The following is a 54,568-nucleotide window of genomic DNA, read 5'->3' on the forward strand; positions in this document are numbered from 1 at the left end:
TGATTTCCGGTGCCCGTGCCGGAGAGCGGTCAGCGGCCGGCGTGATCGAAAACCGATCACGCCGGCCGCTCATTTAGTTTTCCCGGCCGCTCCGTCCGGCGGTCCCGTTCGTTGACAGCAACTCGGCACCGGTGCTTACCTACTTCCATGCATCTGTTTATCGCCGAAAGGCTTTGCGTCACGGTGGAATCCGTCGACTTTCACAATCCCAACCGCCCGCAGGACGGCCGTGAATGCGGGGCGCGCCTCGAGCTCCGGTTCGTGGAAAGGGACGGCCTGCCGGGATCGATCTACGTCTCCCGGGCGCTCACCCTCGCGCGGGCGATCTGCCGCTTCGACCTGCTGGAGTCCGCTCCGGGGGCCCAGGACCGCGTGCACTGGCATCCCGCGATGGAGAACGGCGAGGCGTTCAAGCGGCTGTACGACGAGGACCTGAGCCGCGATCCGCTCGGCTGGCTGGGCGAGCGCCTGCGCGACGGCGTCCGCACCCTGGAGCTGGGCGGCGTGGAGGATGCCGGACGCTTCGCCGTGGACGCCGAGGTGCTGGCCGAGTCGGCCGACGCGATCGTCGCCGAGACCGCGGCGACGCTCGACGGGCTGCGCCGCGACGGGTGGCCGCCGGTCTTCGCGCGGGACGAACGGGGCATGGCGCTGCGGGCCCCCTCCGGTTCAGCGTCCTGATGCGGATCCTCGTCGTCGGGGCCGGCGCCACCGGCGGCTACTTCGGCGGGCGCTTGGCCGAAGCGGGCCGTGACGTCACCTTCCTCGTGCGGCCCGCGCGGGCGGTTCGACTGCGCTCCACGGGGCTCGTGATCCGCAGCCCGCACGGTGACCTGTGCCTGGACCCGAAGCTGGCCTGCGCGGACCAGCTGCTGGGCGAGTACGACCTCGTCCTGCTGGCCGTCAAGGCGTACTCCCTGGACCGGACGCTCACCGACCTCGCCCCGGCCGTCGGCCCGCGCACGGTGATCCTGCCCCTGCTCAACGGGATGCGCCACATCCCGCTGCTGCGGCAGAAGTACGGTTCGAGCACGGTGCTCGGAGGGGTCTGCCGGGTGACCACCCTGCTCGACGAGGACGGCAGCGTCCTCCAGCTGAACAGCACCCAGGAGATCGCCTACGGCACGTGCGGCGCGGCCCCTGCGGTCGCACCGGCCCGCGTCCGGGCGGTCGACGCGGCTCTGCGCGGCGCGGGCTTCACCGTCCGGCACTCCGACGACATCACCCAGGAGATGTGGGAGAAGTGGGTGCACGTCGCCGCGGTGGGGGCGGTGACCTGTCTGATGCGCGGAGTGATCGGCGATGTCGTCGCGAGCCCCGGCGGCCGGGACTTCGCCGCCCGGACCCTCGCGGAATGCGCGGCCGTCGCGGCCGCCTGCGGGCGTCCGGTGCGGGCCGAGTCCCTGAAGCAGAGTCTGGCGGCCCTCACCCAGCCGGAGTCGGACACCGCGTCCTCGCTCTACCGCGACCTCCTGCGCGGCGGACCGGTGGAGGCCTCCCACGTGCTCGGCGACCTCATCGAGCGGGGGGACCGGCGCGCGGTGGGCATGCCGCTGCTCCGGCTCGCGTACACCCACCTGAACGTCTACCAGCGGTCGCTGGGCTGACGACACCACAAGACCGGCCCTGGACGGAGACACAGTTCGTGAGCGAGTCGATGGACATCCCGGCGGTCGACGAGGCCGCCCGCGCGAGGAACCTGATCGCGGCAGAACGCAAGGCAGTCGCCCTGTTCGACGAGGTCACCCGGCAGGGTCTCGTCAAGCCGGGGCTCCTGGAGTCGGCCATCAGTGACGGCATCCGGGACCTGGCCGCCGACATGTTCGGCACGAAGCGGCACTGGCACAAGCGGATCGTGCGGGCCGGGGAGAACACGCTCCACCCGTACAAGGCCAATCCGCCGGACCGCGTGGTCGCGGAGGACGACATCGTCTTCCTCGACTTCGGACCGGTCTTCGACGAGTGGGAGGCCGACTTCGGACGCACCTACGTCCTGGGCGACGACCCGGTGAAGCTGCGCATCGCCGCGGACCTCCCCCTCGTGTGGGAGGCGGGCCGCGAACACTTCGAGAGCCACCCCGACATCACGGGGGCCGAGCTGTACGCGCACGTCTGCCGCCTGGCGCAGGACGCCGGCTGGCACTTCGGCGGCCCGCACAGCGGCCATCTGGTGGGCGAGTTCCCGCACGAGCTGATCGAAGCCGATCTGGTCAACAGCTACATCGCGCCGACCAACCCGAACCGCCTGCGGGGGAAGGACGACGCCGGCCGCCGGTGCCACTGGATCCTCGAGGTCCACCTGGTCGACCCGCGGCGCCGCTTCGGCGGGTTCTACGAGCAACTGCTCACCTTGAGCCACTGAGACCGGACCGTCGACCGTCACAGAAAGGTTCACGATGGCACGCACGGCCGCGTCGATGCCGCGCTGGTCCCGCCTCACCACGCACCGGCTCCTGACCTACCTGGGCGGCTGTGTCGTGTTCTCGACGGGTGCCTACCTCTTCATCCACTCCGACCTCGGTACCGATCCTCTGGACGTCTTCGCCCTGGGGCTGCTCCGGCACGTGCCGCTCACGGTGGGGATCGCGCAGGGTCTGATCGCGGCGGTCTGCATCCTCGTCCGGGCCGCCTGGTACCGCCGCCGCCCCGTACTGATGCCGTTCGCCACCTTCTTCCTGTGCGGGAGCCTCATCGACCTGCTGCTGTTCCTGGAGCCCGCGCGGTTCCTGCCGCTCCCGGCCCCCGCCACCATGCTGCTCGCCACCATGCTCTGCGCGTACGCCTCGTCGCTGATCATCATGAGCGGCATAGGCATCCGTGCGATGGACCTCGTCGCGATCGCCATGACCGAGAAGTGGGGCTGGCCCTTCTGGATCGCGAAGATGTCCATGGAGGGCGTCCTCCTGCTCTCCGGCTACCTGATGGGCGGACCCGTCGGCGTGGGGACGCTGTGCTTCCTGCTGGTGGTGGACACGCTCATCCAGCCGTTCCTGCGGGTGAACGAGCGTGTCCTGCGCATGCCGAACCTCGGCATGCCGAGCATTCAGAAAGTCCCCTGACGCCTCAGCCGGCCAGTTCCGGGACCTGCGCCAGCAGCGGGTGGCCCCGCCGTTCGTCGAGGACCGCCTCGACGGTTCCGCCCACCCGGTACAGGCGGTCGTCGGCCATGGGCGGGGCGATGATCTGGAGGCCGACCGGGAGGCCGTCCTCGGGTGCCAGCCCGCACGGCAGCGACATGACGGCGTTGCCGGCCAGGTTCGACGGGATCGTGCACAGGTCCGCCAGGTACATCGCGACCGGGTCGTCGACCCGCTCGCCGATCGGGAAGGCGGTGGTGGGCGTGGTCGGCGACACCAGCACGTCCACGTGCCGGAAGGCCGCGTCGAAGTCCCGCACGATGAGGGTGCGGACCTTCTGGGCGGAGCCGTAGTACGCGTCGTAGTATCCCGAGCTGAGCGCGTAGGTGCCCAGCATGATGCGGCGCTTGACCTCGGGTCCGAAGCCGGCCGCCCGGGTCACCGCGGTCACCTCCTCGGCGCTGCGCGCCCCGTCGTCGCCGGCCCGCAGGCCGTAGCGCATCGCGTCGAACCGGGCCAGGTTCGACGAGGCCTCGCTGGGCGCGATCAGGTAGTACGCGGCGAGCGCGAGGTCGAAGGACGGGCACGACACCTCGACCACCTCGGCGCCGAGCTCGCGCAGCAGCTCCACCGCCTCCTCGAACCGCTGCATGACGCCGGCCTGGTAGCCGTCGCCGCGCAGTTCCTTGACCACGCCGATCCGCATGCCGCGGATCTCGCCGCGCCGCGCGGCCGCGACGACGGCCGGTACGGGACCGTCGATCGAGGTGGAGTCGAGAGGGTCGTGGCCGGCGATGACCGCGTGCAGCAGGGCCGTGTCGAGGACGGTGCGGGCGCAGGGACCCCCCTGGTCGAGGGAGGAGGAGTACGCCACGAGGCCGTACCGGGACACCGCGCCGTAGGTCGGCTTCACCCCCACGGTGCCGGTGAGGGCGGCGGGCAGCCGGATGGAACCCCCGGTGTCGGTGCCGATGGCGAGCGGGGCCTGGAAGGCGGCCAGCGCGGCCGCCGAGCCGCCGCCGGAGCCCCCCGGGATCCGGGTGAGGTCCCAGGGGTTGCCGGTGGGACCGTAGGCGCTGTTCTCGGTCGAGGACCCCATGGCGAACTCGTCCATGTTGGTCTTCCCGAGGATGACCGTACCGGCCGCCCGCAGGCGCTGGGTCACGGTGGCGTCGTACGGCGGGATCCAGCCTTCGAGGACCTTGGAACCGCAGGTGGTGGGCAGGCCCCTGGTCGCGAAGACGTCCTTGAGGGCGAGCGGTACGCCGGCCAGCGGCCCCAGCTCCTCGCCCCGCGCCCGGGCGGTGTCGACGGCCTGCGCCGCCTCCAGCGCGCCCACTTCGTCGACGTGCAGGAAGGCGTTGACCAGCTTGTCCACGGCCCCGATCCGGTCGAGGTGCGCCTGCGTGACCTGGACCGCCGAGACCTCCCCGGCGGCGATGGCCCCGGCGGTCCTGGCGGCCGTCCAGCGGGTGACGTCGAGATTCTGCTCGGCCATGGCTTTCACTCCTCCCCGGCGGAACGCTCGGCGCGGCGGTCCTGCGACGGCCCGTCGGCTCTGGCCTCGCCGACGCGAGCGACCGCCCGGACGATGCCGTCGAGCTGGGGGGTGAGGTGGTCCAGCTCATCGCTCGTCAGATCCAGATGCGACAGCCGTGCGAAGTGGACGACCTCTTCGCGGGTGATGCCAGGCATGCGGCTTTACCTCGGGGTGCGGGTTCGGGGTCCTGCCGGGCGCAGGAAAGATCCTCATCATAGTGATCCCGGCCGCCCGCAGCAGCCGCATTGGTTCCAACTCCCTTGACCAGTCGAATCGTTGGCCGAATCCTGACGCGAACGTTCGACCCGGGGGCCTGCCCGGCAGCCCGCCCGCCTGAGCGGGGGCGCGCGATCCTGCGCCCAGCTCGTCCGCCTCCGTGGCGTTCGGGCGGAAAGATCCCGCTGTGGACGAAAGGTCAAGTCCACCTAACCGGCCATCCGGGCCGTGCGCCGCAGGGGCGCCCATCCCGCTTCCGGTTCGGGCGGAGCGCCTCCCTCCGCCCTCGATCATCGCGAAAACATACCGGATCCGCTCTTCTCGTCGCAGGGCGGCCGGGCGGGACGCAGTCTCGGCCACTCTCCCCGGCACCCCTTGCGTCGGCGGGGAGGAATCGTGGTGAACTGGGTGAGCCGTAACCAATCAGGGCGTGAGCGGCACTGCGCATCCCCCACCAGGGTCGAACGGCACCCCCTGTCGAGTGCGCCGCCGCATGGGCGGCGCCGGGCGTGTGCGCCCCGGGGGTGACCACCGGTCAGTGTCCACCCGTGCCCGCCCCTCCCCCCGCTTCGCATCCCGAATGGAGTGACCGTGCACCACGGCCCCGACATGCCCGAAACGCACTACGCGGAGGTAGCCGTCACCGGCGGAGCCGGTTTCGTCGGCCGGCATCTCGTCACGGCCCTCAGCCTTCTGTCCCAGAAGGTCACCGTCGTCGACCACGCCCCCCTTCCTCCCGGCCTCGCGGCCCTGCCCGGCGTCTCCTACGTCCGTGCCGACCTGCGCGATTACGGTGAGACGTTATTGGCGCTGCAGGGCGCCGACGCCGTGTTCCACCTGGCGGGCAACGCCAGCGGCACCGAGTCCGTGGTGAATCCCCGCCACGACTTCCATCTCAACGCCCTCGGGACCTGCAACGTCGGCAACGCCTGCCTGGAACTGGGCGTGCGCCGCCTCGTCTACCTCTCCTCCGCCATCGTCTACGGCACCCCGCGCCAGAGCCCGATCCGCGAGGACCACCCCACGCAGCCCTTCCTGCCGTACGGCGCCTCCAAGCTCTCCGGCGAACTGACCCTGCGCAGCCTGCACGCGACGGCCGGACTGCCCGTCGTCATCGGCCGGTCCTTCGTCGTCTACGGTCCGGGCGAGGACCCGCGCCGGGCGGGCGGGGAGGCCTCGCAGTTCCTGCGCTGGCACCTGAACGAGCAGCCCATCCCGGTGGTCGGCGACATCGACCGCAAGCGCCGCGACTTCATCCACGTCGAGGACCTGTGCCGGGCCCTGATGACCCTGGCCGGCCGCGGCGCCGACGGCGAGACCTACAACCTGGCCACCGGAACCGCCGTCTCGATGCGCGAGCTCGCCGAGGTGGTGGGGACGGCGACCGGCCGCCCGGCGCTGCTGGACGCCGACACCTCCAGCCTGGCCGACAGCTTCACGCTCCTCGCCGACGTCACCCGTCTGCGAGCGCTGGGCTTCACCCCCCGGGTGAGCCTGGCCGAGGGCCTCACCGCCCTCGCCGACCTGCTCGGGCCGTTCCCCGAGATCCCGTCCGCCAGGGCGGTGTTCCGCCGTGAGCCTCCGGCCCGGCGGAGGCTGACGCTGACCGCCTCGGTCGGAGCCGGTGAGGAGGCCAGGACGTGCTAGCCGTCGACGGAGGATCCCCGCTGCTCTCCGGGAACGAGGTGGCCCCCTGGCCGCACATCACCGACGCCGACCGCAAGGCCGTGCTCGACGCGCTGGACGAGGCCACCCCCTGGCACTGGCCCATGCGCACGGTCAGCGAACTCCAGGACGCCTGGGCCGAGTTCACCGGCATGCCCTACGTGCTCGCCGCCAACTCCGGCACGGCGGCCCTGCACATGGCGATCGCGGCCGCCGGGGTGGAGCCCGGCGACGAGGTACTCGTACCGGCCGACACCTTCCTCGCCTCGGCCTCCTGCGTGCTCCAGGCCAACGCCATCCCGGTGTTCGTGGACACCGACCTCGCGACGTTCAACCTCGACCCGGCCCGGATCGAGGAACGCATCACCGACCGGACCCGGGCGATCGTCGCCGTGGACCTCAACGGCCTGCCCGCCGACTACGGCGCCCTGCGCGCCATCGCCGACCGGCACGGCCTCGTCCTGATCGAGGACGCCTCCCAGGCCCACGGCGCCACCTACCGGGGCCGCCCGGTCGGGTCCCTCGGCACCCTGAGCGGCGCCAGCCTCAACGGGTCCAAGACCCTCTCCGCCCTCGGCGAGGGGGGCCTGTTCGCGACCCGCGACGAGGACCGGCACCGGCTGGCCCGGCGGGTGCTGATGTTCGGCGAGGAACTGCCCGGGCAGAGCCGGGACTACAACGCCCGCATCATGGGCTGGAACTACCGCATCGACGTCCTCGCCGCCGCGTTCGCCCGCTCCCAGCTCACCCGTCTGCCGGAGATGTCCCTCGCCCGGCAGGCCAACGGCGCGGCGCTCACCCAGGCCCTCGCCGGCGTACCCGGCATCCGCCCGCCGGTCGTGCCCGAGGAGCGCACGCACGTCTACTTCTTCTATCCGCTGCTCGTCATGCCCGAGGAACTCGGACTCGACGGCCTGCCCGTCGCCGCCTTCCGCGACGCGCTCTCCCGGGCGGTGAACGCCGAAGGCCTGAACATCATGCGCTGGCAGCCGCAGCCGGTCCCCGGGCAGACCCTGTTCCAGGAGCTGCGCGGCTACGGCCGGGGCTGCCCGTGGAGCTGCGGGCACGCCCGCCCCGGGCACCACTACGATCCGGCGCAGTACCCGGTGAGCGAGGAGGTCTGCCTGCGCCGCCTGGTGCTGGGGCAGAGCTTCAGCTCCTTCGGCCCGCCCAACGACACGGCGACGATGCACCGCTACGCCGACGTCCTGTACAAGGTCCTTGTCGAGGAGCGGGAGGCGTTGATCGCCCTCACCCGGCGGACGGCCGGTTCCGCGCGATGACGGGTGCTCCCGCCGCACGACGCGCGGCGGGAGCGTCCGGGTACCACCAGGCACGAGCGACAAGGGGACGGACGTAGATGCGCAACGAGCCCGAGACCGTGGGGGCGGGGGCGGCGCCGCCGTCCGCCGGTGCCCGGCGCCGGAGTCCGCGGGCGATGCGGGTGGCCGTCTGCGCGGTCTTCTTCGTCACCGGGGCCGCCTTCGCCACCTGGGCGGCCCGGGTGCCCGCCGTCCAGGGCCGGCTGGACCTGTCCGCCGGCGAGCTGGCGGTGGCGCTCGTCGGCCTGAGCGCGGGTGCCTTCCTCGGGCTGCCGCTGGTCGGCGGCCTGGTGGCGAGGTACGGCAGCCGTACGGTCCTGTGCACCGGGATGGCGGCCTACCTGGGCGCGCTCGCGAGCCTGCCCCTCGTACCGGACCTGGCGGTCCTGACGGCGGCCCTGGCGGTGTTCGCGTGCGGCAACACGGCCGTCGACGTCGCGATGAACACCCAGGGCGTCCTCGTCGAACGCGCCTACGGCCGTCCCGTCCTCGGCGGCTTCCACGCCATGTTCAGCCTCGGCGGCATCACCGGCGCCACGGCGGGGGGCCTGGCGGCCTCCGCCGGGATCGGCATCCGGGCGCACTTCACGGTGGCGGCGCTCGTCCTGCTGGTGGTGGCGGGGGCGGCGGCCACGGCCCTGGCCCCCGAACCGCCGAAGGCCGGGGGCCCCTCGCGCACGGGCCCTCTGCTGGCCCTGCCCGGTCCGGGCCTGTGGATCCCCGGTCTGGTGGCGTTCTGCGCGCTGATGGGGGAGGGAGTGGTCAACGACTGGGGCGCGGTGTACCTGAAGGAGGAGACCGGCGCCTCACCGGGCGCGGCGGGCCTGGGGTACGCCGTCTTCTCCGCGGGCATGGTCGTCGGCCGCCTCACCGCCGACCGGCTGCGTGCCCGCTTCGGCACGGCCCGCTTCACGCTCGTCTGCGCCGCGGTGGCGGGCGCGGGGGCCTTGATCCCGATCCTCAGCGCGACGACGGCGGCGGGCTACGTCGGCTACACCCTGCTGGGCCTGGGCATGGCCGCGGTCATCCCCCTCGTCTTCGCCCACGCCGCCGCCCTGCGGCCGGACCGCACGGGCTCCTCCATCGCCGCCGTCTCGGCGGTGGGCTACGTCGGCTTCCTCGCGGGCCCCCCGATCATCGGCGCCCTGGCGGAGGCGACGACGCTGCGGTGGGCGATGCTGGTGCTGCCGACGCTGATGGCGGCCATGGCAGCCCTGTCCCCCCGTCTCCGCCGCCCCTGACCCTCGTACCGGAGCCTGCCGGACCGAAGACCCCCGGCACGCTCCGCCCGGCGCGGGCTGGGGAGTGCCGTCAAAGCAGCTCCGGCCGCCCGAAGGCCCAGGCGGGACTTCGACGGCGCGGGTCAGTGTGCCGCGAGCCGCTCCACCAGCCCGATGCCCCGCGCCAGCAGTTCGCGCTCCTCCCCCGTCAGTTCCGCCTCGATGGCCCGCGCGAGCCAGTCCGCCCTGCGCCCCCGCTCCTCCTCCAGCAGCGCCTGTCCCGCGGAGGAGAGCTCGACCAGGCTCTTGCGGCCGTCGGTCGGGTGCGCCCGGCGGGTGATCAGGCCCTGCTCCATGAGCAGCCCCACGGCTCGGGCCATCGACTGCGGCCGCACCCGCTGGTCGGCCGCCAGTTCGCTGGTCGTCATCGCACCGCTGCGGTCCAGGGCGCCGAGGACGGCCGCCTGGCCGAACGGCATCTGGTCTTCGAGCTTCACGCGCCGCGTGAGCTTTCCCATCGCGGTGCGCAGTTCGGCCGCGACGGCGGCGGATTCCGGAAGGGGCATACCGAATTTTAACGCAGCACGGCTGCACAGCCGAACTACTCAGCAGGGCTACGCAGCACAACTAAACAGCAAAACTAAACAGCTGAACTGCACAGCCCTGCTGTAGAGTGCGTCTCGCCGGGTCCAGCGCCACCGTCGCCGCAGCCGAAACCCGGCACGCACGCACACCGGGAAGGACTCCCATGACCGCCATCACCTCCGTCACCGGCCGCCGCGTCCTCGACAGCAGGGGCAACCCCACCGTCGAAGTGGACGTGGAACTGGCAGACGGATCCATCGGCCGGGCCGCGGTCCCCTCCGGGGCGTCGACCGGCGCCCGCGAGGCCGTCGAGCTCCGCGACGGCGACCCGGCCCGCTGGCACGGCAAGGGCGTCGACCGCGCGGTGCGCCACGTCAACACGGAGCTCGCGGCGGCCGTCACCGGTCGCGAGGCGGAGGACCAGGCCGGCCTCGACGCCGCCCTCGTGGCCGCGGACGGCACCCCCACCAAGTCCCGGCTCGGCGCGAACGCGATCCTCGGGGTCTCCCTGGCCGCCGCCAAGGCCGCGGCCGCCGCCCACCGCCTGCCGCTCTACCGCTACCTGGGCGGCTCGGACGCCCGGCTGCTGCCCGTACCGATGATGAACATCGTCAACGGGGGCGCGCACGCCGACAATCCCCTGGACTTCCAGGAGTTCATGATCGCCCCGATCGGGGCGGAGACCTTCGCGGAGGCCGTCCGGATGGGGTCGGAGATCTTCCACACCCTGCGCCGCGACCTGCTCGCCGCCGGGCACTCCACGGGCGTGGGCGACGAGGGGGGCTTCGCTCCGGCGCTGCGCACCGCCGAAGAGGCGCTGGACTTCGTCGTCGCAGCCGTCGAACGCACGGGGTACCGGCCGGGCACCGACATCGGCCTGGTGATGGACCCCGCGTCATCCGAGTTCTTCCGGGACGGGTTCTACGACTACGCCGGCGAGGGGGTGCGGCGCACCCCCTCCGAAAACGCCGACTACCTGGTGAAGCTGATCGACGCCTACCCCGTCGTGTCCATCGAGGACCCGATGGCCGAGGACGACCTGGACGGCTGGCGGGACCTCACCGCCCGGGTCGGCTCACGCTGCCAGCTCACCGGCGACGACGTGTTCTGCACGAACGAGACCCTGCTCCGCGAGGGCATCGCCTCCGGGGTCGCCAACTCGGTACTGGTCAAGGTCAACCAGATCGGCACCCTGACCGAGGCGCTGGCCACCGTCGACACGGCCCACCGGGCGGGCTACACCGTCGTCATGTCGCACCGCTCGGGCGAGACGGAGGACACCACGATCGCCGACCTGGCCGTGGCCACGGGCTGCGGCCAGATCAAGACCGGCTCGCTGTCGCGCTCCGACCGCACCGCCAAGTACAACCAGCTCATCCGCATCGAGGAGCAGCTGGGCGACAGCGCCCGGTACGCCGGCGCGGAAGCGCTGCGCCGCTAGGCCGTCTCTTCCGCGGGTGGGCCCGGTGGTTGACGCCGTCGAGCGGGCTCTGTGGCCCTCCTCGTACGAACGGGGACGCGTGAGCGGTCGGGCTCGCCCGCGCGGCGGTCGCCGGCGGCGTCCGCCGGACGGTGCCGCGGGCAGGCGGAGGTGGCCGAAACACCCTCACACAGGCCCCGCTTGGCGAGCACGGGTGTTTGGGGAACGTCCGACCGAGTAGGCGTATGTCTGTGCGTCCGCTGTTTTCCGTCGTGGTCCAGACCCCCGGCCCGTACGCGGTGACACCGCGTCCGGACCTTCCGCCGACGACGCCGTCGCGCCGCGCGGCGTCCCCTCGACCCCAGGAGAACCATGACCTCGATCCTTTTCGTCTACGCCAAGGGCGGCCCTCCCCTGGAGTACGCGCTCCCGCGCGTCGCCGCCCACGCCGAGGTGCACGTCCTGGCGCTCGCGCCGTTACCCCGGGCCACCGAGTCGGTGTGGCGGCCCGGGTGCGCGTCGGTCACGACGGCCCCGCCCGGCGAGGGGCTGGAACTGGTCGATCTGATCTGCTCCCACGCCCGCCGCGTCGGCGCCGGGGCGGTGCTGACCCTGTCGGAGTACGCGGTGGTGGCCGTCGCCCGGGCGAGCCTGCGGCTCGGGCTGCGCGGTGCCGGCGAGCGGGTCGCCGGGGCGCGGGACAAGCGTCTGATGCGCCGGATCTGGCGTGACGCCGGGGTACCCGTACCGGGGTTCACGGAGGTCCACGGGCCGGAGGACATCACGACCGCCTTCGAGACCCTGAGGCCGCCGCTCCTCCTGAAGGCGGCCTGGAGCGCGGGTTCCACCGCCCACCTCACCGTATGGAACGAGCAGGAGGCCGAGGCGGCCTGGAAGACCGGGCGCTCCGTCATGGAGGCCTCCTCCGCGCAGGGTTACGCGGAACTCCACGCCGCGGACGCGGGCGTCAGCGACTTCCTGCTGGAGGAGATCGTGACGGGAGAGGCCGGCGACTGGTTCGACGGCGACGGCTGGGGCGACTACGTCAGCGTGGAGGGGATCGTCGCCGGCGGCCGCTACCATCCGCTGTGCATCACCGGGCGGATGCCGACCGTCGCCCCCTTCACCGAGCGGGCGAGCCTGACTCCCGCCGCCCTCCCGGTCCCGTTGCAGCGCCGGATCGAGGAGCTGTCGCGCGCCGCCGTCGACGCGCTCGGGCTCGACACCTGCGCCACCCACACCGAGATCAAACTCGGCGCGGACGGCGCCATGTGGCTGATCGAGACCGCCGCCCGCTTCGGCGGGGTGATGACGACCCGTCAGGTGGAGACCGTCTTCGGCCTCGACATGATCGGCATGTTGGTGCGCGAGCTGCTCGGCCGGGACGTCGCCTACCCGGAACGGATGCTGACGGGGGGCGAGGGCGCCGCCGGATCCCTCGTCGTCCTCGCCGTCGACGCCGAGGGCCGGCCCTGGAGCCGGCTCCCGGCCTGGGACTTCGAGGCGGTCGACTGGCCCTCCCTGGTCGCACCGGGATCGCGCGTCGAGCCGGTGCGCGAGCACAGTCTGGCGCCGGGCAGCCCGGTCCCGCCCTACGAGGAGGCCGGAGGCGCCAACTCCATGGCCGCGCTGTGCTTCCTCACCGCCGAGTCCGGGCCGCAGCTGCTGGCCGACTGCGGCCGCATCGTCGCGGCCCTGCCGGACGCCCTCACCTCCCCGCACGCCGGCCCCGGCACCTCCACCGCCCGCACCGGGTCCTGCGCCCCCTCCGCCGACCGCTCGACGCCCGGGAGCACCGCATGACGAACGCCGAACCCCTCACCGCGCCGTCCCCCCGGGGCGCCGCCGTGGACGCCCTGCTCACGCTCCCCCTGTTCGAGCAACTGGCCGGGGTGCTGGGCGGGTACCCGTACGTCAAGATCGTCGTGGACCGCGAGGAGGGCCGCTGGCACGTCCTCGACAGCGCCGTGCACTCCTTCCACGTCAACTACGTCGCCACCGAGATCCAGGGCCTGACCCTCGAGCAGCTCGACGCCGAGCTCGACCGCTTCAACCACGACGTGTACCAGGACCCCGCGCGGCGCTTCCTGCTCGGCGTCCTGTCGCTGCACTCCCGGGGCGGCCCGGAGCGGGACGAGCCGTTCATGGTCCTGGAGACCACCGAGGCCGACACGATGGGCGCGGACCTGCTGATCGAGTTCCACGCCTTCGTACGGGCCCACCTCGATCCCGCGCTGGAGCTGCTGGTCAAGCCGGCCAACCACGGGCAGGAGAACGCCCTCGCGGCGGTGCCGGAGACCGTGGTGCCCCGTGCACGGGGCCACGCCCTCCTGGAGTCCGCACCCTTCGTGCCGCTGACGCTCGCCTCGGCCACCGGCCGGCTCCGCGCCTTCGCCTCGGGCGAGGAGTACCTGGCCGCCCGCGCGGACCTGACCTGGTACGACATCGTCGCCATGCCGGTGGTCCCCGACGACATCCCGCGGGTCGCCGGTCTGATCAACGCCCGGCCCACCACTCCGCTGTCGCACACCAACATGCTGGCGGCCGGCTGGGGCATCCCCAACGCCATCGTCCGCGGGGTCCTCGACACGGTCGCCGACGAGAAGCTGGACGGGGCCTGGGTCCGTTACGAGGTCACCGCCGAAGGGTTCACCATCGAGCGCGCCGAAGAGCCGTCGGACCTCGCCGAACCGACGTGGCACACGCAGCGGGTCCGCCTCGACACGCCGCACGTGACGGACGTACCACTCGTACCGCTGTCCGCGTTACGCGCGGGCGACCGCAACCGCTACGGCACCAAAGCGGCCAACCTCGGGGAGCTGCACCACGTACTGCGCCACGGATCGGTGCGGCTGACCGGCTACTACTCCGTGCCCCGGCCGCCACGGGCCGACCTGCTCGGCCACCTCGCCGCGCGGCTGGGCATGCCCGAGGACGGCGATCTGGCCCAGCACGCGGGCGAATTCCTGGCCCGGCACGTCCAGGCGCCCGCGGGCATCGCCGTGCCCTTCTCCGTCCAGCAGCGCTTCCTGGACTCCTCACCGGCCGTGCAGCAGAGCATCGGCAAACTGAAGATGGCCCTGGAGCTGAACTCCATGGACGTCGTGGACACGGTCTGCCTCCAGTTGCAGCACCTGGTCCGCACCCTCCCGGTGCCCGAGGACCTGGTGCGCGCCCTGGACGCGCAGCTGGTCGAGCACCTGGCGGGCACGGGCCGCTTCGCCGTGCGGTCCTCCTCGAACGCCGAGGACCTGCCGGGCTTCTCCGCGGCCGGGATCTACGAGTCCCACACCAAGGTCACCGACCTGCCGGGGCTGCTGGACGCCGTCCGCGGGGTATGGGCCTCGCTGCTCTCCCCGCGCAGCGTGCGGCTGCGCCACCAGGCCGGCATCTCCCTGGACGACACCTACATGGGGGTGATCGTCCAGCGCTACGAGCCGTCCCCGATCGGAGGCGTCATGGTCACCTGCAATCCGACCAACCGGGCCGACTTCCGCAACGTGTACCTCAACTGCGCGCACGGCTCCACCGCCGATGTCGTCGACGGCCGGACATTGCCCCTGCAGTACCTCTACAACACCGTCGAAGGCGGCGGGCGCACGCTCTCGCTGGGCGCGGCCGCCGAGGACCTGCCGCAGGAGACGCGCGACCAGCTGGGCCGGCTGGCGCTGGCGGGCCGCCTGCTCCAGTCCCATTTCGCCACGGACTACACCTTCGCGGGGCCGCTCGACATCGAATGGCTGCTCGGACCGGACGACGCGCTCCACATCCTCCAACTGCGCCCCTACAGCGCCTGACCCGTCCGTACCTCCCCCCGTACCGCCCCACCCGAAGGTCGCCCATGCCCCTCTCCCTGCGCACGCGGGGGAAACGCCGCGTACGTCCGCCCGCCGCGGCGCTCCGCGTGATCCGCCTGAACAACGGGTTCCAGCTGCTGTTCAACCTGCTGTGGTGGATGCCGGTCTTCTACCAGTACCAGAAGCAGGCAGGCCTGTCGGACAGCCAGATCTTCGGCATCCAGAGCGTCTACTACGTCGCGTTCTGCCTGCTGGAGATACCCACCGGCTTCATCGCCGACCGCATCGGACAGCGCCGCTGCATGCAGCTCGGAGCGGCCGCGATGACCGCGGCGAACCTCATCCCGGTCGCCTCGCCGTCCTTCGCGGGCTTCATGGCGCACTTCCTGGCCATCGCCGCCGCCCGCTCACTCGTGTCGGGGGCCTCCAGCGCCTACCTGTACGAGTACCTGCACGAGCACGGCGCGGACGAGCACTACGTGCAGGCCGAGGGCACCGCCCGGGCCCTCGGGCTCTGGGCGAAGATCGCCTGCTGGCCGCTGGTCGGCGTCCTGATGCACGTCCGGCACGAGGCCCCGTACGTGCTGACCGCGCTCTGCGCACTCGGTTCGCTGGCGTGCGCCGCGGCCCTCCCGGCGACGGCAGTGCCCCGTCTGGACGGTCATCCGCCCGCGGGGCGCCTCGGCCTCCTCGGCTCGGCCCGCCAGGCCGTCAAGGTGCTGGGAACGTCACGGTCCCTGGGGCCGTTGATGGTGCAGGGCGTGGCCGTGTTCACGCTCGCCCGCATCTGCCAGGTCAACCTCTTCCAACCGCTGCTGCTCGAAAAGGACCTCCCCGTCGCCGACCACGGAGCGGTGCTGTCGGCCATGACGGTCGCCGAGGCCCTGGGGTCGGCCAGGACCGGCTGGCTGCGCAGCCGACTGTCCGACACCACCGCCGTGACCGTGCTCAGCGTGGTCATGGCCCTCACGCTGGCGGCCACCACGCTGTCCGGGGGTCTGGGCACGATCCTGTGGCTGTGCGCCTTCGCCGCCGCGGCGGGCCTCGCCTACCCGGTGCAGCGCAACCTGATCAACGCGGCCATCCCGCCGACCCCCTACCGGGCGACCCTGCTGTCGGTGGAGTCCATCGTCGACCGGGGCGTGTGCGCGCTGGTGGCGCTGGCCGTCGGCGCCTACCTGGCGGCGGACCGCCTCGACGCGCTCCTGGTGCACGCGGCGGCGGGCACCTGTCTGCTGCTGCTCGTCGTGGGCGTCGTCCTGCGGCGGCTGCGCCGCGGCGGGGGACGACCGACGGCCGACGGCTCCTGACGCCCGACGCCGCGCACCCGGTGGCGGCGTGGGAGTTCGCGTTCGCCGCCACCGGGCTGCTCGTGCTGCCGCCCTGCGGCTCACCCCACGTCAGCGCGTGTCTTCGTCCGGATCCAGCATGTCCCGCAGGGTCTCGGCGGCACGTACGGCGGCGTCGCCGCAGCAGTTGTTGAACAGGACGTGCAGGTGGTCGACCCGCTCCGCCAGGAAGCGCAGACGCGGGAGCCACGCCCGCAACTCCTCCCGGGTGTAGGTGTGGCGGAAGCGGTCCTCCTTGCTGCCGGTCCCCCACGCGGGGTTGCGGCCGTGGAAGCGGACCACCCCGAGCCCCGAGGACGTGACCGGTGTGACCGGGGGCATCGAGGTGGGCAGCCCCTGGGCCGTGTCCACGGCCACCGCGGTGGCGTCCAGGTCCCGCAGCAGAGCGGCGGTGCGCTCCCGCCGGTCGTCGCGCCACCAGTCGGGGTGGCGGAACTCCACGGCCACCGGCCACCGGTGAGCCCGCTTCCTGATGTGGTGGAGCACGGTCTCCGCCCGCGCGCCGGGAACGAAGCCCGGCGGGAACTGGAACAGTACGGCGCCCAGCCGGCCGGCTTCCGCTAGGGGCCGCAGGGCCGCGCCGAAGCGGTGCCAGACCTCGTCGAGGAGCTCCGGGTCCCGCAGGTCGTGACCGCGGAGGTCGGCCGGCAGGGCGGCCTTGCGGGTCGGATGGCCGGTGAGGAGGGAGAACGCCTTGACGTCGAACCGGAAGCCCGGCGGGGTGCGTTCGGTCCAGAGGGCGCTGTTGCGCTCGCTGGGGAGGGCGTAGTAGCCGGCGTCGACCTCGACGACGGGGAACCGTTCGGCGTAGTGCCGCAGCCGCCCCTCCGGGTCGCGCCGCCCGGGTGGGTACCATCCGCTGCCCACCAGTGCCTTGTCCGTCCATGAACACGTCCCGATCAGCGTCTCGCCCATACGGCCGTCCCTTCGTCACGGCCCGTATGCCCGGGATCGCCTTCGCCTCCCTCCGTCAGGGCCGGGCAGGCACGGGAAAGGGCCCGTACCGTCCCAGGACGGTACGGGCCCTTCCCCGTCGAACGCCGACCGCACCCGTACCGCCGTTCCGGCCCCGGGCCCCTGCCGGGCCGGCTCTCACGGCGAGGCGGGTCGCTGCCCGCCGGGGTCGCGCACCTCCGCGGCGGTGTCCTGGCCCACCTGGCGCAGTCCGGCGGCGGTTTCCTGCCCGGCGCTCTGCGCGTGCTCGGTCGTCGTCGTCACGGCTTCCTGAGCGGTGCCCTTGACCGAGTCGACGGCTTCGGCGACCGGTTCCTTCAGCTCGTCCCTGACTTCCTGCACGGCCTCCACCGCGGTCTGCTTCACCGGCTCCAACAGCTGGTCGGAATGGTCGCGCAGCTGCTGTCCGGCACGTTCTTCGGCCTCGGTCGTCGGCAGCAGGGCGGCTGCGAGCATGCCGGCGCCGAAAGCCATCAGCCCCGCGGCCAGGGGGCTGCCCTGCGTCTGCCGCTTGATCTGGGCCGGGGCCTGCTGGACGGTCTCCTGCACGCCGCCGCCGATCTCCTTGGCCGTCTCCGTCACGGTGTCCGTGGCCTGGCGCAGGCCCCCGGACGTCCCCTGCGCCGCATCGTGTGCCGTGCCCATCACGCGCTCCTTCACTCCGCTCACGCGCTCGCGCACCGCGCCGACCTTCCGCCGGGCCACGTTGCGCGGGGTGATCCTGTCCGCCAAGAGGTCGACGTTGCGCGCCAGGTGTGCGCGCCGGTACTCCACGTCGGTCCTCAGCTCGTCGGGTGTCGTGCCCATCGGGCATCCTCCTTCAAGGTCTCCACGGTCTGTTCCGGCTTGAGGTTGACGTCGCGCAGGCGCTTGCGTCCCGTCACGTACAGGACGGCGCCGACCACCGCCCACACGGCGGTGACGATGAGCGCGGCCCAAGCGGGGTCCATCAGGTTGGCCAGTGCGAAGACGACGGTCAGGCTGCCGAACAGCAGGACCAGGTGGCCTGCGTAGCCCGCACCGCCGAGCATGCCGACCGCCTTGCCGGCCTTGGTGGACTCCTGCTTTATCTCTGCCTTCGCCAGCTCGATCTCGTCGCGGACCAGCTGGGACAGGTCCTGCCCGATCTCACCGATCAGGTCGCCGATCGACGGCTCGGGAGCCGCCGCCGGACGGGGCGGGGCGGGCGCGGCCGGTCGTTCGTGTGCGGAGAGGGCCATGCTCAGAACCCTCCCCCGGGCCGGGGCGTGCCGCCGTGGGCCGGCGAACTCGCCGGCGGGTAGGCCGGCGGGGTGGGGGTGACGTGCGGCGGCTGGGACTGGCCGTACGTCTCCACGGGGTCCTCGTAGCCGGCGGGAATGCCGCTGCGGTCCGGGAGGGGGCGTGCCACCGCCGCGGGGTCGCCCGTGCCGACGGACGGCCTGTGGACGGCCGGGGCGGACGCGCCGTCCGAGGGGGCGTCGCCGGAGCTGTCCTGCGAGGAGGCCGCGCTGACGCCCTTGCCCGCGCGGGCGATGACGAATCCGGCCAGTGCGGCGCCGGCGAGGAAGACGCCCGGACGGCGGCGGGCGAAGTCCTGGAGGTCGCTCACGAGCCCGTCGGGGCCCTTCTGCTCGACGTGTGCGGCCAGGCGCTGCCCGCCGTCGGCCACCCGGCGGGCCATGTCCGTCACGGTGGAGTCGGGCTTGCCGTTCTCGGTCAGCTCGTGGAGCTCCTGCGAGAGCCTGCGTACGTTCTCCGCCAGGCGTTGCGTCTGCGTCTCGGCCTGTCCGGTCAGTTGGGTCCGCAGCTCCGCGACGAGGTCGCGGGCCTGCGCGGTGGCCTCGCCGACGACCTGGGCCGCCTGCTCCTTGGCCGTGCCGCCCACTTCGGCGGCCTTGCTCCCGACCAGCGAAGCGCTCTCGCCGGCCTTGTCCTGCACGGTGTGTGCTACCGCCGTCGTCCTGCTTTCGTCCGGGCGGCTCGCACTGTGGAAGTCACTCAAGGCTCCTCCTGGTGAAGGGCGGGTGGACGCTTTCAGAAGGGCGCCTGCCCCCCATTCGTCGCCTCACCCCCTCTTCCCGGATCCGTGTGACGGCGGCGGCGTCGGCGTCCGGCACCGCGCGGAAAGAAGCCGGAGCGAGCGGCTGCGGCCGTTCACTCGGGCCCGAAGGCTTCCACCCCGCAACTCCCGCACGGCAGCTTCGACTCAGGACCGGCGGCACACCACGAGGGGGCCCGCGTCCGCCTCGTGCACTGCTGTCCTTCCAGGCAGGCCGTGTCAGGGGGTGAACAGGACCTTGACCGCCCCGTCCTGCTTCTTCTGGAACATCTCGTACGCCGCCGGAGCCTCGGCCAGCGGAAGGCGGTGGGTGGCGAAGTCCTCGACACCGAGGGGGTCGTTGTCGGTGAGGAGCGGGAGCAGGTCGTCCACCCACCGCCAGACGTTCGCCTGGCCCATGCGGAGCTGCACCTGCTTGTCGAACATGGTCAGCAGCGGGAGGGGATCGGCCATGCCTCCGTAGACACCCGACAGGGAGATCGTGCCACCGCGCCGGACGAGGTCGATGGCCAGGTGGAGGGCCGAGAGGCGGTCCACTCCGGCGCGCCGCATCATCTTCGCGGCCAGCGCGTCCGGCAGGAAGGTCGTCGCCTGCTGCATGCCCTTGGCCAGGGCAGCACCGTGGGCTTCCATCCCGACGGCGTCGATGACGGAGTCGGGGCCGCGCCCGCCGGTGACGTCCCGAACGGCGTCCGCGAGGGTGTCGCCGTACTCGTTGAGGTCGAAGGTGCGGACCCCGCGGGCCTGAGCGCGCCGCAGGCGTTCCGGTACGAGGTCGATGCCGATGACCGTGCCCGCACCCCGGTGGGCGGCGATGCGGGCGGCCATGTCACCGATCGGGCCGAGGCCGAGGACGGCGACGCTGCCTCCGGGCGGCACGGCCGCGTATTCCACGGCCTGCCATGCGGTGGGCAGCACGTCGGACAGGTAGACGAACCGCTCGTCCGACGGTCCCGGCGGGACGGCGATGGGCAGGGTGTTGCCGAACGGGACGCGCAGGTACTCCGCTTGCCCGCCCGGGACCTGCCCGTAGAGCTTGGTGTAGCCGAAGAGGGCGGCGCCGGTTCCGTGCTCGCGGACCTGCGTGGTCTCGCACTGCGAGTGCAGTCCCTGCCCGCACATGAAGCACGTGCCGCAGGAGACGTTGAAGGGGATGACGACGCGGTCCCCCGGCCGCAGGGCCGTCACGTCCGGGCCGGCTTCCTCGACGACGCCCATCGGCTCGTGTCCCAGGATGTCGCCGGCTTCGAGGAAGGGGCCGAGGACCTCGTACAGGTGCAGGTCCGATCCGCACAGGCCGGTCGTGGTCACCCGGACGATGACGTCGGTCGGGTCCTGGATGCTCGGATCCGGGACCGTGTCGACCCGTACGTCGCGCTTGCCGTGCCAGGTCAGTGCCTTCACGAGATCACCTTCGTTCGGTCGCACGCCACCGGTGCCGCGTGGGGTTCGGTTCCGTTCATGGGCTGCGCCTACCCGGTCCGGGGGATCCGTCACGTCCGCGGACGGTCGTCCGGGGGCGGCCGCGCGGGTGCCGCAGCGGCACCACCGTCAGGCCGCGGGGGGAAGCCCCACCCGCGCCTGCGCTTGGGACTTCGTGCCGACGGGGCCGAGCCACTCGGCGACCAGGACGGTGGCGTCGTCCGCGAGACGCCCGTCGTGGTGGCCCAGGATCGCCCGTATCAGGCGGCGCAGTGTCTCGGGCACCGGGAGTCCGTCGGCCTGGTGACGGATGAGGAAGTCGATGAAGCCGTCGAGGCCGAACTCCCGGCCCTCCTTGTTCCGGGCTTCCGTGATGCCGTCGGTGTAGAGGACGATCCGGTCGCCGGGCTCCAGTTGCTCGCGGCACAGCACGGGTTCCAGGCCGAGGTCGGTGCCCATGGGGTGGGCGGGCTGGCACTGCAGGCGGGTCGTCCACCGGCCTCCCCGGATGATCACCGGGGGGTGGTGGCCGCGGTTGACCCACGACAGGACCCCCGTGGTCGTACTGAGGTCGGCGAGGATCGCGGTGACGAAACGCAGCCTGCCGAACTGCTCCAGCAGGGTCTGCTCGATCGCGACCGTCGTGTCCACCAGGCCGAGGCCCTGGCGCCGGTTGTTGCGGCAGGCGGCGACGGCGAGGTTCGCGGTGATGCCGGCCGCGGTGTCGTGGCCCATCGCGTCGAAGATGCCGAGGTGGACGACGTCGCCGGCGAGCGCGTAGTCGAAGGCGTCTCCGCCGATCTCGTAGGTCGGCTCCAGAACGGCGCTGATCACCACGTGGGCGTCGGCATAGGTCATCGCCGGCATGAGGTGCCACTGCATCTCGGCGGCCACGTTCATGTCCCTGGTCCGCACCAGACGGGCGTGGGCGTCGCTCGAATCCCGCTTGCTGACCACCAGCAGCGCCACCAGAGCCGCCAGGAGTTTCAGGTCCTCCCCCGTCGCCCCGTCGTCGTGGGGGGTGGTCACCCTCAGGACGCCCAGCCGTTCGGTACCGTCCAGCAGGGGTACCCACCACGTCACACCGTCCTGGCCTTCGCGCGTGAGCGGCAGCAGACGGCCGAGCTGGAAGCACCTCCCGGCCATCGTGGTCGCCACCTGCAACTCGTCCTCTCCGGACGGGGCGCCCTCCCCGCTCGTGAGACCCCTGCCGGTCAGCCGCCGCAGCACGTTCTCCTGGAGATCACAGAGGTACACCGCCGCGTCCTGGAACCCGGCGCGGTCCGCGTGGGCCGCGACCTGCGCCGGCAGCTCCGCCCACGGCATCAGGTGACTGGCCAGGAGCAGGCCGCCCAGCAGTTCCTGCATGCGGCTGCCGTCGCGGGCCAGTGCCGCCGGACCGCCGCCGCCGCCGTCCGTCCCGAGGGGCCCCTCTCTCTGACGCCGGCCCGCGCAGGAGGCTCGCGTGCCGCTCTCCGCACGGGTCCGCTCCTCTTCGATCATCGGACGCTCTTCTCGTGGGTGCCGGCCCGAGGCGACCGGCGCCTGACCGGCACCGTGCAGGCCGTGGCCGAGCGCTCGGGCTGCCGTGCGCGGGTGCGCCACAGGACAGAACCGGGTCGGCCGATCCCTTCCAGCCTCCCACAACCACGCCCTCGCCACAGCGCTCGCCGACCGGGTGGGGCTCCTCCTCCTGCCGGGGCGGAGTCCATGTTTGGCGGGGGTGGTTCCGGTTAGGGGCCGGGCAGGAAGCGGCCGTCCCCGTGGCTCGCCGAGCCCAGGCCGTGTGAGGAGATGAGTGTGATGCGCAAGCGACTGCTGAGCATGGCCGCCGCCGCGACGGCCGTGGCCGGGCTGTGCGCGCCGGCGGCGCTGGCCGCCGTACCTGCCGGTGACCAGGACACCTCCTTCGTGAAGACCGTCCACCAGGGCAACCTGACGGAGATCGCCGCTGGTCAGGACGCCCAGACGAAGGCCATGACCTCATGCGTCAAGGACGTGGGCGCGAAGCTGGTCACCGATCACCAGAAGCTCGACGCCGATCTGAAGGCCGTCGCCGCGAAAGCCGGGGTGACGTTGCCCACCGCCCCCACGGCCGCGCAGCAGCAGGAGCTGAAGGACATCCAGAAGAAGGCCGGTACGTCCGGATACGACTCGGCATGGCTGGAGGCCCAGGAAGCCGCCCACACCAAGACCGTCCAGCTGATCGACACGCAGATCAAGTCGGGCAGCGACACGGCTGTCACCGACGCCGCCAAGAAGGCGCGTCCCGTCGTCGCCATGCACCTCGACATGGTGCGCGGGGGCACGTGCCACGCCGGGTAGCGGCGCAGAGCGGCCCGCTCAGCCGGGCCGCGGGAATCCGAGGTGTACGGGGCCCACACCGGGCGAGGTGTGGACGAGGGGGGACACCAGCGGTTCGGGCAGTCCGGCCGCCGCCAGCAGCGACTGCTCCGAGTGCACGAGCGTGCCGCGGAAGAGGGGCCACGGCTCGTGTGAGGCCGGTATCCGCCAGAGCATGCCGAACGACGTCGTGTAGACGTGGAAGCGGTTGGTCAGCCAGGAGTCCAGAGCGTGCGGCGCTTCGACGCGTTCGTCCGTACGGACCTCCAGCTCGTAGCCGGGCCCCCGGCGTCCCCGGCGGCCGGCGTAGCGACAGACGCGGCCGTCGGGCTGAACGGTCAGCCGCCCCAGGGAATAGGGGGTCCCCAGCACGCGCCCGGCCGGCAGGGCCGGGTGCGCGACGTCCAGCGAGAAGAACCACAGCCCGCTCGACCCGCCCTCGCACCGCACGTAGGTGCGCAGGTTGGTCTCGGGGAAGGTGGGCGGGGGCAACGGCACGCCCAGGACCCGTGTGGAGGACATGACGAAGGGGGTCAGGCTCACCCAGCCCTGCCCTTCGAACACATCGACTTCCAGGCGGGGCGGCAGAAACCGCTGCAGGACCGCCGGCGGATACGGCCAGTGCACGAACGCCTGCCGCCTCCAGTGCACCGACATCAGCGGGACTCGGACGTCGGCCATGACCACCTCCCGGGCTCGCTCCGGCCGGCCGCGACGGGCCGATGGCCTCGACCCGCCTCACCAGGGCCAGGGCCGGCGCGCCCATGCCCGGCGCCTGCCCCTTCGCGTCCGACTCATGTGGCCCGCGCGGAGAGGGGTGCACCCGCCGTGCCACGGCTCAGGCCCTCACCCGCGCCCCAGGCGGCGGTCGACGCGGCGCGTTCCTTCCGGCACGGTACGAGGGCCGCACGGAATTCCGTGCGGCCCTCGTACGTGCATCCCACCGACTACGCCGGGCCTGCCGACGGGGTGGGTGAAGATCAGGCGGGGGTGATGTTCTCCGCCTGGGGGCCCTTCTGGCCCTGGGTGACGTCGAACGTCACGGCCTGGCCCTCCTGGAGCTCACGGAAGCCCGAGGCGTTGATGGCGGAGTAGTGGGCGAAGACGTCCGGGCCGCCGCCGTCCTGGGCGATGAAGCCGAAGCCCTTCTCCGCGTTGAACCACTTCACAGTTCCGGTAGCCATGTTCATGCCTTCCAGTCGAGTACGCCTCCCACACCCTGTGGAAGGCGGAGGTGATCGCCCTGGTTCCTGCGGCACAGCACAGCAAAACGCCCACGCCTACGGCGTGGGCAAAGGGAACTTCCGAACCACGACAGCTGACCCAAACGCTACACCCCTACGACGGGCTGTCACCAGAGGAAATCAGAACGGGCCCGGGTGTCATGTGGGCACCCGGGCCTACGGCTCAGGCCCCGGCGCCGTAGAGGGCCGTGAGCTCGCTGCCGATGCGGGCCAGGCAGTGGCGGACCTCGGGTGGGTCCAGGACTTCGATGCGGGCTCCCAGGCCGGACAGGTGGGCCGCGAGGGCGCGGTGGGCGGGGCCGTCGATCCAGACCTCCGTCCAGCCGTCGGGCAGCGGCGCACCCGTGCGGACCCGGCCGTTGAAGAGCCGCCGGAGGAGGGGCAGGGCCTCGGGGTCGATCCGGGCCCGCGCCGTGACCGCGTGCATGCCGCCCTCGATCACCGCGGCGCGTTCCCGCCAGACCGCGGCGAGGTCGAAGTCCGGGGGCCGCACCACCGGTTCGGCGGTCGGCTGTACGGAGGTCACCCGGCTCAGCCGGAACGTGCGCAGGCCCTCGTCGGTCCCGGCGAGGAGGTAGTCGACCCCTGCCTTGGAGACGAGCCCGAGGGGATCGACCAGGCGCGTCCTGGCCGGCTTGCCGACGCCCTCGTAACCCAGCCGGACCCGGACCCCGTCGACCACGGCCCCCTGGAGGGCGGCGCGGTGTCCGGGTTCGGCCGTGACGGCGTTGCGGGACCAGTCGGTGGGGTCGGCGACTCCGGCGCGGGAGGCGGCCACGGCTTCGGCGCGCAGCGGCGCGGGCAGCGCGCGGATCAGTTTGCGCAGGGTGGTGCGCAGGTCTGGGGTGGCGGCGAGGGGGGCCGTGACCAGGAAGAGGGCGCGGATCTCGTCGGCGGTGAGCCCCGTCAGGTTGGTCCGGGCGCCGCCGACCAGCGACCAGCCGCCGCCCCGGCCGCGCTGGGAGTACACGGGGATCCCGGAGGCGGCGAGCGCCTCAAGGTCGCGGCGGGCCGTGCGTTCGGACGTCTCCAGCTCGGCGGCCACTTCGGCGACGGTGACGCGGCCGCGCTCCTGGAGGAACAGCAAGGTCGCCACGAGGCGGTCGGCCCTCATACGGCCTCCCTTCCGGGGTCGCGGCGGCCCGGCCTGCCGGCCGCAGCCGCCTTGATCGAAAACCTCCGGGAAAGAGGCCAGAAGGTGGCCACTTTAACGGCCAGGATGAGCTCATGAACGAAAACACCGAGCACCTCGCCCCCTCCCCGTCCCCGTCCCCGTCCGCCGCGGCCGTGGATCCCCGCCTCGACCTCGCCGCCGCCATCGCGCTCGCCGGCCGCACCCTCGCCGCCGTCCGCCCCGACCAGTACGACGCCCCGACCCCTTGCGAGGAGTTCGACGTGCGGCGGCTGTCGAGCCACCTCGTCGCGGTGGCGCGCCGGATCGCGGTGATCGGGCGCGGCGAGGACCCGTTCAGCGTCCCTTCGTTCGCGGACGAGCTGCCCGACGGGGCGTGGGCGGCGGCCTGGGAGCCGGCCGCCGCGGAAGCGCTGGCCGTGTGGGCGGACCCGGAGGTCCTGGGCCGCGAGCTGCGGGTTCCGGCGGGAGTGATGCCCGGGGCCGCCGCAGCCCTGGTGTACGCACACGAGTTCACCGTGCACACCTGGGACCTGGCCCGTGCGACCGGTCAGCGCCCGGAGTGGGACCAGGCGCTGGCGGAGCGGGCGCTCACGGTGCTCCAGCGGGTCCTGCCGGCGGGGATCCGTGACGGCCGGGTGCCGTTCGGCGAGGTGGTGGCGGTGGAGGCCGACGCGCCGGCCATCGACCGCCTGGTCGCCTGGGCGGGCCGCCGACCGTGATGCGTGCTCACTCCTCGTTGAGCCAGCCGCAGACGTAGTACTGCTGGTCCGCGTCCCGCTCGATGATCCACTGGTTGAGGACGTCGCCCGCGAGCCGGCCGGTCTCGGGATCCCGCCGGGTGATCTTCGCTTCCACGCTGAGCAGGTCCGTGTTCGGCGGGGTCTCGTAGGGCTGGAGTTCCCAGCGGTCCACGAAGTAGCCGTTGAGGGCGAATCCGAGCAGGCTCCCGCGCAGCCGGGGGCAGGTGCCCCGGCGCAGCGAGGTCATGTCGTGGTGGGCCAGGCCGTTCATGTAGAGCGCGAAGACGCGCTCGACGGCTTGGCGGTCGAGGGGCGAGCGCGTCTGCTGCGGGGCGGGAACGGGCGGGGCAGCCGTGATGGGTGAGGCTGAGGGGGAAGAGGGGGACGGGGACGGGGTGTGCTGCGTGGGCGCCTTGGAGTCGGTCGCGCGGGTGCGGCCGCTCTCGCCGCCGGAGGATTCGAACCCCGGCAGCCACCACGGCGCCGCGATCACGGCGGCCGCGACGGCCGCCGCCAGGCCGCCCAGCACGCACCCGCGCCGGACGGGCCGGGCGGGTCCGGGCACCGGCGGGGTCGGCCCGCCCGCTCCGGGGCCGGCGCCCGGTGACGCACCCAGCCGCAGCGTGGACGCGGGTGTCGGCGCGCGGTCCGGCCGGGAGGGCTCCGTCTCGCCGGCCGGGCCGGCGAGCAGCTCGTACGCTTCCTCCGCGGTGAGCCGCTGCGCCGGGTCCTTGCGGAGCAGGCCCGTCAGTACGGGGGCGAGCTCCTCGGCACGGACGGCGGTGGCGGGCTCCTCGGTGGCGACGGCGACGAAGACGGCCCAGGAACCGGAGCCGCTGAACGGCGGGTGTCCCTCCACGGCGGTGAACAGCGTCGCGCCCAGGGACCACAGGTCGGATTCGGCGGTCGCCGTGAGCCCCCGCACCTGCTCGGGGGACATGTAGGCCGGGGTTCCCATGAGGCCCCCGACCGGGTCAGGCCGGGCTCGCCCTCCACTGCGGCGATCCCGAAATCCGTCAGCACCACCCGGTCGCCTTCGAGCAGCACGTTGGCGGGCTTGATGTCCCGGTGGGTGACGCCCGGGGCGTGTACGGCGCGCAGTGCGTCCAGGACCTGGAGGCCGATCCTGGCCACCCGGGCCGGCGCGAGCGGGCCGTCCTCCTTGATCAGGTCGTCCAGGGACCGGCCGTGGACGAGTTCCATCACGATCCACGGGCGGCCGTCGTCGTCGGCCATCCGGTCGTGCACGGTGATGACGCCCGGGTGTTTCAGCCTGGCGGCCGCACGTGCCTCGCGGTCGAGGCGGGCGATCCACGCCTTGCGCCCGGAGGCGTCGAGGTCCTCGGGAAGCCGGAGTTACTTGAGGGCGACCTCCCGGTCGAGCTGCTCGTCATGGGCCCGCCAGACGGTCCCCATGCCGCCCTGGCCGAGCAGTTCGGCCAGCCGGTACCGGCCGGCCAGCAAGCGTCCGCGATCGTGAGTCACGCCGGGAACCTCACCCACGGTGCCCGCTCGTGAAAGCGGCAGGTTCCAGGGCTGCCACGGCCCCGCCCCGTGCCCCGGCCGGGTGCCGGGGGACGGGGCGGGCCCGGGTTCAGGCGGTGGTGTTGCGCCGGCGGCGGTGGAAGACGAAGGCGCCGGCGAGGACGAGCGCCGCGCTCGAACCGCCGACGAGCAGGGGTGCGGAGGGGGATGCGCCCTGCGTCCTCCCGGGGGTGCCGTAACCGCTGGACAGGCCCGAGGTGTCGTACGCGGAGCCGGGCAGCTTGTCGGCGTAGCGGGCCTTGACCAGCTTCTGGTAGTCGCTCAGCGACACCGACGACTGTCCGTCCAGCCCTTGCCGTGCCTGGTCGTTGAGCGGTTCGACCGTGAGGAGCTTGAGCTGGTACCACCCGCGGATCTGCGGCTCGGTGAACACCACGGTCCCCAGGGCGGCCTTGCCGGCATACGTGGCGTCGCTGTCGCCGTCGCGTACGGCGGCCAGGTGCCAGCCGCCGCCCTGGGTGGGGGCGAGCATGACGGTGGCCTGGCGGTTGTTGACGGTGGTGCTCAGTGAGGAGACCAGGTGGCTGAGCCTGACCGCCTCGGTGGCCACGGGCTGGGAGGTTCCGGCGACGAAGCCCGGCGTGATCTCGTTGACGGCCAGCGGGTCCTTGAGCGTGAAGGCCGGCATGCCCTCGCACGGATCGGCCTTGTCGGGGACCGTCTGGAGTCCCGGGGGTCCGCCCTGGGGCACGGGCACGCTGAGGAAGCGGCAGACGGCGTTGCGGACGCCGGTCGACTTCACCACGTCGAGGGCGGCCTGGTAGTCGGGAATGTCCGCCGGGAGCGAGGCCTTGACCGGTACCGCGTGGACCGGACCGGCCACGGACAGCAGTGCGGACGCGCCTACCAGCAGGAAGGTGGTCAGGCGAGAGCGGCGGTAGCCCGTCCGCTCGCGGGAGGTTCGTGTTGCGCGCATGTCGCCTGCCTTAACGGGAGATGCCGATCCGGGAGTGGGTCCACTTGAACGAGCTGTTGCTGACGTAGTCGTTGTAGTTCCACCACGTGTAGGTGGCGGTGTCCGGCCACGGATCGCCCACGGCGATGGTGTTGTTGGAGGTGTCGAAGCCGTAGACGACGTTCATGTGGCCACCACCGGAGGTCCATCCGATGCGCGCCCCGAGGGGGCGGGCCGCCTTGACGTCGGTATAGACCTGGTTGAAGGAGGCGGCGCTGCTCAGGCCCGAGCCGGTGTGGGTCATGCCCAGGCTGCTCCAGCCCCTGGCCATGTCGTCGAGCGTGGCCGGCTGGTTGTTGCAGCCGTAGTAGGGCTGGGCCCGGTTGCAGAAGTCGCTCTGAGTGCTGCCGAGGCCCTGGAACTTGGCGATCGTCAGACCGGAGGCGGCCCAGCACCACTGGGTCTTCTCCTGCTTGTACATGCCGATGTTGTCGTAGCCGGATTCCGCCTGGGCCGTGCCCGCGGCGGTCATGAGGAACCCCATGGCCGTCAGTGCGACGGCCGACGCTGCGGGAGTGAATGCCAATCCGCCCATCTTCCTGCCTTCCCGTTCACATGCGATGAATGCCGGGCGATCACAGGAATATGACAGCGTGGAATGACGTCGTCACATAGAGCCAGGACGAAAGTGTGCCTGCATGGGCGAATCCTCACATCAGTGCGATGATCACCTACCTCGGCCGACGCGTCGGCCGCACGCGGCACGCGGCCGAGGACGGGGCGCGCCGAGTCCGGTGCCGATGGGGTGGCCTGCACGCCTCGCGGGGAAGCTGCCTGGCGGGGGCCCGTGGGGGGGGGAGCCGCTACAGCCAGCCGTTGCGGCGGAAGGCGCGGTAGAGGGCACCTGAGGACAGGGCCATGAGTCCCACGGCCAGCGGATAGCCGTAGGTCCAGCCGAGTTCCGGCATGTGCTCGAAGTTCATTCCGTACACGCCGGCGACCATCGTGGGGATCGCGAAGATCGCCGCCCACGCGGAGATGCGCCGCATGTCGTCGTTCTGCCAGGTACCCACCCGGGCCTGCTGCGCGTCCAGCACCGAGTTCAGCAACTCGTCCAAGGTCCGTACCTCGGTGTCCGTGCGGTCCAGGTGATCGGCCACGTCCCGGAGGTACGGCGCGATCTCCGGCTGGTGGTCCTCCTCGCCCGGTCGGTTCAAGAGGCCGTGCACCACCGGGACGAGCGGCTGCACGGCATCGCGGAATTCGCGGACCTCCCGCTTCAGGGAGTAGATGGCCTCGGTGTGGTCGACGCGCGACGCCGAGAAGACCTGGTCCTCCAGCCGGTTCAGCGCGGCCCGCACCCTGTCGGCCGCGTCGCTGTAGGCATCCACGGCGACGTCCAGCACAGCGTGCAGGACGGCCCAGGGACCCAAGCGCAGCATGTCCGGCTCCGCGGCGAGCCGCTGCGCGGCCTCGGCGCAGGGGTCGACCACGCCGTGGCGCACGGTCAGGACGCAGCGGGGCCCGATGAAGACCATCATCTCGCCGGTCTCCACCGCGCCCTGCTCCTCCACGTACCACAGGGTCTTCAGCGCGACGGCCAGGACATCACCGAACCGCTCGTACTTGGGCCGCTGCTGCGCGTGCAGCGCGTCCTCGACGGCCAAGGCGTGCAGGCCCAGCTCCTCGGCCAGCCGGACCAGCTCGTCCTCGGACGGATCATCCAGACGCACCCAGGCGAACTCGCCGTCCCCCAGTTCCCGCACCCGCTTGAGGACCAGGCCGCAATCCGCCTCCGGCGCTTCGCACCCGACGCTTTCCGGCCGGCCGGAGTTCTTCTCGTACACCACGCATTCCATAGCCCGCTCATGCTTCACGAACCGGCCTTCATGCGCGGCTGTGGTCGGCTCGCGCTCACCGCCTTGCGGCGGCGGCCACCGGCCCGGCCGGTGTGCGGGCGGTGACAGGGGTAAAGGGGGCACATGAACGCATCAAGGGATCTGGTGTCCGAGGCAGGCGTGAGGGAGATGATCGGGTGGCTGGTGCACGTCATCGAGGCGGCAGGAGCACTGATCATCTTCGTGGGTGCGGTGTGGGCCTTCGCGCGGTTCGTCACGACTGGCCTGCGCAGGCGCTCCCTCCTTGGCGAATTCAACAAAATCCGCCTCAGCCTGGGACGCTTTCTCGTCCTCGGGCTCGAATTCCAGCTCGCGGGCGACGTCCTGCGCACGGCAGTCGCCCCCAGCTTCACCGAGATCGGCCAGCTGGCGGCCATCGCCGCCATCCGCACGATCCTCAACTTCTTCCTCACCCGGGAGATCGCACAGGAACGCGCCGAGATCGAGTACGACCTGAAGAAGCCGACCCCGCGGGCCCCGACCCCCTGACGCCGCGCGAGCGTGCGGCGCCCGCCTCAGGCCGACATGGGAGCACCCGCCGCGGTCCGTCCGTGCCGGCCGCCCGGGCCCATCCCGTGCCTCACCCCGACTGAGCACCATCGATCACCTCCCCGGCGCGAGGAATCGCCTGCGGCGGGCAGCAGGGGGCCGCGGATGCACATGGGAGAGTCTCCTGCGGACGGTCCAGGCCGACGCCGATGTCGAGGGGCCGTTCACGGGGTGGTCTCACGACGACGATTCAACTACGAGTGACGGCAGCTGCCGCCCATGAGCCGTGCTGATCACCCCGAAGAATCAGAAGCTCAACCCCAGCGGCGCGGTAGCCACGGCGGGCGGCCGTGCGGGCAATGTGCTTCGTCAGCCGGCCAGGATCACGGAGGCGACCGTCCGCCATCCCGCGTCGGTACGGACGGCCAGGTAGAGCACGCGGACACGCTGGAACTCCCGCCCCTGGCTGTCCTGGCGCGCCCAGGTGACCTCGATGTGCGCGGCCCGCTCGTTGAGCACGCGCACCACCGGGTCGAGGGCCTTGCTGCCCCCGTAGTCGGCGTCGCGCAGTGCGCGCAGCTCGTGGGCGAGTCCCTGGGAGAGGGCCTCGGCGGAGGTGAGAACGGTGTGGGCCGTCCCCGTGGTCATGCTGATCGGCACCGAGAAGTAGTCGAGGAGCGGCGCGGGATCGGTGCTCCCCTTCGCTGCCAGTCCGATGAACGTCTCGACGTAGCCGTCGAACCATGCCTGTGCTTCGTTCGCGACGGTGGCCAGATCGGTGTGTGTCATGATTTTCGTGACCTTCTTGCAGAGACTTCAGGTGCGGGTTTCTGGGAGGGAAGTGCGCCATGCCGTCGTGTCACCGGTTCGCGAACGCGTTGGTGCCGGTCAGCTGGGCGGACAGGGTCCACAGGCGTGCGGCCTGTTCGGGGTCGACCGCGTAGGGCCTGACCCCGGGTGCGTCGTCCTGGGAGAGCGGGGCGATGTCGCAGTCGTCCAGGTAGACGCCGCCGATGTGGGCCAGCTGCGGGGAGGTGGCCGCCCAGACCTGGGTGGCGGCACCCTGTTCGGGGGTCTTGAAACTGGGGGCCGTGTTGCCCTGGTCGTCGATCCAGCCGAAGGCGATCATCTCCTCGCGGGTCATGTGCCGCTGGAGCGGGGTCATGACGGCACCTGGGGCGACGGCGAAGGCCCGCACCTGGTGCTCGCGGCCGAGGGCGTCGAGGTGGACGGCGAACAGCGCGATCGCGGTCTTGGACTGTCCGTAGGCGACGGCCTTGTCATAGTCGTTTGCGAACATGACGTCGTCCCAGCGGATCGCCGAGTAGCGGTGTCCGGCAGAGCTGAGCGCGACCACGCGCGCGCCGCCGTCGGCTGCCAAGGCGGACAACAGCCGGTTCGTGAGTGTGTAGTGGCCCAGGTGGTTGGTGGCGAACTGCGCCTCCCAGCCGGGTCCGAGGCGGGTCTCGGGCAGGGCCATCACGCCGGCGTTGTTGATGAGGATGTCGATGCTGCGGCCGGTTGCCAGGAACTCGTCCGCGAAGGTGTGCACGCTGGCCTGGTCGCCCAGGTCGAGCCGGCGCACCTCGACCCCGTCCACTGCGGTCAAGGCTTCCGCGGCCGCTTCCGGGCGGCGGACGGCTGCGACGACAGTCGCGCCGGCGCCCCGCAAGGCGCGTGTGGTCTCCAGCCCCAGTCCGGAACTACCGCCGGTCACGACAGCGAGCTTTCCGGTGAGGTCGAGGCCGGCCAGGACGTCGGCCGTGGTGTTGCGGGCCCCGAAGCCGGAACCGATGGGCTGCTGTGCTGTCATGATCGCCAGTCCTTGCGCGTGGAGCGTCACGGTCGACGCCATAACCGGGGAATTCCCCGGTTAGCCATCACGGTAAGCGGGGAACTCCCCGGTTGTCCAGATAGACTGGTCCCCCTGCCGAAGGGAGCAGCCTTGACCACCAAGCCGAGCGTGTTGCGCGCCGATGCCCGCCGCAACCGCGAGCGCATCCTCGAAGCGGCCGTGCGCGCCTTCTCCGAGAAGGGCCCGGACGTCGCGATCGACACGATCGCCAAAGCCGCGGGCGTCGGCTCCGCCACGCTCTACCGCCACTTCCCCACACGCGAGGCGCTTGTCGAGGCGGCCTACCGCAACGAGCTGGCCCGTGTCTGCGACAGCGCCACGAACCTCCTCGCCGACCATGCGCCGGACCGGGCGATCCGCCTGTGGATGGACGACTTCATCGACTACCTCACCGCCAAGCAGGGCATGGCGGACGCACTGCGGGCCGCGGCCGCATCCGGTGCGGACCCCTTCGCCGAAACCCTCGACAAGCTCGCCACCGCCCTCGGCACCCTGCTGAACGCGGGCGCCGACGCCGGTCTCCTGCGCCCGGACATCGACCCCATCGATGTCGGCTTCGGCCTGGCCGGCATCGGGCTGATCACCAGCGCTCCCGACCAGCGCGAACGGGCCGGACGCCTCCTCGACCTGCTCCTCGACGGCCTCCGGTACGGAGCGGACGGGTCGGCGTCCAGCTCGTGACCCGGCTTCGGCCGCAATCCCCGCCGGGTTTGTGACGTCAGCGGTCCAGCAGCCCCGACCGCGCCGAGGCCCTCTATGATCATGAAAGCTTCCTCCGCCGGTGCGGCGACGCCCAGGACCCCGGCTTCCAGCAGGGCTCCCCACCCACGAACGACTTCCGGCGCAGAGCCCGCCCCCGATCCGGAGAGCTCGCTGCTCGGCGTGATGTACGGCGGCTGTTCGGTCGACACCCCCTATGTGACGTGATCGCACTGCCGACGCTCACCGGCCGTTCAGCAGCTGGGTGGTGGCCAGTTCGCGATAGAGGGCGTCCGCCGTGAGGAGTTCGGCGTGGGTGCCCACCGCCCGGACGCGGCCCGCCTCCATCACGACGATGCGGTCGGCCGTGGTGACCGTGGACAGGCGGTGGGCGACGACGAGGACGGTGATGCGGCCGGCGATGTCGGTGACGGTGTCGCGCAGTGCCGCCTCGTTGGCCGCGTCGAGCTGCGAAGTGGCTTCGTCGAGCAGCAGCAGTCTCGGGCGGCGCAGCAGGGCCCTGGCGATCGCGACGCGTTGGCGCTCTCCGCCCGAGAGTCTGCTGCCGCGGTGACCGACGTCGGTGTCGAGGCCATGGGGCAGGCGGTCCACCACCGCGTCGAGGCGGACGAGGCGCAGGGCGTGGCGGAGTTCTTCCTCCGTGGCGTCGACCGCGCCCAGCGTCAGGTTCTCGCGCAGGGTGCCGGCGAGGACGGGTGCGTCCTGTTCCACGTATCCGATGGCGGCGCGCAGTTCGGCCAGGGGCCACTGCCGCACGTCCTTCCCGTCCAGCAGTACGTGCCCGTCGTCCGGCTCGTAGAAGCGTTCTATGAGGGAGAAGACCGTGGTCTTGCCCGTGCCGGACGGGCCGACGAACGCGGTCAGGCCGCCGCCGGGAACGGTGAAGGAGACACGGTGGTGCACCAGGGGCAGCCCGGGGCGGTAGGCGAAGCGGACCTCGCGGAAGGCCACGCGGGCGGGCAGCGGATCACCTTGCGACCGGCTCTTACGCCCTCCCCCCAGGCTCTCGACCTCCAGGCTCTCGACCTCCAGGATCCGGGCAGCGGCGGCCGATCCGATCTGGAACTGGGCTACCCCTTCCACCAGTTGACCGATCCGGGGGGCGAGTGCGAAGAGGTAGAGGAGGAACGCGACCAGGGTGGAGACCCCGATGGCGCCGGAGGTGACGCGCGCGCCCCCCACCCCCAGCACGACCAGGAAGCAGACCTGGACCACGACCGCCGAGAGGGTCGCGGACACCGCTTCCCAGGCGGCGGCGCGGACACCGGTGCACCGGGCGTGCTCGGCTGCCCGGTACAGCGCTTGCGCCTCCTGCTGTTCGGCACCCGATGCCTTGATCGTACGGAAGGCGCCCAAGGCGCGTTCCAGCGCGGCGCCCATGCGGCCGACCGCCTCCTGCGTGTGCCGGGTCGCCCGGCCGATCCGCGGGGAGACGACGGCGACGACGACGCCGACGAACGCGATCACACCGAGCGTGACCCCGAGCAGCACCGGGTCGAGCAGGCCCATCATGACCACCGTCGCGAGGGTGATCAGGGTGCCGGTGACCGCGGCCGACACCGCCCGGGGGGCGCTCTGCCGCAGGAGCGCCGTGTCGGAGGTGACGCGGGAGATGAGGTCCCCCGGTTCGGTGCGCTCCACCACCGGTACGCGCAGCGCCAGCAGACGGTCCGTCAGACGGCGCCGGGCGGTGCAGACGACGGACTCCGCGGATCGGTCGAGCACGTAGTGCCCGAGGCCGGCGAGGATTCCGCCCGCCGCCACCAGCACGCTCAGGGCGACCACGGGGCCGTACGCCGGACCTCCTCGGCCCATGTCGTCCATCACCTGTTTGGCCGCCAGGGGCTGGGCCAGGCCCAGCACGCTCCCGAGCAGACCCAGCAGGACGCCCACGCCCATGCGGCCGCGCTGAGGTCGGAGGTGCCCGATGAGGGCGTGCATCGCAGGGGGCACGGGCTCACTCCACCGCGAAGAAGCGCTGGAAGTATCCGGCCGGCGTGCCCTCGCCGACCGCTTCGCCCTCGGCTTCCACCCAGGCGTGCGCGGCGAACGGCGGGCGGGTGCGTACCCCCACGCACCAGGTGGGCCACTGGCCGCGGCAGCGGCACAGCAGCACCGTGGCCAGGGACCGTGGCAGGCAGCCCTTGTGCCCGCCCGCGGCCAGGCTCACGGCGAGCACCGTCTCCCGGGCCGCTTCCGCCTCGGTCAGCGTGGCGGGCCGGGATCCGCGGCGGAGCAGGGCCAGCACGGCCCGGATCCGCCGGGGCGGCAGGGTGGCCAGCACGTGGGCGCAGCCGATCACGATGCGCGCCCCGAGGCGGCGGGCCAGGGGGACGGAGCGGGGGCGGTAGGGAACGGCTTCCGGGGTCGACATCTGTGCGTGTCCCTTCAGCGGGGCGGCCGGTGGGGCGGCGGGCCGGCGGTCCATGCCCGGCGGCCGTGGCCGGCTACGGCGTGATGAGCCCTGCGGAGCGGAATTCCTCGACGATGCTCATGACGTCCTGTGCGGCCACGTCGGTGTCGACGCCCTCGTACCGTTCGACGAGGGCCGCTGCCGCGCGTTCGGTGCCGTGCCCGTCCAGGAGCTCGCGGAGCACGACGGCCGCCGTGGGGTTGAGGGTCCAGTACTCGGCGCTCTTCTGATCGAGCAGGGCCATGCCGTACTCGGTCTCGGTCAGCAGCACCCCGGGCTTCAGCGTGCACATCGGATCACCTTTCCCGTTCCGTCAGGGGGCGCCGCCTCGGGGACGGCGTCATTTCGCGGGAGCGCAGCCATACCTCGCAGGCCACCGTCGGGTGCAGCAGGTAGCTCTCGCTCTCGGCCGACAGGGCGCGGCGGCACCACTCGCGCAGTGCCTTCACGTCGACGAGACCCAGCCGGGCGAGGCGCGACTCCTCGCGCAGGGCCAGCAGGCGGGCACGGTGGCGGCGCAGTCCCGCCTCTTCCTCGAAGGTGGCGTTGGCCTTGGTGCCGCGGGTGCGGCTGGCCTCGGGGACGATGCCCCGCATGGCCTCGACGATCAGCGGCTTGTACCGCCAGGGAGTGATCCGCTCCTGCGGCCGGACGGCGAGGGCCGCCTCGATCACCCGGTCGTCGTAGTAGGGGGCCGCGACCGTGATGCCCAGCGGGGCGGCCATCTGGCCGATGTGCCGGGTCCATTGGGAGATGCCGTCCATCGCGGCCAGCTCCCGGTGCTCGCCGTGCCCGCGACCTCGGGGCTCGGCGTCCGGGAGGTGGATGCGCAGCAGCTCGCGCACCGCCTCCACGGCCTCGGGCGTGGCCCAGCCGGGCATGCGGGGCGGCGCCGACCAGTCGAGCAGCGGTTCGTCCGCCGGGGCCGGGGCAGCGTCCAGGTCGCGGGCGACCCGGCCGAGCCAGGCGCGGTAGGAGCGGCGGTCCAGCAGCTGGCGCAGCACGCGCCATCGGGACCACTGGTACTTCGCGGTGTATCCGCGCAGGTCCCGCAGCGCGGTGAGGGGATGCGTACCCATCAGCGCGTGCAGGCGGGCGGGCGCTCCGGCGAGGAGTTCGTCGCCCCCCAGGCCGGTCAGGTGCAGGCTCGATCCGCGGGCTGCCGCCAGGGCGACGATGTGCATGCGGCGGTTGCGGTCGACCGTGAGGATGCTGGGGGTGTCCAGGAGGTCGTCGAGTGCGTCGATCCCGTCGAAGGTCATGGCCAGTTCGGCCGCCGGGACGACGTGGTGCTCGACCGTTCCCAGGGCCTGGGTGGTCCGGCGCGCCCAATACACGTCGTCACCGAGTTCGTCGTGGATGGCCGCGGTGTACGCCGCGACCTTCGCGTCCCCGCGGGCGGCGGCGCAGCACACGGCGGTGGAGTCGAGGCCGCCCAGGTCCGCCGTCACCAGCTCGCGCCCGCGTGTGCGCGTGGCGACGGCGGCGGTCAGCGCCTCCCGGAAGCGCACGGCGCCTTCGGCCAGGGACAGGTGGGGCTCGGGCGGCGACCACCAGCGGGTCTCCTGCGCCCGTCCGTCGGGGTCGAGCGTGAGGTAGTGGCCGCCGGGCTGGGCGTGTACGCCCTTCCACATCGGGGAGCCCGACAGCGGGTGCGGCACGCCCAGGGTGAGCAGTTCCAGAGCGAGCCGGCGTTCGTCGAGGGGCGCGCCGACCAGTTCGGCGAGGACGTCCGCCCGGTCGGAGGCCAGGCTGACGCCGCCGGCTGCCGGGAGAGCGGCATCGGTGAAGAACACCCGCCTGATACCGACGACGCCGCCCTGGACCCGGACCCGTCGGTCGCGGCTGGCCACGAGGTGGAGGCTGCCGGCCCAGGTGGCGCTGATGCGGTCGAGCGCCGACAGGGACGTGCCGTCGACGGCTGCGGCGGCGCGCCGGGCCGCTTCGGCGGTGACGGAGTGTTCGCCGAGCACGGCGATGCGGGTTCCTCCGCACTCCCCCACCACCATGCCGGAGGGTGTCCAGCGCCCCACGAGCCAGGGGCGTCCGGATCGGTGGCGCAGAGCCTGCTCGGCGTGGGCGAGCGCGTGGGCGGCGATGGTGGCTGCCGCGTCGGTGTCGGGCAGGACGACGAACCAGGTGGGCAGGGCCTGGAGTGACAGGGAGTCTTCCACGACTACGGCCTTCGGTCGGCGATGCGCGGGGAAGCAGGCGGCCGGGAGGCAGGCGGCCTGGCGGGCGGATGGCCTGGCGGGCGGCGGATGGGGGCCGCCGCCCACCGGCCCGGCCGCCGCCGCCGGTACAGCGGCGCGGCCGGGCCCTCATGTCAGAGGAGCTGCTTGCCGCCGAGGACGTCCTTGGGCCCCGTGTTCTTGATCCCGGTCACCTTGCGGAAGCTGCCGGCCTTGGTGAGGGTGGGACGCTCATACGTCATGGTCGAACTCCTTTTCGCTGTGGGGACGTGTGGTCTGCATGCGCATGCGGCGGTTTCCGATCCGGAGACCGGTCATTCCGCTTTGACCACGCTACGTAGGACGAGCGGATCATCACAGGGCGCTTCCGGGTTCGCTCGCTGTGCGCCCACGGCGCTCAGGCGGCCCCGCGCGCCGCCGAACGGTTCCGTCCGCCGCCTCTTTCGAGGACATCCGACCGCATGCGCCCCGCCCGTACCACCAGGGACGCAAAAACATACTTTTCGGCGGCGCGCGGACCCGCAATCCCTGACGGCGAACAGCGCCGCAACCCGCCCTCGCACAGGCATGGGTGAAGCGCGGCAGGGCATCCGGGGCGATGGGGGCGGGCCGGCTGCGCCGTTGAGCCGCCCGTCGACGTCAAGGTCTGTGAGGTATGAGGGGTGAGAAGGTGAAGGGCTTCCGCAGCTTCATCCTGCGCGGCAACGTGGTCGACTTGGCCGTCGGCATCGTCATCGGAGCGGCGTTCACCGCGGTCGTCAACGGCTTCGTCGGCGCCTTCCTGACACCGCTCGTGGGGCTGGCCACCGGGGCCGCCGGCGACATGAGCCGCAAGACCTTCACCGTGGGCGCCACGGAGTTCCCCTACGGGGCCTTCATCAACGCGGCGATCAGTTTCCTCCTCCTCGCCTGCGCCCTGTACTTCCTCGTCGTACTCCCGATCAACAAGCTTCACGAACGCCTCGCCCCGCACCACGACGTCCAGGCCCCCAAGCGGGACTGCCCCGAGTGCCTCAGCCCCGTCCCCGCCCAGGCCCGGCGCTGCGCCTCCTGTACTGTCCCGCTGCCCGCGGTGCCCGCCCAGGCCGGGGAGACGACCCAACGCGCCGGATGACGCCTCTCACAGGGAGAACACCTCCTCTTCCGCGCAGCCCGCGCCTTATTGCGTTGCAGGGATGTCCGGACACGTCTTAACCTCGGGTGGTTCCGTCGGTGCCCGCTCCGGGGCCCGGCGCCGTGTTTCGAGGTGATGACGTATCTCCCAGGCCAAGTAAGTAGCCGCTCGTTCCGAGGCTCTTTCCGGTTGTCCGCGAAGGCGGGCTTCCGACGCATGCCTCGACGGCGGTGCTCCCCGATGGCCTGGGCTCGTTGCACCCTGCTTTCCCCTGTCGCGCTGTAGGCGTGCCGGGGCATGCCCAGGCCTGCCCCCGCCCCCTATTCCTTCTGTACGCGAACAGGAATCTTCCTCGTGTCAACCGACACCCATACCCACGGTCACCCACGCCCCACGGGGGCCGGCCGTGCCGCCACGATCATCCTGGTCGTGGTGCTGATCGCCGAGCTGATGAACGCGCTCGACGGATCGATCGTCCACACCGCCCTGCCCTCCATCCAGGCGGACACCGGCGCCTCCAGCGCCGCGGTGCAGTGGATCCCCGCCGCCTACTCCCTCACCTTCGCCCTCGCCCTGATCACGGGCGGGCGCCTGGGTGACCTCTTCGGGCGCAAGCGGGTCTTCATCGCCGGCACCGTGCTGTTCACGCTGGCGTCGCTGCTGTGCGGGACCGCGACCGGCCCCGAGTTCCTGGTGGCCGCGCGGGCCCTTCAGGGCGCCGGGGCGGCGGCGATGGTGCCGCAGGTCATGGCCACCATCGCGGTCACCTTCCAGGGCGAGTCGCAGGCCAAGGCGTTCGGCATGTACGGCATGATCATGTCGCTCGGCGGCGTCCTCGGGCCCGTCCTGGGCGCCGTCCTGACCTCCGCCGACATCGCCGGTCTCGGCTGGCGGGCGATCTTCCTGATCAACCTGCCCATCGGCCTGGCCACCGTGCTCTTCGCCCTCCGGTTCCTCCCCGAGTCCCGCGAGCAGCAGGCCAGGCGTCTGGACCCGCTGGGCATGCTGCTCTCCAGCGGGGGTCTGCTGCTGCTCGCCTACCCGCTCACCGTGGGCGGCGAGAAGCACTGGCCGACGTGGAGCTTCGTCATGCTCGTCGCGGGTGCCCTGGTGCTGGCGGCGTTCGTGGCCCAGCAGCGGGCGAAGACCCGCAAGGACGGCTCCGCCCTGGTGGCGCTCTCGCTGTTCCGCAGCAGGGCGTTCGCCGGCGGGCTCGCCGCCCAGCTGGTCTTCGGCCTGGTCTCCGGCGTGTTCCTGCTGACGTGGGTGCTGTTCATGCAGTCCGGCCTCGGACTTTCGCCCGGGCAGTTCGCTCCGGCGTCCGTCGCCATCTCCATCGGCGGCATGGCCGGCGCGATGCTCGCCTCCAAGTGGGCCGGCGCCCATGTGCGGCGCGTGCCGCAGGCCGGGGCGGTGCTCATCGCCGCAACGCTGGTCGGCTACCAGCTGCTGGTCTCCGCGCAGCAGACCTCGATGCCGTTCACGGCCGCCGTCGCCCCGATGATCCTCGTCGGGGCCGGCTTCGGCATGGTCGGCGCGGGTCTTGCCGGTCTCACCCTCAGCCAGGTCGGCCATGAGGACGCAGGCTCTGCGGCGGGACTGTTCAACACCGCCATGCAGCTCGGCACCGCACTCGGTATCGCGACGGCCTCCGTGGTGTTCTTCGACCACGCCCCTGCGGGAAGCCACGGCACCACCGTGACGGAGGCGTTCGCGGGCAGCGTCTGGTACGTCGTCGCCGCGCTCGCGGTGATGTGGGCGCTGATGTTCCGGCTGCCCAAGCGGGCCCACGCCGGCTGACGGGCGGCGGGCGGCCGTTGTCCCCGGCGCTGCCGTGACGGATATCATGCGTCCGGACTCACGCGGTGCCGCCGAGGGGACCACGCAGTGTGGAGTTCCGGTCAGTGAGAGGCTTGCGAGGGTGACGGCAAAAAGCAGTGACATCGAAAAGGCAGCCGGTGTGCTGCGCGCCGGAGGCCTGGTGGCCCTCCCGACCGAAACCGTCTACGGCCTGGGCGCCAACGCCGAGGACCCGGCCGCGGTCGCGAGGATCTTCCAGGTCAAAGGGCGCCCGCCGTCCCACCCGCTGATCGTCCACATCGGCGGCGCGGAGCAGCTGGCCGACTGGGTCGAGGACGTGCCCGCGACCGCGCGCCTGTTGGCCGAACACTTCTGGCCGGGGCCGCTGACGCTGGTCCTGCGACGCGGTCCCCGAGTGCCCCTCGAGGCGACGGGCGGCCTGGAGACGGTGGCCGTGCGCGTGCCCGACCACCCCGTCGCACTCGCGCTGCTGTCCGCCTTCGGCGGCGGTGTCACGGCCCCCTCCGCCAACCGCTTCGGCTCGGTCAGCCCCACCACGGTGGACCACGTCCATGCCGAGCTCGGTGACGCCGTCGACTTCGTCCTGGACGGCGGGCCCTGCGAGGTCGGCGTCGAGTCGACCATCGTCGATGTCACGGGCGAGATCCCGAGCGTTCTCCGGCCCGGCGGGGTGACGAGCGAGGACCTCGAAGCGGTGCTGGGGTACCCGCTCGCGGTCCCTACGACGAGCCGCGTCCGGGTGCCGGGCCAGCATCCGTCCCACTACGCGCCGCGGGCGCGGGTCGTCCTCGTCGAGCCCGAGAAGGTCGTCGCCGAAGCGGAGCTCGCGCAGGAGCTGGGGCACCAGGTCGGCGTCTTTCTCCCCGCCTCCTCCGCCGGCGCTCCGGTGAAGGCGCACGCCGTGGTGGCGGTCCCCGGTTCGATGGCCGCCTACGCGCGCGGGCTGTACGGGTTCCTGCGCGAGCTCGACCAGCAGGGGTGCGACCTCATCGTGGCGTCTCTGCCCGTGGAGGACGGGCTGGGGCTCGCGATCGCCAACCGGCTCCGCCGCGCCGCCGGGCCCCGGCCCTCCCCCACCGGCAGCGCCCCTCGTCACTGAGCTCTTTCAGAGTGGCCACTGATCGAGTCCGCAGCCGTCCTCACCCTGGAACGTCAACGCTGGTGCATCTCATGGGCGCCCGCGTCCCAGGGTGAGGACGGATCGGCACGGGCCGTCATCCGGCCGGGAACCGTCTCACGACCAGACAAGTCGACCTTCGGTGACCCGACAGACCGGCCAGCTTCCATCGGCGATCCTCGTCAGCGTCTCCGCTACGGAGTCGAAATACCGGGCCATCGATGCGTACTCGCCCGTGACCGTGGGAGCACCCACGAACCAGCGGCCGACGCGCCCGTCCCGCACATCGATGAACTTTCCCGTCCAGCCGTCCCGGTCCGACAGGAACGGGATCCACTCGTTACGCCAGAACGGGTGGTCCGGCTGGTCCGGAGGGTCGAATCCGCAGGAGCTGGAGCGGTTCGCGTAGAGCCTCTCCATCGCCCGGATGCCCAGAAAGAAGCTTCCCTCGTCTGGAAACCCGTCGAAGCCGCAGCACATCACGTCGTGGTCGAAATCTTCCTCCGGCAGATCCGGATTGTTCTGCAACAGCCACGTCCGCAGGTCCCCATGAAGGGAGATCCCCATCCGTTCCTCGGCTGCTGCGAGCATCTGCTCCGTAGCGGGCCCCGGCAGATCCGCGTGATCGGCCGGCGCGTGCTCCCGAAGAAGACCCATCACACGCGACCAGCTCTCAGCCACACTCATCGCCCTCCGGCCTCTGTCCTCTGTGTCCTCTCTACAGCGACGCGGAGTCGACGGTGGCCTCGAGGCCGCGGGTCGTCACCAGGTGGGCGCTGCCGTCGGCCAGCCGGTAGGACAGGCCCACCACGGCGGTCCGTCCGGCCTTCACCTGTTCGGCGAGCACCCTGGAGCGGTCCAGCAGCAGGTCGACGGTGTGCCGTACGTGCTCAGCTATGACGTCGCTGTCCTCGGTCAGCCCGGCGGCGCGGGCGGCCAGCACGCTGGGCGTGACCCGCTCGATGACGTCCCGAACGTACCCGGGGGCGGCGACCCCGTCCTCCACCGCCGCACGGGTGGCCGCGACCGCACCGCACGAGTCGTGGCCGAGCACCACCACCAGGGGGCAGTTCAGCACGCTCGCCCCGTACTCGATGCTGCCCAGTACCTCCGGCCCGGTCACGTGGCCCGCGGTGCGGACCACGAACAGGTCACCGAGCCCCCGGTCGAAGATGATCTCGGCGGCCAGGCGGGAGTCGGAGCAGCCGAAGAGCACCGCGAAGGGGTTCTGGGCCGGTGCGATCTCGGAGCGGCGTGCGGCGTCCTGGTTGGGATGTTCCGGTGTTCCCGAGACGAATCGCTGGTTGCCGGCCAGCAGCATCTCGAAGGCTTGAGCGGGAGTCGGCATCGAGGTGTCAGTCATGGTCGCAGACTACGATCCGGCCCAGGTCACCGCACCATGCGGGGTGACCCCCGCGCTGCCCGCCGGCAGTCCCGGACGGCGGCCGAGGCCATCCCGTCGCCTTCGAACGAGACCCGGCCGCCCTGCTGCCCTGCGCTCGCGCACACCACCACGACGTTGCCGCACATGTTTTCGACAGAGCCGAAAAGGCGATAATGCTCTCCATGGTGCACGTGTGCCAGCGGGGGGCGAGATGAAGTACGACCTGTCCGACCGCCTCGTCATAGGGATCGCCTCCAGCGCCCTGTTCGACCTCACCGACTGCGACGCGGTGTTCAGGGAGCAGGGCGAGGACGCGTATCGCGCCTACCAAGAGGCCCACGTCGACGATGTCCTGGACAAGGGCGTGGCCTTCCCCTTCGTCCGGCGCCTGCTGTCGCTGAACGACCTGGCCGAGCCCCTCGATCCGCTGGTCGAGGTCATCATCCTGTCCCGCAACGACCCGGACACCGGGCTCCGCGTCATGCGTTCCATCGCGGCGCACGGCCTGCACATCAGCCGGGCCGTGTTCCGGCAGGGCCGGTCGACACACCGCTTCATGCCCGCTCTGAACATGTCCTTGTTCCTGTCGGCCAACGGTTCGGACGTTCGCGATGCGGTGGCCGACGGAATGCCGGCGGGCCATGTGCTCACGACGGAACGGGTCGATGACGACGCCGACCGGGAACTCCGCATCGCCTTCGACTTCGACGGTGTACTGGCCGGCGACTCCTCCGAGCGGATCTACCAGTCCGCCGGCATCGACGGGTTCCGCGCACACGAAGTCCTCAACGCGACCACCCCGCACGACCCCGGCCCCTTGAAGGAATTCCTTTCAGGCATCAACCGCATCCAGCGTCGCGAAGAGGAGGAGCGCCGTAAGAACTCCGCCTATCGGCCCCGCCTCCGGGTGTCCTTGGTCACCGCCCGGGACGCCCCCGCGCACGAACGTGCCGTGCGGAGTCTCCAGCAGTGGGGACTCCGCGTCGACGAGGCGTTCTTCCTCGGCGGCATCGACAAGGCCGCCGTGATGCGTGCCCTCGATCCGCACATCTTCTTCGACGACCAGGTCTCCCACCTCAACGGCACGGCACCGGCCACCCCGAGCGTTCACGTACCGTTCGGAATCGTCAATGCACCCCCGCGCATGCCCGGATGAGACCAGCTGGGTCGGGAACTCCCGCCCAGGTGGCGATGACCACCTGCCTGGAAGCGCCTGCACCTGGCAGGTGCCCGTTCAGGAGCGACGATGGCCCGACAGCGGCAGACTCCCGGTGGAACGCGTCCCTCCCGGCGGCGCTGGGCTCCGCCAGCAGCCCTGCCGGGCTTCCTCGCTCTGCTCGTCCTGGTGTTCGTCGTCTCCTACGGGGTCGGCTCGCTGGCCGGTCCGATCGCGCCCGGCATGCACGCCGACGAGACCGCGCCGTGGAGAAGGGGAGTCCCGGGGGCCACGGCCACGGTGGTTCGGGCGGCGCGCGGTGTGCCAGCGGCCGCCGGTCAGGATCTGGATCTCCACGGTCACCTTGGCCTTGGCCCCGCCGCTGTCCTTGTCGAGCCACCAGCCGTGCGCGGAGATCGTCGGCGGCGGGGTGCTGGAGTAGTGGACGGCGTCGCCTCCGGTCTGGAACACGTCCACGGACTCCGCCATGGACCGGGTCGCGTCAGGCTCGGGCGGTGACGTTTCTGCACTCGCGGACGCTCCTGGACGCTTGCCCTAAGGTTGAACAGCCTCGTCCCGGCCACCTCCCGGCGTACCGGAGGGGTCACCCACACGACTCAATTCCACGCGCCTGAGCACCCGTTACGGCACGTCGACCGGTCAGGTGAGACACCGCAGCGTCCTCGCCGGTCGGGCAGCGATCACGTCCGCGCCCCGGGTACGGTCGTCCCTCCCCTCAGCGAGGCCGGACCGTGCAGTGGAGATCGGCGAGATCATGCACGTTCACGTCTTCAGGCGGGGTCGGTAACGGGTTGGAGAGGAGCCGGGCCGGCCCATGGCCGCAGACCAGCCCTGCGAGATCCGCTCCTGTTCGACGCGCAGGAGATTCTCAAGGAGCTGCGGAGCAGGGCGAGTCGAGGCGATGGCCTCGGCGGGGCAGCCGCGCTTGATGAGCCAGGACTGGGCCATCGCCGGAAGCGGCAGCGTGGCGTGCTCGAAGCTGTACACCTTGGCTGGGATGTCTCGTTCGAGGCATAGGGCGACCAGCTGCGGTTCGCCTGGGACTCCCCACGTGACGGCGCCGTTGTGGATCACGTAGTAGCTGTGGCGGTCATCGGGGCTGTGGTGGGCGGCGAGCGTGGTCATCGAGTCGCGGTCCGAGTCGATGTGATCCCAGAACGCCTCGTATGCGCGGTCATTGACGGGTTCGAAGCCGTCGGGTCGGAAGTCAGGCCGGTAGCCGGTTCGCGGCATTCAGCTCATTTCGTGTCTGCAAGGGAACCGGTAGGTCAGCGGGACCGTGTGGGTGCCGCCGACCAGGAGCCCATCGGGCCCGCGGGTGCGGTCGTGGCCGCAGGGCGGGCTGCGCCGGTCACCGTCGTACGCCCGCTGTCCGTGAGCGAGACGGGCTGTCCGGCGCGGAGGAGGCGGGAGGTGTCTCGTACCACCAATCCGGCCTCCTCGAGCCGTTGGAAGACCGGGTGGGCGACCCGTACTCCGGAGGCCGTGACGACGGACATACGGCGGGAGTTGTTGGGCGGACCCGCCCCAGCTTTCGGAATGGTTTGCAGGGTGGAGAGTCGAGGTGCCGACCGCGGGCTGCGGCCGGTGTGGTTGTGGGCGGCGCCAGGCTGGGTTGCGGCCAGGCATTTCTCCTCAGAGATCTTCGCCGACCTCGCCTTCCGCGTATCTCTCGGCCACGGTGACCAAGATCCGCGTCATCTCCTTCAACGCAGGCCCCGGCTCGATGTCCTGTTGGGCTTCGGCGAGCCGCAACGCCATCACCACTTTCGCAGCGTGCAGTTTCAGCTCGCGGTGCTGGTGCCGTCTGGGCCCGCCGTTGCAGGGCCGCCAGGCCTTGCGGATGACGCGCTCGACGCGGTGCACCTTGATCCGGGGTGCGTCCAGTAGGGAGGGCGCCGCCTCTGTTTCCAGGTACGCGCGAGCTGCCTGGGTCGCAGCGGAGAGCAGCACCCCAACGGGCCGAAAGCGAGCCTCAGCAAGACGCTCGTCACCCAGACTTCGCCGTCGTTGACCGCGTTGGCCGTCACGGCCGAAGAAGGCGGCAGACCGGGAGAAGGTGGCGCTACCGGTGATCACGCAGATCAAGAATGCAGGGCCGGCCAGGTGGTCCAGGGCCGTAAGCCGGCTCTTCTCGCCCATGAGAGGTCCGGACAGCAGAGTCGGTACCGACTGCGCGTGGCGCGGGGGGTGTCCGACCGTGCCGGCATGCGCTCACGGCGGGCCTGCCGGTCGCCGTCAAGCGACAAGGCTGCGGCCCCCATCCGCGCCGATTGTCGGAGTTCGAGCCTGCGCAACCAGCACCGAACCAGCACGGGAGTCAGCACCACGGCGTCAAAATGCCCCACATTAGGCATTCTTGGCGGGGCTGGATTCGGGGCCGACAGAGGTCCTTTCGGGCCCCCTCGGCAGGCGGCATGGCTGAGGGGCACATCCTGCGGGCCGGAAGTGTGGTTGCGGCCACCATGTGCCGCTGACCTGGGCGTTCCTATGGTGTGGCGACATCGAATCGTCCCCGCCCCCGTCCGGAAGTGGTACTCATGGCCGCCTCTGCCACACCGTCATCGCACCCCGGCAGCATCAGGAGAGTCGTCGCCGCGAGTCTCGTCGGGACCACCATCGAGTGGTACGACTTCTTCCTCTACGGGTCCGCCGCCGCCCTGGTGTTCAACACGCTGTTCTTCCCCGCCAGCGATCCCCTCGTCGGGACCCTGCTGGCGTTCCTCACCTACGCCGTCGGATTCGCCGCGCGGCCGCTCGGCGGGGTCGTGTTCGGGCACTACGGCGACCGGATCGGGCGCAAGCGGCTGCTCGTGGTGAGCCTGTTGATGATGGGCGGGGCCACCTTCGCCATTGGGCTGCTGCCGACGCACGCCGGCGTCGGCGCCGCCGCGCCCGTGCTGCTGACCGTGCTGCGGCTGGTGCAGGGCTTCGCGCTCGGGGGCGAGTGGGGCGGTGCGGTGCTGCTCGTCGCCGAGCACGGGGACGACCGGCACCGGGGGTTCTGGGCGTCCTGGCCGCAGGCCGGCGCTCCCGGCGGGAACCTGCTGGCCACCGGGGTGCTGGCGCTGCTGGCGGCCGTCCAGTCGGACGAGGCGTTCCTCGCCTGGGGGTGGCGGGTGCCGTTCCTGCTCTCCGGGGTGCTGGTGGTCGTCGGGCTGTGGATACGGGTCTCGGTGTCGGAGTCGCCGGCGTTCCTCGAGGCGCGGGCCAGGGCCGAGGCGGAGGAGGCGGCGGGGGTCCGGCAGCGGCCGCCGGTGGTCGAGGTGCTGCGCACGGGCCGGCGGGGCGTGCTCACCGCGATCGGCGTGCGCCTGGGCGAGAACGTCTCGTACTACGTGCTCACGGCCTTCCTGCTCGTCTACGTCACCGTCCACCTCCACCTGCCCAAGGGCGACGCCCTGAACGCCGTACTGATCGGCTCGGCGGTGCACTTCGTGACGATCCCGCTGTGGGGCGCCCTGTCGGACCGGATCGGCCGCCGTGCCGTCACGCTCGTCGGCTCGGTCGGCATGGCGGGCTGGGCGTTCGCCTTCTTCGCCCTGCTGGACTCCCGTTCCTTCCCGGTGATCGCCGCCGCGGTCACCGCCGGGCTGCTGCTGCACGGTGCGATGTACGGTCCGCAGGCGGCGTTCATCTCGGAGATGTTCGACACCCGCGTCCGTTATTCGGGGGCCTCCATGGGATCCCAGGTCGCGTCCATCATCGGCGGCGCCCTGGCCCCCGTCATCGCCGTGGAACTGCTCAAGGAGTACGGGTCCTCCGTGCCGGTCTCCGTCTACGTCTGCGCGGCGGCGCTGATCACCGCCGCGACCGCCCTGGCCGCCCGCGAGACCCGCGGCCGCAGCCTCGACCGGCCCGCCCGTACGGCCCCTCCCGTCCCCGTCAAGGGCTGAGCGGGGCCGCGCCCGTATGCTCACCCCCGTGACGGAAGGCGTACGGGAGTTGCTCGGCCTGCTGGCCCAGGGGGCGCCGGCGGAGGAGTTCGCCCGGCCGGCGGCGGCCGCCCGCGCCGCCGGTGCCGGCGACGCCGAGCTGGCCGCCCTCGACGAGGCGACCGGGGTGGCCCTGGAGATACACCGGACGCTGGTCCAGCACCGCACCCGGGAGGCGGAGCTGACCGCGCTGTTCGACACGGCCGGGGACCTCGCCGCGCTGCGCGACCTGGACGCGGTGCTGCGTGCCATCACGCACCGCGCCAAGCAGCTGCTGCACACGGACGTCACGTACCTGTCGCTGAACGACGACGCGGCGGGCGACACCTACATGCGGGTGACCGACGGATCGGTGTCGGCCGCGTTCCAGCAGCTGCGCCTGGGCATGGGCGAGGGGCTCGGCGGGCTCGTCGCCCAGACGGCCCGCCCGTACGCCACCGGCGACTACCAGCGCGATCCCCGGTTCCGGCACACCGCCCCCATCGACGGGGCCGTCGGCGAAGAGGACCTCCACGCCATCCTGGGCGTCCCGCTGCGCCTGGGCCCGAAGGTGATCGGCGTGCTCTTCGCCGCCGACCGCAGCCCGCGCGAGTTCAGCCCGCGCGAGGTGGCGTTGCTGTCCTCGCTCGCCGACCACGCCGCCATCGCCATCGACGGGGCCCGGCTGCTGGAGGAGACCCGCAGGGCGCTGGCCGAACTGGGCGCCGCCTCGCGCACCATCCAGGCGAACAGCGACGCGCTGCGCCGGGCGGAGGAGGCGCACGACCGGCTCACGGGCCTCGTGCTGCGCGGCGGGGACATCGCCGAGGTGGCGGCGGCGATCGGCGCGCTGCTGGAGGGCGGCACGCTCATCCACGACGCCGGCGGGGCGGAGCTGGCCCGCGCGCAGGCCGGGCCCTGCCCGCCGCCGGCCGGGGCCGTCGCCGCGTCCCGGTCGGGCGGCCGGGCGGTCGCGGAGGGCGGCACCTGGGTGTGCGCGGTCCTGGCCGGGCCCGAACTCCTGGGCAGCATCACGCTGACGGGCCGCCCCGGCCTGGACGAGGCGGGGCGGCGCCTGTTCGAGCGGGCCGCCATGGTGACGGCCCTGCTGCTGCTCCTGAGCCGTACGGTGGCGCAGACCGAGGACCGGATACGGGGAGAGCTGCTCGGGGACCTGCTGAGCCCGTCGGCCGATCCCGGGAGCCTGGCCGTGCGGGCCCGGCGCCTGGGCGTGGACCTGGACCGCCCCCACGCCCTGTTCGTCCTGCACAGCGACGCCGTTCCGCGCCCCCGCCTGCTCACGGCCGCCGCGCACCACGCCCGTGAACGCCGGGGCCTGGCCGGGGTCCACCACGACCACGCCGTGCTGCTGGCCCCCTCCGAGGACACCGGCGCCGACGCCGCCCGCCTCGCCGCGGCGCTGGGCCGGAACGTGGGGGCGCCCGTGACGGTGGGCGCGGCGCGGGCCGGCGGCAGCGCGGCCGGGCTGCCGGCCGCGCACGCGGAGGCGCTGCGCTGCCTGTCGACGCTGCGCGCCCTGGGCCGCGCCGGCGACGGGAGCACCCTGGCGGACCTGGGGTTCCTCGGGGTGCTGCTGGGGGACCGGCCGGACCTGTCGGGCTTCGTACGGGCCACGCTGGGGCCGGTCCTGGACTACGACGCCCGGCGCGGCAGCGACCTCGTGCGCACGCTGCGGGTCTACTTCGCCACCGGCATGAGCCAGGCGAGGGCGAAGGAAGCCCTCCACGTCCACGTGAACACGGTGGTGCAGCGCCTGGACCGGATCGGCCGTCTCCTCGGGCCCGACTGGCAGTCCCCCGACCGCTGCCTGGAACTCCAACTGGCCCTGCGGCTGCACCAGGTGTCGGCACCGACGGCCACGGGGCCGGCTCCTTCCTGAGCGCGAACGGCGGCGCCCCCGGGAAGGGGGCGCCGCCGCTGTCCTTCGACGGTCCGCAGGGCTCAGTAGGTGTAGCTGAGACCCGACTTGTACGGGGTCAGCGTCCGCTGGCTCACCACACCGCGGTAGGTGTACCAGCCCCACTTCTTGCACACCGTCTGGTAGCTCAGGGTGTTGTACGCCCCCGAACCCACCCGCACGCGCGGGTAGATGACGTTGTCCCCCCAGTCCCCGGTGGCCGGGCCGCTCGAGTAGGCGTCCACCCCCCAGTACACGCCGACGACGGAACCGCCGGCCGGGCAGTTCCAGCTGCCGAAGTTGACCCAGACGTTCCCTCCCGTCCAGGCACTGGCCGGTGCGGCGCTGAGGCCGACGACGCCGAGCGCCATCAGCGAGCCCGTCAGCACCGCACGGCTTTTACGCAGCATTGATCCACGCATGTGACCTCCCCGGTCACGGCCGGACGCCTTCGCGCCCCGCCGTGCGCAGAAGGCTGCCATATGAGTCACAGGATTGTCTGACTTTCGACGCGATACCTCAGAAGTCGAATTATTGCCGTACATACACCCGTTCGGTCGACGGTTGCCGGGCCGGTTCAGGCGGCCGACGCGATGGTGACCACCAGCGGGGGCCGGACCCGTTCGGCCGTCCACGGGCGGCTGCGCACCAGCCCCGGTTCGGCCACCTCCCGCGCCTCCTCCACGGTCGGGCGGTGCTGGACGGTGTCCCGGAAGCCGGCCCGCTCGAGGAGTCCGGGCAGCAGACCGGCTGGCCACGCGTGGTTGCGCACCTCCTGCCAGGAGCCGTCGGTGCGCCGCAGCCGTACGGTCAGCTCCCGGCCCGGCGCGTACACCGCGCCCGGGTCGCCGATCCGCACGGAGGCGTACTCCTCGCCGGTGCACGCGGGGTCGGTGGCCAGCAGGACGAACGGGCCGCCGGGCCGCAGCAGCCGGCGGACCTCCCGGAACACGTCCAGCACCGCCTCCTCGTCGGGCAGCGAGGCGAGCACGTGGCTGCACATGACCGCGTCGGCGCTGCCGTCGGCCAGGGCTGCCACCCGGCCGTCCCGCACCAGGTGGTATTCCGCCGCCCCGGTGTCCGAGGCCCGGGCCAGGTCCAGCATCTCGGGCGAGGTGTCGACCCCCACCACCCGCGCCCCGAGCAGCTGGGCGGCGTGGCCGGCCACCGCGCCCGGACCGCACCCGTAGTCCACGAGGACGGCGCCGGGCCCGATCCGCGCGGACAGCTCCCGGAAGACGAACGGATAGCCGAGCAGCCAGTCCGTGGCCGCTTCCAGCGCGGCGAAGGCCCGCGCTCCCTCACTCCCGGACCAGGCGGCCGCCCCGGCGCCGCCCGCGTCCCCGGTGTCCCGCGCCGAGTCGCTCACAGCCCCACTATCGACCCGCGTCCGCCCCCGGGCGGGGTCACGACACGGCCTGGGCCGTCCGCGAGCTCGGGCGGGCGCTGCACGGCTACCTCGTCCGCGCGCTGCACGGCTCCCTCGCGGACACCATCGGCCGAGCCTTACCGGGCGCCGGAGGGGACCGGCCGCAGGGTGCGGGCGGCGAGGGCGGCGAAGGCGCAGCAGGCCACGGGCAGCAGCAGGGCCGGCCCGAGCGGTACGAGGCGGGTCAGGGGGCCGATCACCGCCGGGCCGGCGAGCATGCCGAGGTAGCCGAGGCCCGCGACCCGGGAGACGTTGGCGCCGGCCGCCTCCGGGTCCGCGTGGCCCGCGGCGCTGAAGAGCTGGGGGACGCAGCCGGAGAGGCCCGCGCCGAAGAGGGTCCAGCCGGCCAGGGCCGCCGGGACGCCGGGCGCGGCGACGGCCAGGGCCAGCCCGGCCGCGGCGAGGGCGGCTCCGTACCGCAGGACCGCGACGGGGCCGGTGCGTGCCGTCAGCCGGTCCGTCCAGAGCCGCCCGGCGGTCATGGCGGTGGCGAAGGCCCCGTAGGCGAGCGCGGCCGTGGCGGCGGGTGCGCCGAGGGAGTCCTCCAGGTGGAGCGCGCTCCAGTCATTGGCCACGCCCTCGCAAAGCATGAGCAGGAAGGCGAGTACCGCCAGCATCCGGATGCGCGGGGAGGCCCGGCGGGCGGAGCGGGCCGCCGCGGGCGCGGCCGGTCGGGGATCGCGCTCCAGCAGGGCGGGGGCGGCGAGGAGCGCGAGGAGGAGGCCGCCCAGGGCGGTGGTCCCGAGGGTGACGGCGGCGGGCAGGCCGAGGTGCAGGGTGAACGCTCCGGTCAGGGCGGCGAGGGCGCCGCCGAGGGAGAACACGGCGTGGAAGGCGGACATGACCGGGCGCCCGTAGCCGCGTTCGACCTGGACGGCGTGGGCGTTCATCGCGACGTCGAGGCAGCCGTTGCCGAATCCGAGCAGCAGCAGCGCGGCGCCGAGCGACGGGGCGTCGCCGGCCAGGGCCGGCGCCACCAGGGCGGTGGTGCACAGGGCCGCGCCGGCGGGGACGGCCGCGGTGGCGCCGAAGCGGTCGGCGAGCGGTCCGGCGACCCGCATGCCGGTGTAGGCGCCGGCTCCGAGGAGGAGCAGGAGCCAGCCGAGCAGGGCGTGGCCGACGCCGGTGCGCTGCTGCACCACGGGGAGGTGGACGACCCACATGCCCATGGCGAATCCGTTGAGGGCGAAGTAGGCGAAGGTGGCCCGCCGCGCTCGGGGCAGGCGGGCGGGCAGAGGGGCGACGTGTGCGAAGGATGGCATGGAAACGAACGTAACAAACATCAACGATGTGCGGAACTTGCGTTTTGAACACGCGAGATGTTCAATCCGGGTATGAGTGCAGACCGTCTGAGGCAGATCAGCGACGCCGTTCGTACGAGCGGCAGCCGCAGCGTCGCGGAGCTCGCGGAGCTCACGGGCGCCTCCGAGATGACCATCCGCCGCGACCTGGAGGCCCTGGCCGACCAAGGGGTCCTCGAGCGCTACCGGGGCGGCGCGCGGAGCCTGCTGCTGCGCGGGGAGGAGACGCCCTTCCCGCTGCGCGCCCGGGACGGGCTGGACACCAAGCGGCGCCTCGCCGCCGAGGTCGCGGCCCTGCTGGCGGACGGGGAATCGGTCGTCCTGGACAGCGGCACCACCTGCCTGGAGGTGGCCCGCGCCCTGCACCACCGCCGGCTCACCGTCATGCCGCTGTCCCTGCACGCCGCCAACGCCCTCGCCGACGCGCCCCGCCTGACGCTGCTGCTGCCGGGCGGGGCGCCGCGCCGGGGCGAACTCGCCCTCACCGGGCCGCTGACCGAAGCCTCCCTCGCCGCCCTGCGCTTCGACACCGCCGTCATCGGCTGCTGCGGCCTGAGCGCGGAGCACGGCCTGACCGCCTACGACCTGGCCGACGCCGCCGTCAAGCGCGCCGCAATCGCCTCGGCGCGCCGGGTCATCGCCGTCACGGAGTCCGCGAAGCTCGCGCGCACCGCCCTCGCGCACGTGCTGCCCGCCTCGGCGCTGCACGCGGTCGTCACCGACCAGGCGGCGCCGCAGGAGCAGACCGACGCGCTCGCCGCCGCCGGCGTCACCGTACGGAAGGTGTGAGGCCATGGACGCCGTCGTGCTCTTCGACCTGTTCGGCGTCATAGCCCGCCACCAGTCACCGGCCGGGAAGGAGCGCCTCGTCACGACGGCCGGTGTCCCCGGGGCGGTGTTCTGGGAGGCCTACTGGGCGCTGCGTCCGCCCTACGACCGCGGCGAGGTCGGCGGACCGGAGTACTGGCGGCGGGTGGGCGACGCGCTCGGCACCCGGTTCGGCGCACGGAAGGCCGCCTCGCTCGTGGAGGCCGACGTCGCGAGCTGGAGCGCGGTGGACGCGGAGATGGTGGACCTGGTCGGGGAACTGGCCGCGGCCGGGCGGCGGATCGCCCTGCTGTCGAACATCCCGGAGGAACTCGCCGTCTACTACGAACGCCACCACCCCTGGCTCGCGCACTTCCGGGTGCGGGGCCTGTCGTGCCGGATCGGCCATGCCAAACCGGCGGCCGGCGCCTACGCGTGGTGCCTGCGGGCGCTGGACGCGGCGCCCGGCGAGGTCCTGTTCGTCGACGACCGGCAGGAGAACGTCGACG

55 protein-coding genes and 2 pseudogenes (2 of these 57 running past the window's edge) are annotated in these 54,568 nt (G+C 72.3%); 24 read left to right on the forward strand and 33 right to left on the reverse strand.

What is annotated here, in order from left to right:
* The 5 genes from AB0D45_RS09435 to AB0D45_RS09455 form a co-directional block, all read left to right on the forward strand.
* Positions 1–3, forward strand: the end of a protein-coding gene (locus AB0D45_RS09435) for a 2Fe-2S iron-sulfur cluster binding domain-containing protein (RefSeq protein WP_362456432.1). 375 nt of this gene lie to the left of the window's left edge; the window shows 3 of its 378 coding nt (coding positions 376–378); its start codon lies off the left edge, out of view; the stop codon is at positions 1–3.
* A 258-nt stretch (positions 4–261) separates the two neighbouring features.
* The gene (locus AB0D45_RS09440) at positions 262–681 is read left to right on the forward strand and encodes a hypothetical protein (protein ID WP_362456435.1); all 420 of its coding nucleotides are present in this window, start codon (positions 262–264) and stop codon (positions 679–681) included.
* On the forward strand, positions 681–1,607 hold the full coding sequence (locus AB0D45_RS09445; RefSeq protein WP_362456438.1) for a ketopantoate reductase family protein: 927 nt from the start codon (positions 681–683) through the stop codon (positions 1,605–1,607). The genes AB0D45_RS09440 and AB0D45_RS09445 overlap by 1 nt, the downstream gene beginning before the upstream one ends.
* A 50-nt stretch (positions 1,608–1,657) precedes the next feature.
* Positions 1,658–2,362 (forward strand): M24 family metallopeptidase, encoded by a 705-nt coding sequence (locus AB0D45_RS09450; RefSeq protein ID WP_362456578.1) that lies wholly within the window; start codon positions 1,658–1,660, stop codon positions 2,360–2,362.
* A gap of 34 nt (positions 2,363–2,396) precedes the next feature.
* Positions 2,397–3,059, forward strand: coding sequence for a hypothetical protein (locus AB0D45_RS09455; protein ID WP_361603619.1), 663 nt, complete (start codon positions 2,397–2,399; stop codon positions 3,057–3,059).
* Positions 3,060–3,063: 4 nt separating this feature from the next.
* Here the strand turns inward: AB0D45_RS09455 and gatA are convergent, their stop codons facing one another.
* Positions 3,064–4,575: an Asp-tRNA(Asn)/Glu-tRNA(Gln) amidotransferase subunit GatA gene (gene gatA, locus AB0D45_RS09460; protein ID WP_361603622.1), complete on the reverse strand. Its 1,512-nt coding sequence runs from the start codon at positions 4,573–4,575 to the stop codon at positions 3,064–3,066.
* 65 nt (positions 4,576–4,640) lie between these two features.
* Positions 4,641–4,772: pseudogene (locus tag AB0D45_RS09465) on the reverse strand (Asp-tRNA(Asn)/Glu-tRNA(Gln) amidotransferase subunit GatC); the annotation flags it as partial.
* 670 nt (positions 4,773–5,442) lie between these two features.
* Here AB0D45_RS09465 and AB0D45_RS09470 point away from each other — a divergent pair.
* The 3 genes from AB0D45_RS09470 to AB0D45_RS09480 all read left to right on the forward strand — a co-directional run bounded on the left by AB0D45_RS09470 (position 5,443) and on the right by AB0D45_RS09480 (position 9,061).
* The gene (locus AB0D45_RS09470) at positions 5,443–6,480 is read left to right on the forward strand and encodes an NAD-dependent epimerase/dehydratase family protein (RefSeq protein ID WP_362456442.1); all 1,038 of its coding nucleotides are present in this window, start codon (positions 5,443–5,445) and stop codon (positions 6,478–6,480) included.
* Positions 6,474–7,781, forward strand: a complete 1,308-nt coding sequence (locus AB0D45_RS09475; RefSeq protein WP_362456444.1) for a DegT/DnrJ/EryC1/StrS family aminotransferase — start codon at positions 6,474–6,476, stop codon at positions 7,779–7,781. The genes AB0D45_RS09470 and AB0D45_RS09475 overlap by 7 nt, the downstream gene beginning before the upstream one ends.
* A gap of 77 nt (positions 7,782–7,858) precedes the next feature.
* Positions 7,859–9,061, forward strand: a complete 1,203-nt coding sequence (locus AB0D45_RS09480; RefSeq protein ID WP_362456447.1) for an MFS transporter — start codon at positions 7,859–7,861, stop codon at positions 9,059–9,061.
* A gap of 122 nt (positions 9,062–9,183) precedes the next feature.
* On the opposite strand, the gene AB0D45_RS09485 is transcribed toward AB0D45_RS09480, so the two are convergent.
* Positions 9,184–9,606 carry a MarR family transcriptional regulator gene (locus AB0D45_RS09485; RefSeq protein ID WP_361603634.1) on the reverse strand — a complete coding sequence of 141 codons (423 nt, stop codon included), beginning with the start codon at positions 9,604–9,606 and terminating at the stop codon, positions 9,184–9,186.
* A 182-nt stretch (positions 9,607–9,788) separates the two neighbouring features.
* On the opposite strand from AB0D45_RS09485, the gene eno reads away from it, so the two are divergent.
* The 4 genes from eno to AB0D45_RS09505 all read left to right on the forward strand — a co-directional run bounded on the left by eno (position 9,789) and on the right by AB0D45_RS09505 (position 16,152).
* Positions 9,789–11,066 carry a phosphopyruvate hydratase gene (gene eno / locus AB0D45_RS09490; protein WP_362456450.1) on the forward strand — a complete coding sequence of 426 codons (1,278 nt, stop codon included), beginning with the start codon at positions 9,789–9,791 and terminating at the stop codon, positions 11,064–11,066.
* A 351-nt stretch (positions 11,067–11,417) separates the two neighbouring features.
* A complete protein-coding gene (locus AB0D45_RS09495) occupies positions 11,418–12,848 on the forward strand; it encodes an ATP-grasp domain-containing protein (protein ID WP_362456453.1) in 1,431 nt (476 codons plus the stop codon).
* Positions 12,845–14,842, forward strand: coding sequence for a PEP/pyruvate-binding domain-containing protein (locus tag AB0D45_RS09500; protein ID WP_362456455.1), 1,998 nt, complete (start codon positions 12,845–12,847; stop codon positions 14,840–14,842). Before AB0D45_RS09495 ends, AB0D45_RS09500 begins: the two co-directional genes overlap by 4 nt.
* Before the next feature lie 107 nt (positions 14,843–14,949).
* Positions 14,950–16,152 carry an MFS transporter gene (locus AB0D45_RS09505; RefSeq protein WP_362456458.1) on the forward strand — a complete coding sequence of 401 codons (1,203 nt, stop codon included), beginning with the start codon at positions 14,950–14,952 and terminating at the stop codon, positions 16,150–16,152.
* Positions 16,153–16,242: 90 nt separating this feature from the next.
* On the opposite strand, the gene AB0D45_RS09510 is transcribed toward AB0D45_RS09505, so the two are convergent.
* From AB0D45_RS09510 to AB0D45_RS09535, 6 genes are all read right to left on the reverse strand, one after another.
* Positions 16,243–17,106, reverse strand: a complete 864-nt coding sequence (locus tag AB0D45_RS09510; RefSeq protein WP_362456461.1) for a DUF72 domain-containing protein — start codon at positions 17,104–17,106, stop codon at positions 16,243–16,245.
* A 177-nt stretch (positions 17,107–17,283) separates the two neighbouring features.
* Positions 17,284–17,952, reverse strand: coding sequence for a DUF3618 domain-containing protein (locus AB0D45_RS09515; RefSeq protein WP_362456463.1), 669 nt, complete (start codon positions 17,950–17,952; stop codon positions 17,284–17,286).
* Positions 17,928–18,365, reverse strand: a complete 438-nt coding sequence (locus AB0D45_RS09520; RefSeq protein ID WP_361603660.1) for a phage holin family protein — start codon at positions 18,363–18,365, stop codon at positions 17,928–17,930. The genes AB0D45_RS09515 and AB0D45_RS09520 overlap by 25 nt, the downstream gene beginning before the upstream one ends.
* Before the next feature lie 2 nt (positions 18,366–18,367).
* On the reverse strand, positions 18,368–19,066 hold the full coding sequence (locus tag AB0D45_RS09525) for a hypothetical protein (protein ID WP_362456466.1): 699 nt from the start codon (positions 19,064–19,066) through the stop codon (positions 18,368–18,370).
* A gap of 339 nt (positions 19,067–19,405) precedes the next feature.
* Positions 19,406–20,590 carry a zinc-dependent alcohol dehydrogenase gene (locus AB0D45_RS09530; RefSeq protein ID WP_362456469.1) on the reverse strand — a complete coding sequence of 395 codons (1,185 nt, stop codon included), beginning with the start codon at positions 20,588–20,590 and terminating at the stop codon, positions 19,406–19,408.
* Positions 20,591–20,737: 147 nt separating this feature from the next.
* The gene (locus AB0D45_RS09535) at positions 20,738–21,976 is read right to left on the reverse strand and encodes a PP2C family protein-serine/threonine phosphatase (RefSeq protein ID WP_362456581.1); all 1,239 of its coding nucleotides are present in this window, start codon (positions 21,974–21,976) and stop codon (positions 20,738–20,740) included.
* 435 nt (positions 21,977–22,411) lie between these two features.
* On the opposite strand from AB0D45_RS09535, the gene AB0D45_RS09540 reads away from it, so the two are divergent.
* A complete protein-coding gene (locus AB0D45_RS09540; protein WP_362456471.1) occupies positions 22,412–22,933 on the forward strand; it encodes a DUF4142 domain-containing protein in 522 nt (173 codons plus the stop codon).
* An 18-nt stretch (positions 22,934–22,951) separates the two neighbouring features.
* On the opposite strand, the gene AB0D45_RS09545 is transcribed toward AB0D45_RS09540, so the two are convergent.
* The 3 genes from AB0D45_RS09545 to AB0D45_RS09555 all read right to left on the reverse strand — a co-directional run bounded on the left by AB0D45_RS09545 (position 22,952) and on the right by AB0D45_RS09555 (position 25,309).
* A complete protein-coding gene (locus AB0D45_RS09545) occupies positions 22,952–23,632 on the reverse strand; it encodes a DUF2071 domain-containing protein (RefSeq protein WP_362456474.1) in 681 nt (226 codons plus the stop codon).
* Positions 23,633–23,931: 299 nt separating this feature from the next.
* Entirely contained in the window at positions 23,932–24,135 is a 204-nt protein-coding gene (locus AB0D45_RS09550) for a cold-shock protein (protein WP_150504806.1), read from the reverse strand.
* Between the two features lie 223 nt (positions 24,136–24,358).
* Entirely contained in the window at positions 24,359–25,309 is a 951-nt protein-coding gene (locus AB0D45_RS09555; protein WP_362456477.1) for a WYL domain-containing protein, read from the reverse strand.
* Between the two features lie 113 nt (positions 25,310–25,422).
* Between AB0D45_RS09555 and AB0D45_RS09560 the strand changes: the two genes are divergently transcribed.
* Positions 25,423–26,049, forward strand: a complete 627-nt coding sequence (locus AB0D45_RS09560; RefSeq protein WP_362456480.1) for a TIGR03086 family metal-binding protein — start codon at positions 25,423–25,425, stop codon at positions 26,047–26,049.
* Between the two features lie 7 nt (positions 26,050–26,056).
* Here the strand turns inward: AB0D45_RS09560 and AB0D45_RS09565 are convergent, their stop codons facing one another.
* From AB0D45_RS09565 to AB0D45_RS09590, 6 genes and pseudogenes are all read right to left on the reverse strand, one after another.
* Positions 26,057–27,010, reverse strand: a complete 954-nt coding sequence (locus AB0D45_RS09565) for a hypothetical protein (RefSeq protein WP_362456482.1) — start codon at positions 27,008–27,010, stop codon at positions 26,057–26,059.
* Between the two features lie 113 nt (positions 27,011–27,123).
* Positions 27,124–27,318, reverse strand: a pseudogene (locus tag AB0D45_RS09570) (serine/threonine protein kinase); the annotation flags it as partial.
* A 108-nt stretch (positions 27,319–27,426) separates the two neighbouring features.
* On the reverse strand, positions 27,427–27,555 hold the full coding sequence (locus tag AB0D45_RS09575) for a hypothetical protein (protein WP_362456484.1): 129 nt from the start codon (positions 27,553–27,555) through the stop codon (positions 27,427–27,429).
* A gap of 109 nt (positions 27,556–27,664) precedes the next feature.
* Positions 27,665–28,531 (reverse strand): hypothetical protein, encoded by an 867-nt coding sequence (locus AB0D45_RS09580; RefSeq protein WP_362456487.1) that lies wholly within the window; start codon positions 28,529–28,531, stop codon positions 27,665–27,667.
* 10 nt (positions 28,532–28,541) lie between these two features.
* Entirely contained in the window at positions 28,542–29,096 is a 555-nt protein-coding gene (locus tag AB0D45_RS09585) for a papain-like cysteine protease family protein (protein WP_361604029.1), read from the reverse strand.
* Between the two features lie 277 nt (positions 29,097–29,373).
* On the reverse strand, positions 29,374–30,369 hold the full coding sequence (locus AB0D45_RS09590; RefSeq protein ID WP_362456490.1) for a magnesium and cobalt transport protein CorA: 996 nt from the start codon (positions 30,367–30,369) through the stop codon (positions 29,374–29,376).
* Between the two features lie 123 nt (positions 30,370–30,492).
* Between AB0D45_RS09590 and AB0D45_RS09595 the strand changes: the two genes are divergently transcribed.
* Positions 30,493–30,897 (forward strand): DUF1622 domain-containing protein, encoded by a 405-nt coding sequence (locus AB0D45_RS09595; protein WP_362456492.1) that lies wholly within the window; start codon positions 30,493–30,495, stop codon positions 30,895–30,897.
* A gap of 369 nt (positions 30,898–31,266) precedes the next feature.
* On the opposite strand, the gene AB0D45_RS09600 is transcribed toward AB0D45_RS09595, so the two are convergent.
* Positions 31,267–31,686 carry a hypothetical protein gene (locus AB0D45_RS09600; RefSeq protein WP_362456495.1) on the reverse strand — a complete coding sequence of 140 codons (420 nt, stop codon included), beginning with the start codon at positions 31,684–31,686 and terminating at the stop codon, positions 31,267–31,269.
* A 70-nt stretch (positions 31,687–31,756) separates the two neighbouring features.
* Positions 31,757–32,710: an SDR family NAD(P)-dependent oxidoreductase gene (locus AB0D45_RS09605; protein WP_362456497.1), complete on the reverse strand. Its 954-nt coding sequence runs from the start codon at positions 32,708–32,710 to the stop codon at positions 31,757–31,759.
* Positions 32,711–32,842: 132 nt separating this feature from the next.
* Here AB0D45_RS09605 and AB0D45_RS09610 point away from each other — a divergent pair, with 132 nt between their 5' ends.
* The gene (locus AB0D45_RS09610) at positions 32,843–33,433 is read left to right on the forward strand and encodes a TetR/AcrR family transcriptional regulator (protein ID WP_362456500.1); all 591 of its coding nucleotides are present in this window, start codon (positions 32,843–32,845) and stop codon (positions 33,431–33,433) included.
* A 261-nt stretch (positions 33,434–33,694) separates the two neighbouring features.
* Here the strand turns inward: AB0D45_RS09610 and AB0D45_RS09615 are convergent, their stop codons facing one another.
* The 5 genes from AB0D45_RS09615 to AB0D45_RS09635 form a co-directional block, all read right to left on the reverse strand.
* A complete protein-coding gene (locus AB0D45_RS09615; RefSeq protein ID WP_362456584.1) occupies positions 33,695–35,413 on the reverse strand; it encodes an ABC transporter ATP-binding protein in 1,719 nt (572 codons plus the stop codon).
* Positions 35,414–35,429: 16 nt separating this feature from the next.
* Positions 35,430–35,846: a lasso peptide biosynthesis B2 protein gene (locus AB0D45_RS09620; protein ID WP_362456503.1), complete on the reverse strand. Its 417-nt coding sequence runs from the start codon at positions 35,844–35,846 to the stop codon at positions 35,430–35,432.
* Positions 35,847–35,919: 73 nt separating this feature from the next.
* Positions 35,920–36,177, reverse strand: a complete 258-nt coding sequence (locus AB0D45_RS09625) for a lasso peptide biosynthesis PqqD family chaperone (RefSeq protein ID WP_361604050.1) — start codon at positions 36,175–36,177, stop codon at positions 35,920–35,922.
* Positions 36,178–36,181: 4 nt separating this feature from the next.
* Complete coding sequence (locus AB0D45_RS09630; protein ID WP_362456506.1) at positions 36,182–38,059, reverse strand: lasso peptide isopeptide bond-forming cyclase; 1,878 nt, start codon at positions 38,057–38,059, stop codon at positions 36,182–36,184.
* A gap of 152 nt (positions 38,060–38,211) precedes the next feature.
* On the reverse strand, positions 38,212–38,319 hold the full coding sequence (locus AB0D45_RS09635) for a keywimysin-related RiPP (protein ID WP_158688462.1): 108 nt from the start codon (positions 38,317–38,319) through the stop codon (positions 38,212–38,214).
* A 413-nt stretch (positions 38,320–38,732) separates the two neighbouring features.
* Here AB0D45_RS09635 and mscL point away from each other — a divergent pair, with 413 nt between their 5' ends.
* The 3 genes from mscL to AB0D45_RS09650 all read left to right on the forward strand — a co-directional run bounded on the left by mscL (position 38,733) and on the right by AB0D45_RS09650 (position 42,111).
* A complete protein-coding gene (mscL, locus tag AB0D45_RS09640; RefSeq protein ID WP_362456509.1) occupies positions 38,733–39,191 on the forward strand; it encodes a large conductance mechanosensitive channel protein MscL in 459 nt (152 codons plus the stop codon).
* Positions 39,192–39,545: 354 nt separating this feature from the next.
* Positions 39,546–40,991 (forward strand): MFS transporter, encoded by a 1,446-nt coding sequence (locus AB0D45_RS09645; protein WP_362456512.1) that lies wholly within the window; start codon positions 39,546–39,548, stop codon positions 40,989–40,991.
* 121 nt (positions 40,992–41,112) lie between these two features.
* Complete coding sequence (locus AB0D45_RS09650) at positions 41,113–42,111, forward strand: L-threonylcarbamoyladenylate synthase (RefSeq protein ID WP_362456515.1); 999 nt, start codon at positions 41,113–41,115, stop codon at positions 42,109–42,111.
* Positions 42,112–42,246: 135 nt separating this feature from the next.
* Here AB0D45_RS09650 and AB0D45_RS09655 read toward each other — a convergent pair whose 3' ends face one another.
* The gene (locus AB0D45_RS09655; RefSeq protein WP_362456518.1) at positions 42,247–42,816 is read right to left on the reverse strand and encodes an SMI1/KNR4 family protein; all 570 of its coding nucleotides are present in this window, start codon (positions 42,814–42,816) and stop codon (positions 42,247–42,249) included.
* Positions 42,817–42,847: 31 nt separating this feature from the next.
* The gene (locus AB0D45_RS09660) at positions 42,848–43,492 is read right to left on the reverse strand and encodes a carbonic anhydrase (protein ID WP_362456521.1); all 645 of its coding nucleotides are present in this window, start codon (positions 43,490–43,492) and stop codon (positions 42,848–42,850) included.
* Positions 43,493–43,724: 232 nt separating this feature from the next.
* On the opposite strand from AB0D45_RS09660, the gene AB0D45_RS09665 reads away from it, so the two are divergent.
* The gene (locus tag AB0D45_RS09665) at positions 43,725–44,669 is read left to right on the forward strand and encodes a 5'-nucleotidase (protein WP_362456587.1); all 945 of its coding nucleotides are present in this window, start codon (positions 43,725–43,727) and stop codon (positions 44,667–44,669) included.
* Positions 44,670–44,747: 78 nt separating this feature from the next.
* Here AB0D45_RS09665 and AB0D45_RS09670 read toward each other — a convergent pair whose 3' ends face one another.
* The 3 genes from AB0D45_RS09670 to AB0D45_RS09680 all read right to left on the reverse strand — a co-directional run bounded on the left by AB0D45_RS09670 (position 44,748) and on the right by AB0D45_RS09680 (position 46,832).
* On the reverse strand, positions 44,748–45,140 hold the full coding sequence (locus AB0D45_RS09670; protein ID WP_362456524.1) for a hypothetical protein: 393 nt from the start codon (positions 45,138–45,140) through the stop codon (positions 44,748–44,750).
* Positions 45,141–45,452: 312 nt separating this feature from the next.
* Entirely contained in the window at positions 45,453–45,923 is a 471-nt protein-coding gene (locus tag AB0D45_RS09675) for a hypothetical protein (RefSeq protein ID WP_362456527.1), read from the reverse strand.
* 402 nt (positions 45,924–46,325) lie between these two features.
* Positions 46,326–46,832 (reverse strand): hypothetical protein, encoded by a 507-nt coding sequence (locus tag AB0D45_RS09680; RefSeq protein WP_362456530.1) that lies wholly within the window; start codon positions 46,830–46,832, stop codon positions 46,326–46,328.
* A gap of 398 nt (positions 46,833–47,230) precedes the next feature.
* On the opposite strand from AB0D45_RS09680, the gene AB0D45_RS09685 reads away from it, so the two are divergent.
* Positions 47,231–48,586, forward strand: a complete 1,356-nt coding sequence (locus AB0D45_RS09685) for an MFS transporter (protein WP_362456533.1) — start codon at positions 47,231–47,233, stop codon at positions 48,584–48,586.
* 16 nt (positions 48,587–48,602) lie between these two features.
* On the forward strand, positions 48,603–50,504 hold the full coding sequence (locus AB0D45_RS09690; RefSeq protein WP_362456536.1) for a helix-turn-helix domain-containing protein: 1,902 nt from the start codon (positions 48,603–48,605) through the stop codon (positions 50,502–50,504).
* A 62-nt stretch (positions 50,505–50,566) separates the two neighbouring features.
* On the opposite strand, the gene AB0D45_RS09695 is transcribed toward AB0D45_RS09690, so the two are convergent.
* The 3 genes from AB0D45_RS09695 to AB0D45_RS09705 form a co-directional block, all read right to left on the reverse strand.
* The gene (locus tag AB0D45_RS09695; protein WP_362456538.1) at positions 50,567–50,932 is read right to left on the reverse strand and encodes a hypothetical protein; all 366 of its coding nucleotides are present in this window, start codon (positions 50,930–50,932) and stop codon (positions 50,567–50,569) included.
* Between the two features lie 167 nt (positions 50,933–51,099).
* Positions 51,100–51,891 carry a class I SAM-dependent methyltransferase gene (locus tag AB0D45_RS09700; protein WP_362456540.1) on the reverse strand — a complete coding sequence of 264 codons (792 nt, stop codon included), beginning with the start codon at positions 51,889–51,891 and terminating at the stop codon, positions 51,100–51,102.
* A gap of 137 nt (positions 51,892–52,028) precedes the next feature.
* Positions 52,029–53,213 carry an MFS transporter gene (locus tag AB0D45_RS09705; RefSeq protein ID WP_362456542.1) on the reverse strand — a complete coding sequence of 395 codons (1,185 nt, stop codon included), beginning with the start codon at positions 53,211–53,213 and terminating at the stop codon, positions 52,029–52,031.
* Positions 53,214–53,285: 72 nt separating this feature from the next.
* Between AB0D45_RS09705 and AB0D45_RS09710 the strand changes: the two genes are divergently transcribed.
* Together AB0D45_RS09710 and AB0D45_RS09715 are read left to right on the forward strand one after the other, a co-directional pair.
* The gene (locus tag AB0D45_RS09710; protein ID WP_362456544.1) at positions 53,286–54,041 is read left to right on the forward strand and encodes a DeoR/GlpR family DNA-binding transcription regulator; all 756 of its coding nucleotides are present in this window, start codon (positions 53,286–53,288) and stop codon (positions 54,039–54,041) included.
* Positions 54,042–54,045: 4 nt separating this feature from the next.
* Positions 54,046–54,568: the 5' portion of an HAD family phosphatase gene (locus AB0D45_RS09715; protein WP_362456547.1), read on the forward strand. Its footprint extends 104 nt past the window's final position; 523 of the gene's 627 nt are visible here — the first part of the coding sequence; it begins with the start codon at positions 54,046–54,048; the stop codon falls past the right edge of the window.

Origin of the sequence: Streptomyces sp. NPDC048352 (genome assembly GCF_040651895.1) — a bacterium.
In the GTDB taxonomy this organism is placed as follows: domain Bacteria; phylum Actinomycetota; class Actinomycetes; order Streptomycetales; family Streptomycetaceae; genus Streptomyces.

Bases quoted from the DNA above. Each gene is read 5' to 3' on its own strand.
- AB0D45_RS09555 (WP_362456477.1), bottom strand. From the start codon at position 25,309: ATGAGGGCCGACCGCCTCGTGGCGACCTTGCTGTTCCTCCAGGAGCGC.
- AB0D45_RS09520 (WP_361603660.1), bottom strand. From the start codon at position 18,365: ATGGCCCTCTCCGCACACGAACGACCGGCCGCGCCCGCCCCGCCCCGT.
- AB0D45_RS09690 (WP_362456536.1), top strand. From the start codon at position 48,603: ATGCTCACCCCCGTGACGGAAGGCGTACGGGAGTTGCTCGGCCTGCTG.
- AB0D45_RS09455 (WP_361603619.1), top strand. From the start codon at position 2,397: ATGGCACGCACGGCCGCGTCGATGCCGCGCTGGTCCCGCCTCACCACG.
- AB0D45_RS09580 (WP_362456487.1), bottom strand. From the start codon at position 28,531: ATGCGCGCAACACGAACCTCCCGCGAGCGGACGGGCTACCGCCGCTCT.
- AB0D45_RS09445 (WP_362456438.1), top strand. From the start codon at position 681: ATGCGGATCCTCGTCGTCGGGGCCGGCGCCACCGGCGGCTACTTCGGC.
- AB0D45_RS09550 (WP_150504806.1), bottom strand. From the start codon at position 24,135: ATGGCTACCGGAACTGTGAAGTGGTTCAACGCGGAGAAGGGCTTCGGC.
- AB0D45_RS09660 (WP_362456521.1), bottom strand. From the start codon at position 43,492: ATGACTGACACCTCGATGCCGACTCCCGCTCAAGCCTTCGAGATGCTG.
- AB0D45_RS09680 (WP_362456530.1), bottom strand. From the start codon at position 46,832: ATGGGCGAGAAGAGCCGGCTTACGGCCCTGGACCACCTGGCCGGCCCT.
- AB0D45_RS09590 (WP_362456490.1), bottom strand. From the start codon at position 30,369: ATGGAATGCGTGGTGTACGAGAAGAACTCCGGCCGGCCGGAAAGCGTC.
- AB0D45_RS09565 (WP_362456482.1), bottom strand. From the start codon at position 27,010: ATGTCCCCCGAGCAGGTGCGGGGGCTCACGGCGACCGCCGAATCCGAC.
- AB0D45_RS09665 (WP_362456587.1), top strand. From the start codon at position 43,725: ATGAAGTACGACCTGTCCGACCGCCTCGTCATAGGGATCGCCTCCAGC.
- AB0D45_RS09615 (WP_362456584.1), bottom strand. From the start codon at position 35,413: ATGCACGCCCTCATCGGGCACCTCCGACCTCAGCGCGGCCGCATGGGC.
- AB0D45_RS09560 (WP_362456480.1), top strand. From the start codon at position 25,423: ATGAACGAAAACACCGAGCACCTCGCCCCCTCCCCGTCCCCGTCCCCG.
- AB0D45_RS09495 (WP_362456453.1), top strand. From the start codon at position 11,418: ATGACCTCGATCCTTTTCGTCTACGCCAAGGGCGGCCCTCCCCTGGAG.
- AB0D45_RS09605 (WP_362456497.1), bottom strand. From the start codon at position 32,710: ATGACAGCACAGCAGCCCATCGGTTCCGGCTTCGGGGCCCGCAACACC.
- AB0D45_RS09595 (WP_362456492.1), top strand. From the start codon at position 30,493: ATGAACGCATCAAGGGATCTGGTGTCCGAGGCAGGCGTGAGGGAGATG.
- AB0D45_RS09600 (WP_362456495.1), bottom strand. From the start codon at position 31,686: ATGACACACACCGATCTGGCCACCGTCGCGAACGAAGCACAGGCATGG.
- AB0D45_RS09485 (WP_361603634.1), bottom strand. From the start codon at position 9,606: ATGCCCCTTCCGGAATCCGCCGCCGTCGCGGCCGAACTGCGCACCGCG.
- AB0D45_RS09675 (WP_362456527.1), bottom strand. From the start codon at position 45,923: ATGCCGCGAACCGGCTACCGGCCTGACTTCCGACCCGACGGCTTCGAA.
- mscL (WP_362456509.1), top strand. From the start codon at position 38,733: ATGAGGGGTGAGAAGGTGAAGGGCTTCCGCAGCTTCATCCTGCGCGGC.
- AB0D45_RS09480 (WP_362456447.1), top strand. From the start codon at position 7,859: ATGCGCAACGAGCCCGAGACCGTGGGGGCGGGGGCGGCGCCGCCGTCC.
- AB0D45_RS09635 (WP_158688462.1), bottom strand. From the start codon at position 38,319: ATGACGTATGAGCGTCCCACCCTCACCAAGGCCGGCAGCTTCCGCAAG.
- AB0D45_RS09510 (WP_362456461.1), bottom strand. From the start codon at position 17,106: ATGGGCGAGACGCTGATCGGGACGTGTTCATGGACGGACAAGGCACTG.
- eno (WP_362456450.1), top strand. From the start codon at position 9,789: ATGACCGCCATCACCTCCGTCACCGGCCGCCGCGTCCTCGACAGCAGG.
- AB0D45_RS09540 (WP_362456471.1), top strand. From the start codon at position 22,412: ATGCGCAAGCGACTGCTGAGCATGGCCGCCGCCGCGACGGCCGTGGCC.
- AB0D45_RS09500 (WP_362456455.1), top strand. From the start codon at position 12,845: ATGACGAACGCCGAACCCCTCACCGCGCCGTCCCCCCGGGGCGCCGCC.
- AB0D45_RS09545 (WP_362456474.1), bottom strand. From the start codon at position 23,632: ATGGCCGACGTCCGAGTCCCGCTGATGTCGGTGCACTGGAGGCGGCAG.
- AB0D45_RS09515 (WP_362456463.1), bottom strand. From the start codon at position 17,952: ATGGGCACGACACCCGACGAGCTGAGGACCGACGTGGAGTACCGGCGC.
- AB0D45_RS09625 (WP_361604050.1), bottom strand. From the start codon at position 36,177: ATGTGCACGCTGAAGCCCGGGGTGCTGCTGACCGAGACCGAGTACGGC.
- AB0D45_RS09710 (WP_362456544.1), top strand. From the start codon at position 53,286: ATGAGTGCAGACCGTCTGAGGCAGATCAGCGACGCCGTTCGTACGAGC.
- AB0D45_RS09450 (WP_362456578.1), top strand. From the start codon at position 1,658: ATGGACATCCCGGCGGTCGACGAGGCCGCCCGCGCGAGGAACCTGATC.
- gatA (WP_361603622.1), bottom strand. From the start codon at position 4,575: ATGGCCGAGCAGAATCTCGACGTCACCCGCTGGACGGCCGCCAGGACC.
- AB0D45_RS09620 (WP_362456503.1), bottom strand. From the start codon at position 35,846: ATGTCGACCCCGGAAGCCGTTCCCTACCGCCCCCGCTCCGTCCCCCTG.
- AB0D45_RS09685 (WP_362456533.1), top strand. From the start codon at position 47,231: ATGGCCGCCTCTGCCACACCGTCATCGCACCCCGGCAGCATCAGGAGA.
- AB0D45_RS09470 (WP_362456442.1), top strand. From the start codon at position 5,443: ATGCCCGAAACGCACTACGCGGAGGTAGCCGTCACCGGCGGAGCCGGT.
- AB0D45_RS09655 (WP_362456518.1), bottom strand. From the start codon at position 42,816: ATGAGTGTGGCTGAGAGCTGGTCGCGTGTGATGGGTCTTCTTCGGGAG.
- AB0D45_RS09705 (WP_362456542.1), bottom strand. From the start codon at position 53,213: ATGCCATCCTTCGCACACGTCGCCCCTCTGCCCGCCCGCCTGCCCCGA.
- AB0D45_RS09695 (WP_362456538.1), bottom strand. From the start codon at position 50,932: ATGCTGCGTAAAAGCCGTGCGGTGCTGACGGGCTCGCTGATGGCGCTC.
- AB0D45_RS09535 (WP_362456581.1), bottom strand. From the start codon at position 21,976: ATGCAGGAACTGCTGGGCGGCCTGCTCCTGGCCAGTCACCTGATGCCG.